This is a genomic window from Paenibacillus sp. FSL H7-0716 (genome assembly GCF_038002705.1).
GTDB lineage: Bacteria > Bacillota > Bacilli > Paenibacillales > Paenibacillaceae > Paenibacillus_AQ > Paenibacillus_AQ odorifer.
Window position 1 is genome coordinate 115,343 of record NZ_JBBODA010000005.1, and the last position, 57,671, is coordinate 173,013.

A 57,671-nucleotide genomic window follows, 5' to 3' on the forward strand; every position below is an offset into this window, starting at 1 on the left:
ACCAGTTCCTCATTCGCACCTTTGCTCTTAACCGTGGTTCTAAATGAACTAACTCCTTATCCTCACCTTTAATTAGTTGCGGTGCTACAACTCTGAATGCCTGTTTATGAATTGGTGAAGCGCCGAGTTCAATAATCCCAGCTGGACGTAGTTTTCTGGATGTACTGGATGGAACAGCAGCCAGCCAACCAAATTCTTGTTTGCGATATTCGGTTATGAAAACATCAGCATAGGTCCAATTGATGGCCTTTTGCCATGCGTGAGAACGGCGGCCAGTCTCATATACGCTATTTTTACGTTTACCCACTAGCCTTCCTTACCGCGAGTTTCGATCTGCTCAAACAATGCCTCTCCAGCACCTTTAACGTGAGGCGCTACTCCAAAGCTATCAGACGGTAGAGTTAACCCCGCCAGTATCTCCTTATGGCTCATCAGGGGCAATCCATGCAGATCCTGATCTTTGTACATTAAGATATCAAAGATGGCGTAATACGCTGGGAGTGTCCCAGTGAGTTGAGTTATTTTATCAGCTCGTCTCGCTTGAAAACGACTCATAACAGATTCGAAATCTGATACTCCGGTTGTAGGATCAACACAAGCTACTTCACCGTCTAAAACAACATCGTCCGCAAATGGGAGATGTAATTAGTTTCCGGACTCTTGAGAATAAATAAGACGATGCCCATCTATCTTTGGTTCATATATGTAATCGCTGTGACTGAATGGTCCGGTAGCAGTTTGTAATAACATAAGTGTAGGTGTTATAAACGTACAAAACCTCCTCCATCCAATTATAGCTCTTGGCTACTAAGGATAGAGGAGGTAAGAGTTGGGAGGCTATTTTATTAGCTGTTAGGCAAATAGTTTGGGTTACTTAATATTTGATCCACAATATAAAGAAGGTCATCGTCATTGACGTACTCATCACCAGCTTGCTGAGCATTGTATTTTACCGGGTCAACATCCGCCGCCAAATACTTGAAATATCTGGCGTCAATCGCTAGATCAACCAAGGTGAATTCTCCTGATTTGTTGACATCTGTTGCTTCAATTATGATGCTGTCCTCTAAACAGTTTTCTTTCTCAAGATCATATTCCTGCTCCGTATCAGCAATCCTAGCTTTTGTGGAATCGACTACTGCTGTTCCTATGGCTTTCGCCTTGAACTTCAACTTCAGAATAACTGTGTCTTTATTAATCCCGTAGTCTTCACCTTTGCTGGCTACGATAAAGCGTAGAGTACCGTTTAAGTCGGTTGGTGTGTTGTATACTTTATAGCCAGCAACCTCTTCAAATCCAAGATACTGTAGGTGTTGATTGTCATACTTTATTTCAAAGTCTTCGGCATAAATATCTTTTACATTTTTAAGTGTAATTCCTGCTGTGAACTCTTGACCTACTCCTACCTTTTCTTTTTCGATCGTCACATCAAGTGTAGGATTCAGGACAGGTGTTGGTGTCTTTTTTACAAAAACTTTTAAATCATATAAAAAGCCTGGGCTTCCTTCTGTACCAGTTCGTGCAAGAGTTATTTTTTTAACTCCTTTTAAGTTTAAAGTTGTGTAACCTCCACTTCCTCCAGCGACAGTAGTATTACTCATTCCATTGTCATAATTGAAAATTATTGCAACACCTGCCCCATAAATTCCACCTACTGAGTAAGATGAATAACCCGAAATATCGATAGGATTCTCAAAGGAAATAGTATAATGATTGTACATTTGGGTGCCTGTGGTATTATTATTGTCGGTAAAACTAAGATTTTCAATAGTGCTATTTGCAATTACAAATGGTTTTCCTGATAGATAATCGTATACGTCCTCCGGCACACTTTCTGCATGAATCTTACTTATAGGCAAAAGTAAAGTTAATAGAAACGTAAGAAAGAAAAGTTTTTTCATTATACACCCCTTGGATAATTTTTATCGACAGGAAAATATCTTTAGTTCTTAATTTCCTGTAGATTTTATTAGTTCAATATATGTTGGAACTGCGACGAATCAAATGTTTCGGATTCCATAAATCAAATGAGCATTTTATGTACTAAGTTTATAAAACAATACTTCTCCTTTCTTCTTAGATGAGAACCCAATAACAATACAAGCTCGATAAGATTATTACAATAAATGGGTTTCGTTCAAACATTTTTTTGTATATATGGTATAAATATATTAAATTCACCATTTATACATAATCATTCCAATTGCGAAAAAGCTCGTGTTTGTTAAGCAATAGTTTGTTCGGTATGATGCGTACATACTTTATGATAGTTTCACGCTTTGTTATAAGGCAGAAATTCATTTGGAGTAATACTTCCAAAGAAGAGTTAAAGACAATTCTTTAGAGGATTAATATCTACTTGGATTAACCTTGCAGGCGTAGCTGAGCAGTCGAGATAGTGTCTATAGGTTGTTCTGATATATGGGAAGCGAATATTGGTACTGCCAGTAACATACTTAAATTTTGTGAAAATAAAAAAATCCACGTCAACCTGAAGTGATTGGCGGGGATTTTTTCTATTTATTCGCTTGTAATATACTCACTAACTTCAAAGGTAAGTATCTTATCGAATACAACATAGTCTTTACGTTTGCTGAACGGACCTTTATTGTTTGAATGCTTATCAATAGCATATGATCCTGCACCTCTGCCTGCATCGCGAGCATCGTACCAGTTCAAATATGCATTCACTTCAGCAATCGGCAGGTCATATTCTTTTTCTGTTCCATTCACCAGTGTAATAGTAAGAATCGCTCGATCGCCTGTTGGTTGTTCTGGAGTTGCTGAAGGTTTTGGCGTCACTGTTGGTGTTGGTGTAACAGTTGGGCTAGGGGTACTTGTAGGTACTGGAGTAGCCGTTGGTGTTGCTGTAGGTGTTGGAGTAGCGGTTGGTTCAACTGTTGCAGTTGGTTGCGGCGTTGACGTAACTTCTGATGAAAACAGATCAAATTCTTTAACATACTTGTTATTACCATCATATGAAACCATCATAATATATTCAACATCTGTAATTGGTTTAGGCGTTTTAATTTTGCTACCTTGTAACATTAAACCTCGGCTAACAGAAATGCCATCATCAAAAAAGACCCAAGTATTGGACCCGAATTTTTTGTACTGTAGAACAACATACAGATCGCCATAAAAACTGTAACTATCGATCGTTGTCGGAGTATCAAATTTATAATATACACGACGATCAGGTGTGCTACTATGTCCTACTTGTGCCACGGTGCTTAGGTCGCCGTCTGTGGCTTCTGTAACTTTAACGGTTCCCATCGAACCGAGGGAACCATAAGTTAACGGCTTACCGTTAAGTAATCCACCTTCTTCGGCTGAAACTCCAGTAATCGGTATAATAGTGAAGATAAGCAAAAACATCAAAATAATTTTAATCTTTTTCATACAAAGCTCTCCCTTATAAATTATGTATTTTTTCCAATATCTTATGAAGTTTACCCATAATAAAGGATTATGTCTAAACATTAATACCTATATATGTAATAAAATGATTCGGATTCACAGATTTATTTACTTTAAATTCCAGATAATGAATGTGTTATGTCTTGATTATAGAACATTAGTTTGGTTACACAAACGTTCTTATTTTTTGGGGGCTATCAACGTGCATATGCGGATTGGTAAACCGTTGAAATTGTTTACTAAGATAAAGTTGGCAAAATTACTCAGCGCAAAATTGAAGTTAAAGGTATAAAGGACGGAAAGATTCGTGCAACATGCTTAAATACAGGAGCACCAAGATTGTTTCTAATGGTAAATATATTAGCTTGGCAGCCAAGTGATAAAGGAGCAATTGCATGAAGCCATTAACGGATAAAGAGAAAGAAATGCTCAGATCATTAATTAAGATGATCAAAATAATTCACTATCAACCAACTACGTGAACTTGCTAGGGAGGTAGGGTTGTCATCTACAGTGGTAATACATGCGCACATGGAGCGCTTGAAGAGTAAGGGGTAAATACAGAGAGGTAACATGCCACGAGCATTGAGAGTTATTAAGGGAGTCGACGAAGACAATGAAATCACAACAGCGTAAGAAACTTGAAGGTAATGGTCTTTGGGAGGGAAGTCGGATGTTAATGCCTGAACATAAAAATAGGATTCTGGACGATCCGCTAAATGAAGGGTGCGATCAAAGCCTTATTTAGATTCCCAAGAATTAGCTGAAATCTCACAGGTATTAGCTCAATCTTTAGAGGATTGTAGTCTCATCACAATTACATTGTTTGGGGAATATGAGGACAGATCCATCCATGGGATAATCATGAGAGTAGATCAGCACCTTAGACAGATTAAGTTTCGTTATGGCGAGGATTGGGATTGGATTAAAATAGAGGACATTATTGGAGCAAGTTCGTAATAAAACTTTGATGTACCGTTTATATGAAGATGTAAGGAGTTTGTGAGATGAGTGATGGTAAGAATTTAGTTACTATTAATATAGATAAATCGGAGAATCTGCCGAGAAAAAATAGAGAAATTACTTGATGAAATAGATAATGAGTACGTATTTTGGGATACAACAGAGCTTGAAAAACGAACTTTTATGAGTTGGAATTCAATTCAAGATACATTTTTCTTTGATGATAGATTTCCAAAATATAAAATCGGTGGGAAATGGTATGATCCGGTTAAAGAGACAAGTGCTTTTTTTGGAAAAGTGGCTAAGTGAACAAAAGCAAATAATTGTTGATTGGGAGAAGTTTGAAGAAGAGGTGCGATGAAACATATGAATAAGCACCATCAGTTAATGGTGGGGCTTATATGCTGGTCATTGGTGATAATTCTGGTTGCTAAAATGTTAAGAGTGCAGCTTTCATTTTTTCTCTTCAACTAATAGATTTACCATAATACTGACTGTACACTTTTTGAAGTTGGCTTCTCCAGATAACATTTATTAAAGTAACTGAGAGGGCTGCCTGAGTTGTGAAAAAGATAGCCCATTTTTTTATGAGAAGAAAAATTTCGTCCTCAATCCGTCCCCAAGAGCAAGATTCACAAATTTATAGAGCGGCATCGATGATCGAAAAAAAGAAAAAGCCTTATATAATAAGGCTTTTTCAGTATAGGACGGATGGGGTTCGAACCCATGACCCCTACCCTGTCAAGATAGTGCTCTCCCGCTGAGCTACCGTCCTGCGACGAAATTTATAATACCATATGAGAGAGTAGGATGGCAATTCTTTTTTATAATCTATATAGATGTAGAGTTGTATTTAAGCTTAATTTTTTCCGATTTAGTATTTAATAGCTAGAAAGGGGATGACCCTTCATCCCCCTGCACCGAGTCAGATAAAAAACGGGAGTAGAAATAGACTGCTTATTCCGAAAAAAGGGATACGGCGTGGATAGAAGCGGCGTCTTGGGTAAAAGCCGGGCTGGAACCCGAATTGTCTATAGTTCGACTGCTCAGCAGGCATTCCATTCATACGATCGACCATTTCGTTGCTGGGAACCGCAAGGGTGATATAGTTCTGGTCCACGTGAGCGATGAAGCCGTCAAAGGATTGACCATCAGTCGTTACTATACCTACATATTTATTCATGCAATTCCAAGCGACCTGTTGATGAAAATTTGTATTTGATTCCATGGATATCCTCCTCGAATGTTTCAATCCTGATAACAGTCTATGGTCCTTAGCCTACAACGTTCACGGCGTTTGCCTATATGTAGGAAGGTTAATTTTCAGGGATAATCACTGAGGAGGATCTGTCCTTTAATCAATACATATACTTGTGCTGTACTATCTAATCAGTAGTATTCTTGGAGTTATTGGAATGACCTTCAATGGAGTAGATTACTTCTTTTTTGCCAGTAAGCGGGGAGTCATTTATAAAATATAATTTGTCACCGCTGCGCTTTACGAATTTCAAAGTATCTCCTTTAAAAGGAACATCGTTATTTTCCGCGTATTCCTGATCCTTTGCTGTAAGCAACTCCTTGTACAAAAGGGTCTGCTCGCCTGTTTGGCGGTCGATTAAGGTAAGCAATCCATTCTGATTTCCACGAAGCAGTATGATTTCTTTATCAATGCCTTCTACATAGTAAGCATCTTCCTCGCCACCCAGGTTTACAAGATCAAGAGTATCTATTACATTGCCCGTGCCGTCTTGGATAAAACGTAAGGTATTATCATCATGTAAGATGAGGTTGCCATCATAAGGTTTGAAATCCGCATCTCCTCTGAACTGGTAAGCGAATGTGGCCTTGCGTAGTAACGCACCATTTTTGAATATGAGTGTGATTTCGCGTGTATTAATATGAGGCTCTCCATAGGAATCAATAATCTCAATGACTAGCAGACCCCCCGCCGTTTTCTCGATCTTCATTCCTGCCCAGTCAAAGTTTGTTTGGAGTGAAGTGAGTTTTATCACCGTATCCTTGCCTTGTGAGACATATAAATCACCACTAGCTTTGACCAGCGTATAGGTACGCCCTCCAAAGGATTCTGTGAAAACATTGTAGGTCTTCAGATCATCTGCTAAAAGTGTGTTCGTTGTGGAGTCCAGACGGAGATGGCTGCCTTCGAAAGCCTTAACGATAAAACGGGCCGGCACATATATCCTATCTTCTTTGGATTTAAAAGGTATTCCTCCTAGATCTACCGCTTTCCCGTCAAGCACGCCAGTTTGACTCCCGATTCGAACAGCAAAACTTTTAGTCCAGCCTTTGAACAGAGCACGTTTGCCGGATTTATCCCATTCCATTTTTAAGCCAGCTTGCTCAGCGATCCCCCGAACATCTACGTAGATTACCCCATTTTTGAGCAGCGCAGGTCCGCCTATGTATCCACCAGGAATGCCAAATTGGTAGTATACTTGCGAAGGATTAGCAGAGGAAGCTTGGGCGAGCACAGAGGACTCCGATACAGTTAATGAAGAGCTTGCTGACATGGTGGCAGGGAGTAAAAGTGTTGAGAGCATTAAGACGGATAACCAAGCTTTGGAGTGAAAAGAGAGCATATGAACCAATCCTTTCTTTATTTGGCAGTAAAATTTATCCAAGATAGTTGGTTTGACGCTGAAACGTTTCTAAAAGTTGCGTCGTATACTTTCCGAAGGGCTCACTGTAGAAATATCCTTAATGCTTCTATGATAAGATAGATGGAACTGTACAGTAGTTTCTTAAAATTGAAAGATAAAGGAGCTTATGATCTTGCCGCAAATGCAAAATGAGCAGAAAAAGAATACTTCTACTCCGCTGAAATGGTTGGGGGGCGGAGCCGCCATGCTCCTGTTAAAAGGAAAGGCGATTTTGTCTCTGCTGAAAATAGGTAAAATTGCCGGGCCGTTAATTTCCATGATGGTTTCGATAGGGGCATATGCTTTGATTTATCCGTGGGGGTTTGCTATAGGTATCGTCCTGCTTTTGCTTGTTCATGAATTGGGCCATGTTATAGCCGCTAAGCGGATCGGGTTACCCGTCAGCGCTCCGTTATTTATTCCTTTTTTAGGCGCCTTAATTACTATGAAAAAACATCCGCTGGATGCGAAGACAGAAGCGTATGTTGCTTTTGGCGGACCGATTCTGGGTACTATTGGGGCTACTGCTGTGTTTGGAGCGGCATATTATATGGATAGTCCGCTTCTTTATTCCCTGGCTTATATAGGCTTATTGCTTAATTTGATTAACCTGCTGCCCATCCATCCGCTAGACGGCGGACGTATTGCTACCGCAGTTACGCGCTGGCTGTGGCTTGTGGGTCTGGTGGGTGGCTTAGCTATAATCGTTTACTTGCGTTCGATTTTGTTTTTTATCATCTGGGCAATGTTTGCTTACGATCTGTATAATAAATATGTGAAAAGACGTAACAACAACCGGCCGCAGTCTGTGACTAAGGGATTCTTAATTCCCGTGGAGCCCTTGCGAGAGGCGGGTTACATGATTCCAGGAGCTGAGCATCGCCGGGATTTACCTTTTACTACCTACAGTGATCTAGAGAGACAGCAGTATGTTGTGGTGAGATGGGATCAGCTGAATTATTATGGCAAAGCTACACTGCCACAGCAATGTATTATTGAAAAGGTAAGAATTTCGCAGCTGGAGCAAGTAACGTTAGAGAATGGTCTTCATTTAAAAATGCAATGTGACATAAGCTGTACCGTGCACGATAATGATAAGTATTACGATGTGCCAGCCAGAACACGCTGGAAATATGGAACAGCTTATTTTGTTTTAGCAGGCTTTTTGGTTGGGATGATGTATTTAGTCCATTTGGTTGGAAACGTCAATCTCTAAGAGGGCAACTGGAATGAATAGCTCCTATTGTTTATAAAGCTCCTGAATCGTCAAAGCTGTAGTGAGTATAACTGCAGCTGCGATGAAAGGAGCTTTTTTATGTCTAAAATTGTGAAATGGGAAGTCGGCGTTTGCCTAGTGTTACTACTGGGTGTAGTGGGGTGTTCTACGGCGAAACCCGCAAAAGTTATCGAGATCAATGAGATGACCAATCTGGATGGCAAATCTAAAAGTCAGTATCCTCCGTTGTCACCTGTGATGCAAGACGTATATAACCGTTCAATCCCTGAAGAAGTATATTCTGTGGATTAGTCTACTGAGAGGTTACGGATTCCATGTGTAGGCTTTTCTTTCTTGTCATTATTTTATATAATAGACAACTATCGTTGGCTACATAGAGAGAGGAGTTTGCAACTAACATGGCGGCAGAAATCTTACGGGTAACTACAGAGGAACAGCTTCAGATGGGGCTGGATATCCGCACTAAAGTATTTGTTGAGGAACAAAAGGTACCGGCCGAGGAAGAAATTGATGAATACGATGCCATCAGTCCGAATGCGCACCATATTCTGATTATAGATGAAGGGATACCTGTAGCAACAGGTAGATTGATCTATTACAAAGCAGGTACGGCTAAAATGCAGCGCATCGCCGTATTGAAAGACTATCGGGTCAAAGGATACGGACGTGTCTTGTTGCTGGCGATGGAAGAGCTTGCTCGGGAGCTTGGACTGGAAGCTTCGATTCTAGATGCTCAGTGTCAGGCAGAGAATTTCTATAAAAAGCTTGGCTATGAAGTTATTTCTACAGAGCCATTTTATGATGCAGGTATATTACATGTACGGATGCAAAAAATGCTTTAAGATGGTGCACATAATTATTGGATTCTTTACGCAAGCTAGGATGTGCCGAATGATGGCAAATCCAAGTGCAAGGGGCGAGCTAAAGTGCCAAATAACGAACGTGAATCTTTCGTAGCTGTTCAAAAAAATGGAGATGGCGATTTAACAAGCTTCCAGACCTCTACAGGACGTGTGCTGGCGTATGACCAAGCCCTACAAGAAGTACAGGCCGGAAATATTGCCGGAGTGAACGCTTTTAAAGGTAAGGATGGAGAAACTTATATTCGCGGAGATGCGGATGGAGATCCAACTAACAATCTGGATAATTTGCCGACATTTTCATAGTTCAACACGAAAAGCCGTACATACGTCAACAGACGTTTATGTACGGCTTTTTTATATGCAAAGATCAGAGTTTATAGTTCACATGCTGCTCTAAAAATTCCATCTCTCCTGTAAGTCCGACGAAATCTGGTTGTTCATCGCTATAATGCATGAGCTTGATCCGCTCACGAACATCTTTAGGCAGAGACATCAGCTCTTCCAGTGTGGTGTGAACAACGCCTGTTCCACCTAGTTGGCAGTCATGCAGGATGATCCGGATCCCGCGCTCCCGCACAAGGCTAATCAGTAGATCCGGCTGAAAGGTCATGTCCGCACTATAAAAAATCTCGTTATTTATTAGAAGGGAATAACTGTTTTTGCCGGGAATATGCGGTGTTTGTATGATCTCTAATGAAAGAGTAGGAGAGAGCTTGTAGGTATTTCCAGGCTGCATGGGCTTAACATCGAAGATATCAGATAAGGAAGATACAGCATCTTCTTGGTATAAACCTCCCTTTAACGTATTGTTCCACAAGGGCTCTATAAGTGTCTCCGGAAGAAGTAAGATCATTTTTTTACCGTGCACATGCTTTAAGGTTAGCGCAAGCTCTTCCAGCCCTCCAACATGATCCGCATGAATATGTGTAATGAGCGTTGCATTTACGTCACTGAAGGATTTTTCAAGTCTATGCATGGCAAGCGGGGCTGTTATCCCGCAATCAATCAGCAGGGTGTAATTTTCATCTAGCAGCAAGCCATTGTTGTTAAAATATTTTTTCGCAAAAGCATTGCCTGTTCCTAGCATTTGTAGGCTTAGACTCATAAGAAAGAACCCTCCTGAAATCGGTTATAGCTAATGTTTCTACTTCGAATAAGACCATAATATCATTTTTCGCAAGATCAATGAAATATTTACCTGAAATCAGCGCAACTTGCTGAAACAAAGTAAGTATATATTAACAGCATGAATTATCTGGAGGGTCTCAAATGAATAGATGGAAAAAAATCACTTTGTGCGTGTTTGCTTTTTCCTTAATGGGTGGCTCATTATTATTCGCCGATTCCGTTAATCAGAAAATTAGAGTATGGAGCAACGGAAAAGAAATTGTAGACGGCGGTTATCTAATTGATGGAAAAACGTACATTCCTGCTAGAGAAACAGGCGGGGTTGTTACTTGGGACGGTTCTGGGAAAGTTACGATCCTTAAACCTAATGTCCATATTGTACTTTTTAAAGGGGATACGGTTTTTGGCAATGTCAACGTAGGCAAGCTGAAAATTAAGATATTAACTCAGGTAGATAGTCTGACCGAAGAGATTTCAGCTGTGAAAGTGGCCATGACAGATCCGTCTGGAAACGTTAAGGATATTCAGTCACAGGTGCTTGAAGGCTCGCAGAAGGATAATTTCTGGTTTCCAACCTCGGAGTTTACTTATGATTTTAAAGAAGCGGGCAAATATCGGGTAGGCTTCTATATTAAGCCCTCCAAAAATGCCGATTACGTACTTGTGTCGGAGAAGGTAATAACAGCGTTAAATTAGGTGTTCTAAATTGACCTGAACTAATCTAACGTGGTACGATACCAGATGTAGGATAATACAATTCAAAGTGAGGTATTACAATGAGCGATCACAAACATGAGCATGGTGAAGCATGCGGTTGCGGGCATGATCACGACCATGAGCACGAGGAGTTTGTGCTGACCTTGACGAACGAGCAGGGCGAAGATGTGGAAATGGTGCTTGTAGAAACGTTCGACATAGGCGAGAAATTATATGCTCTGTTGTTAGAGCGCGAGAATCCAGAAGCAGACGGCATTATTCTGCGTATGGAAGAAGAAGACGAAGAAATGGTATTGTATAATATCGAAGATGAAGAAGAATGGAAAGCTGTTGAAGAAGCTTACAACAATCTGCTTGCTCAGCAAGAATAGATTCTAGCGACTAAACTTAAGCTGTTCTATGTGAATGGGACAGTTGATGCTTATATACAGAAACCCGATACTTATTATGGTATCGGGTTTTTGTATAAATGATTTAAGTTTTTAAGGAAAAAGATAGATCTTAGGATATAGGATCGGCTTCAACAATCACCTTAACATTAGTGATGCTGCGGTCTTCAGGACCTTTAACCGGCAGGCCGATTTCGACGTGGTCGATAATGTAGTCGATATTATCCTGAGTAATGACTTCGCCAGGGAGGAGAATCGGTATCCCTGGTGGATATACATAGATAAACTCTGCAATGATGTACCCGGCAGATTCGCGGAACGGAACTAACTGAGTGTCAGCATAAAAAGCATCTCTTGGAATCAAAGCAAGCTGCGGGATTTCTGGAACCTGAACCTTCAGTTCATAGATTTCACCCTTGCTATAATGGATAGCGGACAACACCCGCAAAGCAGCTAATAATTTATCTACTGATTCTTGAGTATCACCTGGGGTAATAAGGCAAAGAATATTATACATGTCACTCAGTTCAACTTCGATGTTGTATTTCTCACGCAGCCAGTTTTCGGTTTCGTAACCAGTGATCCCTAAATGGCGAACGTGAATGTTAAGTTTGGTTGGATCTAGATCGAAAGTTGCTTCTGTTCCAAGGATTTCTTTACCAAAGCTGTACAAGCCTTCGATAGTGTTAATGGTCTCACGTGCGTAGTTGGATAATTGGATGGTTCTTTCCGCCATTTCATGTCCGTTCAGCGCGAGATTGCGTCTAGATGTATCGAGAGACGCTAATAAAATATATGAGGTTGATGTTGTAGTCAGCATGCTCATAATGGTCTGCACCCGTTGTGGGTTAATCAGCCCAGTCTTCGCATTTAGATTCAGTACCGAGCTTTGCGTCATGGAACCACCAAGCTTATGCACACTAGTGGCAGCTATGTCCGCACCGGCCTGCATGGCCGATACCGGCAGATCCTCATGAAAATGAATCAGTACTCCATGTGCCTCGTCCACCAGAACGGGTACCCCGTAACGGTGAGCCAGGTCGACAATCGAACGCAGGTCGGCACATACGCCGAAGTACGTTGGATTGATTACTAGAACTCCTTTAGCGTCTGGATGACGCTTTAACGCTCGTTCCAGCGCACTGGTGGTTATGCCGTGATCTATCCCGAGATTCTCATCCTGTACAGGCGAGACGAACACAGGCTTGGCTCCGGAGAAGATAATGGCCGACATTACGGATTTATGAATGTTACGCGGCACAATTATTTTTTCACCCGGTGAGCAGACAGAGAGGATCATCGTCATGATGGCATTGCTCGTGCCCTGTACGCTAAAATACGTATAGTCGGCGCCGAAAGCCTTCGCAGCCAGCTTTTGAGCCTCCTGGATTACGCCAGTTGGCTGATGTAGATCATCAAGCGGTGCGATGTTGATTAGATCTATGGATAGAGCGTTATCGCCGATAAACTCACGGAATTCGGCATCGGTTCCTAGCCCCTTCTTATGCCCGGGAATATGAAATTGAACTGGATTGCCGGCGGCATGCTTTTTTAGAGCTGTGAAGAGGGGAGTACGGTGTTGATTCATTTAATGCTGTCACAACCTTTCGCGAATAGTTAATTTTTAAGGCAAGCATCAGTATAACAAAACAATCTTCAGAATACTAGGATTTGGATGTGATAGAATGTCCACGAAAGCTGAACAACGGATGAATATTAGTTTAGCATCACCATTTATTGTGGAGATGTGGGTAATTATTTTTTTAGTTGAATTTGTTAAAGGTTCGCTGCTTGTCGCCTTATTGCCAGTGTATATGGAGAATATACTGGGGCTGTCGGTGACAGTAGTGGGATTCGCTTTTGCCCTACAGTATTTGGGGGACAATGTCTTCCGCAGCCCTTCAGGCTGGGTTATGGAGCGCATAGGGTTCCGCTGGACGATGACAGGTGCATTGTTGCTGATTCTAGTAGCCATTGGTTTGATAATCTATGCCAAAACGGCCGTTGCGTTATCCATCGCCTGTCTCATTCTTGGGATCGGAACATCTCCGCTTTGGCCATGTGTGATGACCGGGATTACCGAGCTGGCCGGATCAACCAAAAGCGGCAGCAGTGGTGCGGCCATGGGCGCTGTTGAGATGGCTTCTCTCGCAGGAACAGGAATCGGTCCAATTGTTGTGAATTTTTTAATGGATCAGGGTGGACAAAGCTATCACGTAGCTTTTCTAGTCTTGTTAGGTTGTGCTGCCGCTGTAGTTGTAGTAGCCCTTTTCTTACCTAAACGAATCTCTTCTAGCGGGTCTCATGCTGTCGTGAGGGACATGCATGGACTTGGCGGAGCAATGGAGCGAAAAAAGCTTAGTCCGTTAGAAAGTATAAAAAGAACGCTGCATCAGGTGAGAACTACCCTGAAAGTCAGCAGATGGCTGTACCCGGCGTTGTTCCTACAGGCCTTCGCCATTGGCTTGATGACACCTGTAGTTACCTTGTTTGCACGTACAGAGCTGCATGTTAGTCCCAATCAATTCAGTTTGCTCCTCATTGCAGGGGGAGGGATTACAGTTCTTGCACTTATTCCCGCAGGTAAGCTGGTGGACCGTATAGGGACAACGGTGTTTCTGAATATAGGTTTTTTGTTAGCTGCCTTTTCGCTGGCCTTTTTCTCTCAGGTTCGCTGGCTGCCACTTGCCTTTATCGCGGTGGCATTGGTCGGTATAAGCTACGCGCTTATCCTCCCGGCATGGAATGCCTTTCTGGCTAAGCAAGTTCCTAAGGGGGAACGAGGGACGGTCTGGGGGCTGTTCCTGACACTTCAAGGCTCAGGAATGGTAGCGGGGCCAGTATTGTCAGGAAGATTGTGGGATCATGTAGGACATGGTGTCCCATTCCTGGCAAGTGCCATTGTAATGCTGCTGCTCTTCGGGTTGCATCTGCTTATCGTGCATAGAACGAAACAGAAATTTAAGACTAGCTGAGGAAAATAAAAAGCCGCTGATGACCGGAGAATGATCCGGTATATCAACGGCTTTTTTAGAAAATTAGAAGGACATACGATATAACGGAATTAAGTTTCGAAGGTCTTCTGTATGACACAGTGCAGCTGAAGGACTAGAGTGTCTATGCTCCAAAAGGGCTAAAAGGCATTAAAATTCTCGATCAGCGTTTGGAGAAAGGCTGTTGCGGGTAAAAATAGTCAATAAACCAAGTTACCGCTACATAAACTGAAGTATAAAATAAGATTAAGACGAACGCAAAAAGGAAGTTAACTCAAGAAGAGGTCCGGCAGCCATGATTACTCTGGAATTGAACTAATGAAGGTTGGCTTTACAGATGTGAAGCTGTTAGGGGGGAGTGCCGTGAACAAAAACGACGAGGTGGAATATTGTAACCTGGAACTGCGGTTCGACAGACAGCATATCCAGGACCTGATCAAGGATTTGATTCAAGAAGGTTATTCCCTATATTGGAGCGAGAATGAACAGGTCTTTGTGATTTCGGTCCGTACGGGTCGTAAGTTAGTGAAATTGCGGTTTCAAAGGATTAAAGACGGCTATAAGCTTGTGGGCGATTATATGATCCGTGATGCTCGCTTGTCAGAGTGGATGGAGAAATTAATTGGGGATATGCGCGGGCATGCTATCGTTAAACGTTTCCGGGATCGGCAGATTATTATAGAAAATATTTTGTTTGGCGAAGTGATTCGCCTAGTTGAAATTTCTGGTTATCAGCAGCGCGTGTTATATCAGAAGGGACCTATGCTCACAGATGAGGAGCTGACAAGACTCTTTTATTCTATTGAAGGGGAAGAACGGGTTCGCCAGCGGAGAATTGAAGTGGATGAACAGTTGGATCGGTTAAATGATGCACTAAAAGCTGGAGATACGGTTCGTGCGGACAAATGTCGAGCTGAGCTTGCCTTTTTGACCAAGGAATTGTTTATGTTAGAATGGTAAGCAAGTGCCGCAAATGTTCTTTCAAGGCACCCCGTTCATCGGGGTGTCTTATATTTGTATTGGAACTTGCAGACAGGGGTTCACTTCTGACGTTAAAAACGTTAAAATAGTCATTGTGATCATTTCTTAGACTGAATTTGTCAATGAAATTGATCTCTATTCGCAGGGCAGGCTTTGCTGTCTCTGATAAAGGGTGGTATTCTTATACTGCGAGAAATGGATTTCACAAAAATATAGGGTGCAAAGGGTGGAGGACCAGATGGCAAAACAACAAATCGGCGTTATTGGCTTGGCGGTAATGGGCAAGAATTTGGCTCTAAATATCGAAAGCAAAGGTTTTTCCGTATCCGTATTCAACCGCTCCCCGGAGAAGACACATGATCTTCTTGCTGAAGCGGAAGGTAAAAACCTCGTAGGCACATTTTCCGTTGAGGAATTTGTAGCCTCGCTGGAAACACCGCGCAAAATTCTGATCATGGTTCAAGCTGGTAAAGCTACTGATGCTACCATCGAGCAACTGCTGCCGCATCTTGATCAAGGCGACATCATTATCGACGGAGGGAATGCTTACTTCCCTGATACAGTTCGTCGTAGTAAAGAGCTGGAAGAAAAAGGTTTCCGCTTTATCGGTACTGGAGTTTCCGGTGGTGAAGAAGGTGCTCTTAAAGGTCCTTCGATTATGCCAGGTGGTCAAGAAAGTGCGTATAAACTTGTAGAGCCTATCCTAACGGCAATCTCAGCCAAAGTGGACGGAGAGCCTTGCTGTACATATATCGGACCTGACGGTGCAGGACACTATGTTAAAATGGTGCACAACGGTATCGAATATGGTGATATGCAATTGATCTGTGAAGCTTATCAGTTGTTGAAAGATGTTCTAGGTCTGGATGCAAAAGAACTTCACAATATTTTCAAAGAATGGAACAGCGGCGAGCTCGACAGCTACCTGATCGAGATCACTACTGATATCTTTGCTCAATATGACGAAGAAACCGGCAAACCTATGGTTGACGTTATTCTTGATTCCGCTGGCCAAAAAGGTACTGGTAAATGGACAAGCCAAAGCTCACTAGATCTTGGTGTACCTCTGTCCATGATTACCGAATCCGTATTCTCCCGCTTCCTGTCTGCTATGAAGGATGAGCGCGTAGAAGCAAGCAAAGTGCTTAACGGACCAGAAGCAACAACATTTGAAGGCGACAAAGCCGAATTCATCGAGAACGTGCGTAAAGCATTGTTCGCGAGCAAAATCGTATCCTACGCGCAAGGTTTCGCTCAACTTCGCGTAGCTTCCGACGAATATGGTTGGGATCTGAAATATGGCGAGCTGGCTAAAATCTGGCGCGGCGGCTGCATTATCCGTTCCCGTTTCCTACAAAACATCACAGATGCGTATGAGAACAATGCAGAGCTTAAGAATCTGCTTCTTGATCCTTTCTTCAAGAATGTTATGGACAATTACCAATCCGCATGGCGTAAAGTCATTGCTTCTGCGGTAACTTTGGGTGTTCCAGTCCCTGGATTCTCCAGCGCATTGGCTTACTATGACAGCTACCGTACAGAACGTTTGCCTGCTAACTTGCTTCAGGCTCAACGTGATTACTTTGGCGCTCACACCTTCAAACGTGTGGACAAAGAAGGCGTCTTCCACCACAACTGGATGGCAGCAGAATAATCTAATTGACTGAATGACAAGCGGCCCGGACGGCTTCACCAGAAATGGGGAGCCTTTCGGGTCTTTTTTTACTGGAAGAAGCGGATTGTCTAATGTTTTGCCCCTGTGTTATGATATGACAAATATCGCGGTTGGAGGATAGTCATGGCTGGGGATACTGAAGAACTAAAAACGATGAGTCAGGAAGATAAGAACAAAAACATTATTTTAGTAGGGATGATGGCAACTGGTAAGTCAACCGTTGGTGCTATTTTGGCCGAGGAGCTGGGCTATGAGCTGGTTGATTTGGATCATGTCATTATTGAGACTGAAGGCAGAAGCATTGCAGAAATCTTCGCAGAAGATGGCGAGGAGTACTTTAGAAGCATAGAAACTGCGGTTCTAAAGCAAATGCTAGAGTCTGAGAATAAATTAATATCCACTGGTGGAGGCGCGGTATTGGCGCCGGGGAATACAGCCTTAATGCTGAGTAAAGGGCATGTGGTTGCGCTAACGGCAACTGAGGAAGAGATTATTGCACGTGTTAGCGGGGATGAGAATCGTCCGCTGCTCGCCGGCAATGCAGAAGAACGGGTCAGACGAATCATGGAAGATCGCCAGGATGCCTACCTATTCGCGCATTACACGGTCGATACAACGGGACTGACTGCGGCAGAAGTGTCGCATCATATTTTAATGCATTACCGCGGTTGAGCTTTTAAGAGAGTGTCTCATTCCATTCAATCATACCGCCGCTAAGGTTCGCAGCGTTATAACCAAATTGCTGTAGATATTCGCAGACACGTTGGCTGCGGGCACCAGAGCGGCAAATGAAGATCACTTTGGCGTCGCTTGGAATATCCTCTGTACGGTGCGGAATTTCTCCCATAGGGATATGTTGTGCACCGGGAATCATCCCAAAGGCCACCTCTTCGTCTTCGCGAACATCGATGAGTACAAGGTCTTCACCTGTCTCTATACACTGCCGTAATTCTTGCGGTGTGATTTGTGGAACATTATGCATGGGTTTGACCTCTTTTCATCAGAAGAATGGTTTAATGATAACACAAGAACAGAATATCCTGTCAAACGAGCATTACATACCAACTACATCTACTAAGGAGAGTTTATATTATGGACGTTATTGTTAGGCCAACGCCATCTCTGCAAGGAGAATTTGGAGCCCTCTCTTCCAAAAACTATACGACACGTTATCTGCTGGTTGCGGCATTATCTGAAGGAGTAAGTACGATTTATCATCCTGCACATAGTGAGGATAGCGACGCGATCCGCCGCTGCATAGCAGATTTGGGTGCTGTGCTTACAGAAGATGAGGAAAAGATTGTGATTCAAGGCTTCGGACGTCACCCAAAAGACGTTAAAGAACTTAATGTAGGAAATGCCGGAGCGGTGCTGCGTTTTCTTATGGCTGTGGCCGCGTTAAGTCCTGAGGTTACTTTTGTAAATACGTATCCAGACTCATTGGGCAAACGTCCGCATGACGACTTGATTGTGTCGTTGGAACAGCTAGGTGTTCAGGTGGAGCATAATGAAGGGAAACTGCCGATCACGATCCGTGGGGGTAAACCGGTTGGAGGCAGAATTACTGTCTCTGGTGCAGTAAGCTCCCAGTTCTTAAGTGCTCTACTGTTTCTGACACCATTGCTTGAAGAAGATAGTGAAATTATTGTCCTCGATGATTTGAAATCGAAGGTTGTCGTGGGCCAGACCTTGGAAGTGTTGGAGCAGGCAGGTATTGTGGTGCACGCTGCGGATGATTACATGTCCTTTAAAGTTCCGGGTCGTCAAGCTTATGCAGCTAAATCATATACTGTTCAAGGTGACTATCCAGGCTCTGCGGCAATCCTTGCGGCGGCTGCCGTTACAAAGTCGGATGTGAAAATTCACCGTCTTGCAGAACAAAGTAAACAAGGTGAAAGAGCCATTGTTGATGTGCTGCGGATGATGGAAGTTCCTCTTACACATGAAGAGGGTACAGTACATGTCCAAGGGAACGGTATCCTAAAAGCTGTTGAATTCGATGGAGATGCTGCAACCGATGCGGTACTGGCCATGGTGGCCGCTGCAGTATTTGCAGAAGGTACCTCTCGATTCTACAATGTTGAGAATTTGCGCTATAAGGAATGTGATCGTATTACCGATTACTTGGCAGAGTTAACCCGTGCCGGAGCCAAGGTAGAAGAACGCCGCGATGAGATTATTGTTCACGGCATGCCCGAAGGTGTCGAAGGCGGAGTCACCATTAATGCACATTATGATCACCGCGTAATTATGGCACTATCCGTAGTCGGCTTGCGTGCACGTCAACCTCTTTTGATTAAGGATGCACATCATGTGGCAAAATCTTATCCGCAATATTTTGATCACTTGCGTGCGCTTGGTGCGAATGTGGAGTGGGTACAATAGGATTAAGGGAGCTAGCGTATCTAGCTTCAGTTAAACAAGGATCATTAAGTGTAACTATGGAAAGGGGCACTACTTATGAGCTTTGAGAATCCAAGTCGGGAGCAGATCGGAGATATTCTTGCTTCCGCAGGTAACATTGCTGTTGTCGGCTTATCAGACAAAACAGATCGTACCTCTTATATGGTCGCGGGCGCCATGCAAAGCCGGGGATATCGGATCATTCCCGTTAACCCAACGGTGGATGGTGAGATCCTGGGAGAAAAGTGTTATCACACTTTAGCAGAAATTCCGGAGCCAGTGGACATCGTCAATGTATTCCGTCGAAGCGAACACTGCGCAAAGGTCGCGCAGGAGGCAGCTGACATTGGCGCACGTGTGCTGTGGCTCCAGCAGGGTATAGTTAGCGCGGAAGCCGCTGAAATCGCCGCTGAGCACGGTATGATCGCCATTATGGACCGCTGCATCAAGGTCGAAGAAGCGATCACCATGCATGGGCGTAGCCGGCAGTAGGTTCGGTTATATAACTGTTAAACTGAACACCGAATTAAGTGTGTGGTGATTTACAGTTATCGTTGACCAACGGACGTAACAAAGAACGGACGAAGAAAGAACTAGCTGGTGAAGAAAGAACTAGCTGGCGAAGAACGGACTAGCTGATGAAGAACGGACTAGCTGGCGAAGAATGAGCAAACTGGCGAGAACGAACTAACTGATGAAGAACGAACTAGCTGGTGAAGAACAAACTAGCTGGCGAAGAACGGACTAACTGGTGAAGAACGAACTAACTGGTGAAGAACGAACTAACTGGCGAAGAATGAACTAGCTGGCGAAGAATGAGCAAACTGGCGAGAACGAGCAAAAGTGGAATAAACTAACTAGGTTTAAATTACTTAGATGATGAAGTTTAGCCAAAATAAGTGGTATTGTGTAACGCATGGTGCGATTTCTAATGCAAATCGCCTGTTGAGCTAGTTATAATGAGATTAGACGAAGAACGTCCTTTAACCGCTTTTTGCGGTGAAGGACGTTTTTTTATTTTGTAGGGAGGCTATAGGTAATGGAGTTTGAAGAAGCACATGGTTTGTTCATGGACCAGCATATGAAATCAAGAACAGGTGAAAGAAGAGGGAGGTTGGTTAGAGGACATAATTTTGCGGAGAAGCTGTTTTTGCAGAATGTATGGTGGCCTATGTTTGAGTCCCTAGACGATTTGCATCCAGAATACGAAGTATATGACTGGAATCGCAAATCACAATTTTTGGACTTTGCTTATCTTCCACAGACGGGCAGCAGCTTTGGGATCGAGTGTGATGGATATCAAAGCCATGTGAAAGATATGGACCGCGAGAAATTCAACTATTCAGTAAATCGGGACACTTTTTTGACTGGGATGGGCTGGAGAATGATTCATTTTTCTTTTGATGATATCCAGCAACGTCCCGAGGTCTGCCGGATGCTGTTACAACTGGTGCTGGCGCCTTACTTGGCGCGTAAATCTGCTAGCGTAGCTATTTTATCTGAGGAGAAAGAGGTTCTGCGTTTCGCTTGGCGTCTCGGTAAACCGGTTCGTCCAAAGGATGTGGCCACGAATTTCTGCATTAATTTCCGTACGGCGCGTCGATTGCTGCAATCATTAAGTGAGAAGGGGTTGCTGAAGCCGGTTAATCAGGGAGAAAGAATTCGGTATTATGAGGTGAAGGCTCTCAGACCAGATCAAATGTGGTAAGAGGATCTTTAGAGGCTGCGCAAGGGAATAATTGCACTTTATACAACTAAAACGCTAAAATAGCCATCTAAATGCGAAATAGTTGCACTTTGTACACTTAAAACGCATTAAAGATTAGATTAGGTGGAAAATCATTAAAAATAGTTGTATGAAGTGCAGTTAAAAAGGTGCTCAGAGTTACGTCGATAGGAATAGTTGCACAAAGTACACTTAAACTCAGGTGGAATTTCTAACTGTGAGTTTAGGGTGTTAGAGCTAGTTAGTGGGGGAGAAAAGTTCGATGTTATGAAGCGGATGCTATGAGATCAGATCAGTTCAGACCAAACCAGACCAGACCAGACCAAATCCAATCAAATCCAATCAAATCAATTCAGGTATGCGAGGGACATCTATACGGTAGCTGCGCAAGGGAATAATTGCACTTTATACAGCTAAATCGCTGAAATAACCATCTAAATGCGAAATAGTTGCACTTTGTACACTTAAAACGCATCAGAGATTAGCTGAAGTGAAAAATCACTAAAAATAGTTGTATGAAGTGCAGTTAAAAAGGTGCTCAGAGTAACGCCGATATAAATAGTTGCACAAAGTACACTTAAACTCGATTCTGACTCTGTAGTATCGATAGCCTCACTTAAAAACCAGCCGTTTTATGGATTCTAATGAATAAATGTTTAGTGGAATGTGAGAATATTTGTTTTAAAAATGTAACGTGAAGATCTCATGAGTTTCTTTTGACAAAAATCCCCGCAGCGCTTACCATTCAATATAGAAAGAAAGGAGAGGGTAGCCTTGAATTGGCTCGGATCATTGCAGCAATTGGGCAGAGCCATAATGCTTCCTACCATGGTACTGCCGGCGGCAGCCATTTTGCTGAGTTTGGGCAGCTTACCTTGGTCTGCATGGGGACTTTCTTCGGTGTCTGAAGTGGCTACTTACGCGGGGCAGGCAATATTTTATTATATGCCTTATTTGTTCGCTGTAGGTGTAGCATGGGGGTTATCCAATCAAGCCGGAACAGCGGGTCTTGCAGCGCTGGCTGGGATGTTCACTTACGACCGAATTGTCACCCAAATGGGAGACGGGCTTGTACAACCTGCAACACTAATCGGAATTTTGCTGGGTATCGTTGCCGGTGTCGCGCAAAACCGGTTTAAAAATATTAAGCTTCCAGAGGCGATCCAGTTTTTTGGAGGGTCGCGTTTTGTTTTGCTGTTCATGGGCTTATTTTCTGCCGGGTTCGCGTGGGTAATGTTAGGAATATCTCCGCTGCTGCAGATTGGGCTGGATAATCTTTTTCAGGGAATATTGCAGACGGGCGGGTTTGGTGTTTTTATCTATGGGGTCCTATATAGGGTTCTGACCGCTTTTGGACTACATCATATTCTTAATAATGTGTTTTGGTTTCAATTTGGGAATTTTACGACTCCTGATGGCAGTGCAGTGGTTCAGGGGGATTTGCCGCGTTTTTTTGCAGGCGATCCTACGGCGGGGATTTTTATGGCGGGGTTGTTTCCGATTATGATGTTTGCGCTGCCTGCCATTGCTTTTGCAATTATTCAGGAAGCGCGCGAGGATTTGAAGCCCAAGATTAAAAAGACTTTTGTGCGTGCGGCGTTGGTTTGTTTTCTGACCGGGGTTTCGGAGCAGATCGAATTTGCATTTTTATTTGCTTCTCCGTATTTGTTCGCGGTACATACTGTAATGTCTGGTCTCGCAATGGTACTGACCTACATGCTGGGAATCCATCACGGGTTCTCCTATTCGGCTGGAGCCATCGATTTCTTCTTGAACATGCATTTGTCACAGAGGGCTTGGCTGCTGATTCCGATTGGTATCGGCTACGGGATTGTATACTATAATTTATTCCGCTGGGCGATTCGCCGTTTTCAGATCCCGACACCGGGGCGTGAAGAAGGTTCAGAGCTTGGGGATTGGGCCGGCAATATCCCTTATCAGGCACCGCTAATCTTAGAGGCGCTAGGAGGCAAGGAAAATATTGTACAAGTGCAGTCCTGTATCACCCGTCTGCGGCTTACCGTTCATAATGACCGATATATAGATACTGGAGCGCTTAAAGGTTTGGGTTCCGCAGGGATTATCAAGCTGGGCGGCGGAAATGTCCAGGTAGTATTTGGCACGTATTCAGAACTGATCCGCGAGGAGATTAATAAGCTTATGCTTCGTGATTTACCGCAGGTACTGTTCAGTTCGCCAATGCAGGGTAGAATGATGCCCATTGAGGAAGTGCCTGATCACATTTTTGCAGCTAAGCTAGTGGGGGATGGTGTTGCATTTTTGCCGGAAAAAGGGGAACTCACTTCACCTGTATTCGGGAAAGTTATGCACGTCTATCCTACAATGCATGCCGTGGGTATTTCGACGCCGGAAGGGCTTGAAGTACTCATGCATATAGGGATCGACACTTCACAGCTCAAGGGACCCTTTGAGGCGGTTGTAAAAGAAGGCGACAGCGTGGAGCCGGGTCAATTGCTTGTTAAATTCGACCTCGCTTATTTGCGTGAACATGCGGCCTCATTGGCTACACCGATGGTGATCACGAATCCTGATCGAGTCAAATCATGGAGCTATGCTCCATTTAAAAATGTTAAAAAGGGGCAATCATCAGTAATGTCCGTAGTCTTACACGAAAGTAACGTTGGAGGGATTGAAGGATGATACAAGGCATAGGCGCAGCAGCAGGTGTAGCTATCGGGAAGGCCTTTGTCTTGCCGAACTGGGAATGGAGCTTACCGGATACACAAGTGAACCCAGTGGATCTAGCTAAGGAGTTTGAGCGTTTATACGAAGGTATCCGTACCTCTAAGGACGAGATTGAATTCATCAAAAAAGAGTTCAGAGAAGTGGTGGGTCCGGAGGAATCGAGTATTTTTGATGCTCATCTGGCGATCTTAGATGATCCTGTGTTCATGAGTGAAATCCGCGGGATCATTGAGCGCCAGTACAAGGCGGCAGAAGTAGCTGTGAAAGAAGCGATTGATCATTTTGTAGCGATGTTTGATCTGCTAGACGATGAGTACATGAAGGAGCGGGCGGTGGATATCAAGGATGTCGGAAACCGTCTTTTAAAACATCTTTTAGGCGCTCCAGAGGTTACGTTACCATCGGATACACAGCCATATATTCTTGTTGCGAAGGAGTTGTCTCCTTCCCAGCTAGCTCACTTGAATCCAACTTATGTTCTAGGTATTGTCACCATGATGGGCGGTAAAACTTCACATTCCTCCATTATGGCTCGTGCACTAGGCATTCCGCTTGTAGCAGGCTTGGAGAATAATCTGTCTAATCCTATTCAGACCGGGGACATGCTTGTGATCGACGGCGATACCGGATCTGTACAAATCCATCCAGATGAACTTACGATAAATGAATACGTAGCGATTCGGGATAAACAGCATAAAAAGAAAGAGCAGCTGGAACTGCTTGCCACTGTGGAGGCTGTCACCAAGGATGGTGTGAACCTGCGACTTGCCGGCAATATCAGTTCAGTTAAAGAACTCAACATAGCACTTAAGTATGGAGCTGAAGGTGTAGGCTTGTTCCGTACGGAGTTTCTTTATATGGACCGCAGATCTTTTCCAACTGAGGATGAACAATTTGAAGTGTATAAACAGGTTGTCGAGAAGGTGGGCAATAACACTGTAGTGATTCGTACGCTGGATATTGGCGGGGACAAGCAGTTGGATTATATCCAGCTGCCGGAAGAACAGAATCCTTTCCTTGGTTATCGGGCGATTCGCATCAGCTTGGACCGATTAGATATGTTCAAAACCCAGCTAAGTGCCATTTTGCGGGCAAGTGCATACGGGAATGTAAAGTTAATGTTTCCAATGATTTCTTCCGTAGAGGAAGTGCAGGCGGCAAAAGTTGTTTTAGAAGAAGTGAAAGCTGAGCTGGAGCAACGAGATATACCGTTTAACCGGAATCTTCCTGTGGGTATTATGATTGAAGTTCCGGCGGCGGTTATGATTGCTGATTTACTGGCTGAGGAAGTTGACTTTTTCAGTATTGGCACTAATGATTTGGTTCAATATGTGTTAGCGGTAGACCGTATGAATGAACAAATTGCTCATATGTATCATCCGTACCATCCAGCGGTTCTGCGAATGATCCGTATGACGGTAGAAGCGGCACGTAATGCCAAGATTGATATCAGTGTATGTGGTGAAATGGCGGCGGATGAGCGTTCTTTGCCTCTTTGGCTGGAGCTTGGAATTAGAGAGCTCAGCATGTCGCCGCAGGCGCTGCTGAAGGTTAAACACCGCACACTGAACACTCTGGCCAAGGATGCCAAAAGAATCGCCAAAGCGTGTTTCCATCATCGTACAAGCTCAGAGACGGAAGAAATGTTAACTGCGTTTGCACAAAAAAGTGGTCTTACACTTGGATCAAGCGGGGAACTACAGGAGAAAGCCTCATCCTAAAGTTACTGTAACTTTTATTCAATTCATATCAAGGGTTCGGCATTCTTGCCGAGCCTTTTTCTATATTTCTGCCATACTTATAAAAAAACAAAACCGTTTGCCCTGCGGTGCAGTCAATACATAGAGAGAGTTACACAGAACTGATTTAGGAATAAAGGCAAGGGGGGAGGCAGGCCGATAATGGATCACATTATTAATGACGAAATGGAAATGGCCGCTACGGATGAAGAGCTGTTTTATGAGCAAGTGGCTGGACAGAAAAGAAAACTTTATAGCATTGCCTACAGCTATTTGCGAAATGAAGCGGATTCGCTGGAGGTTTTGCAGGAGGCAACCTGCCGCGCATGGATTAAACGAAAAAGCTTAAAAGACGCAGAGCGATTCGCTCCTTGGTTAACACGTATTTTGATTAATTGCTGTAATGATGAGCTGAAGCGCCGAAAGAGGAATACAGTCCCAGAAGCTGCTCGAAGTGATGAGGGGATCATGGAGATGAAAAGTGACCGCAGACTGGACATGGAACAAGCGCTGGATGGAGTGAAACCCAAATATCGCCAAGTGCTGGTGCTCAAATATTACAAGGATATGACCCTTGCTGAGATTGCAGAGGTGCTGGATAAACCAGAGGGTACAGTGAAGACATGGCTGAATAAAGGATTAAAACAACTGCGTGACAAAATGAAGCGGAAGGGGGAGCTGTTTTATGGCTGAATCTGAAGAAAAACTGCTTAAGGATTATTTTCAGAAAATCGATGCGGAGGCAGAAGAAATTCTGGATGTAAAACTGGACACCGCGATCCGCAAGGGGATGCAGCAAGGGAACCGTACACGTTTGTCTTTTAGAAAAAGGTACGCTGTTGTTGTATTGGTGGTCTTGACATTCGCCTTACTTATAATTGTGCCTTGGGCAAATCAGATGATAAATCCCGTACGTGCGCAATTACCTCCAAAAAGCTGGGGTCAGCTTGAAGTGTTTAGACCCGTTATTACTAATAATCTGACGATTAAATCAGCACTTGATGCGGGGATGATGAAGCAGGTAAATATCTCTTCTCCTGAGGTGGACGGGATAACATGGACTGTTAATGGAATCCTTGCAGACCGAAGAGGCATTGCTGTGCTATATACAATCCAGAACAATACGGATCAGAAGATGCGGCTTTTTGGCTTGTCTTTGAAAAAGACACCAGAGGATAAATACCACCTTAGTGGATACAGCGGGTTTAGCACTTCTAATGCACAAGAGGTTGGGTTCCCTGGGACGACTCGTATGTATGAGCAAATCGTCTGGGATAAATATCAGGATGAGATACCAGAAGAGTTGAATATCACATTATCGCTTTTTCCAGATGCTCTTGGTCAAGTTTTTAATAACAAGGATATAAAAGAAATGGATGTCAAAATTCCACTGGAAGCTGATAACAATTATTTTCAAGGAGAGCTCGTTGATCTGAAGGATAGTCTGTCTATCGGCGGACAGAAAATTATAATGGACCAGGTTTATATTGGACCTACGGGTATTTATATGCGGGAAACCTTTGGCAGAGAGAATACAATGAGGATTTTTAGTTTGCTTTCACCTAAGCTTGTCCTCGGAAAAGGGGATCATCAAGAGGAACTAATGTGGGCAAGTGGTTCGAATATTTACCACAATGACAATATGAGACCTGATGATCCAGTCAAACTTGAAGTTGAGGGAATCTCTGCTCTAGATCAATCGGAGGTCGAACTTGTGATTAATACGGAAACACAACAGATTTTAAAGGCACCGGATAACTATCTCACGATTTCTAAACGGACCGCGGACGAGGAGAAGGGGATTATAGTATTGGATTTAATGATTCCTAAAAAAGTTGAGGAGTTGCATGAAGCAACTGGTTTTGGGATAGACGATAATTTTGTGGATAGCGCTGGAAGCGGACATTGGCTTGTCCATGATTCTGAGGGTTATTCTAGATATAGAGAATACCGTGAGGACGCTAAGGGAACTACAATAACTTATTTTCTTAACGTAGGCAAAGAAAAGCTGCCTCAACCTTTGACTTTTAGGTTTACAAATTATCCCAATATGATCATGGAGGCGGATTCTGTGCGGATCAGATAACCATCTGGATTTTAAAGCCTCAAATCAAAAGCCCTGTTCCTCAAATTGTGAGAAACAGGGCTTGTTTGATTTTAAACTAAATTCCTACTGTTTATTCCCCAGCGAGTGCATCGCAAAAGGCTTTACCGTATGGCGGAAGATCTGGCGGGCGGCGAGCGGAAATGATATGTCCATCCGTAACTACAGCCTCATCCTTCCAGATGGCTCCGGCATTCTCCATGTCATCACGGATGCCTAGCGTAGAGGTGACGGTTACACCTTCCAGAATTTTAGCAGAAATTAATACCCAGCCTGCATGGCAGATCTGCCCAATCGGTTTTTTCGCTGCATTAAAATCCTGTACGAGCTTTAGAACGGCACTGTATCTACGGATTTTATCAGGAGCCCAGCCGCCTGGAACCAAAATCCCATCATAATCTGCGGCATTAAGCTCGTCCCAGGAGTAATCTGCTTTAGCAGGTACGCCATATTTACCGATGTATGTCTTATCTTTTTCCAGACCTGCCAAGTGAACCTCGGCACCTTCTTCTCTCACCCGATACACGGGATACCAGAGCTCCAAATCTTCAAATTCATCGTCTACGAGTGCTATGACCTTTTTACCGGCTAGTCTCATTTAGTTAAGCTCCTTTCTATTCCCATGATTCTTTCATTATTCTATCAAATTTAAAATATGAAGTCATCTTTAGGGATGTAAAATATAGACAAATTGCCAATTTAATCATTATATGCAATAAAGGAGGGTTTTAATCGAGTGGAGTCGAATATAGAAGTTGAAAAGTCAAACTTTGTACTTTATTAATTTTGTGCAAGAGGTGTAGAAGATGTATAAAGATAATTTGATGGAGAAGTTGTGCAGTTGTGGTGGCCTCATGAACTTACATATGCATTCTTTGATTTTTAATACGAAGATGAAGATTACGCATGTTCCTGTCTATACCTGCCCAGAATGCGCTAGTTATGAACCTTTGCAGTTTATTAAAGCAGATCTAGGCAAAGTAGTAAAAGAACTCAGTGGAGATGATCCGGGAAAAGATTTTTTGTTTACGGAGAGAAATGAATTGGCCAGTGTATTAAAAGAATCCTTGTCAGAAACTATAATAGGGGGAATATCAGAACTAGAGACGATAATCCGAGAGAGGATTCAGAGCCGGGTCGATATGCTTCTCGATATTTATCGTTTAGCTGAGAAGCTGTCAGACCAGCATTGGATGGAAGAAACTAGTCGAAGATTGTCTCAATTAACCTTCCAAATGACTGAAAATGAAGATTATAAAAAAATTGTGTGAAAATAATGAAAATTTTTCACGGAATGTTGGATTTTTCACTCACTTTTTGTTACGATAGATAGAAGTTACATTATTGATGCTCTTGGACAGGTTAACCAGCACTGGTCACAATTTTAATCCAGGGTGACGTTTTCAGCCTTGAAAGAAATTTTGAAAGGAAAATGAAGCGTTATCATTGCACAAATGTACAAAGTGTCGTATCATATTTTTAATTAGTCGAACGATAAAATTTATCGCAATGGAGAGAGTAATTTGACGGTAACCATTTACGATGTAGCTCGAGAAGCAGGCGTATCTATGGCTACGGTATCACGGGTTGTGAATAATAACCCTAACGTGAAACCGCAGACCCGGAAGAAAGTTTTTGAAGCGATTGAACGTTTGGGATATCGTCCCAATGCCGTGGCAAGAGGTCTTGCCAGTAAGAAAACGACAACCGTTGGGGTTGTCATCCCTGATATTTCAAACTCGATTTTTGCAGAAATTGCACGCGGGATTGAAGATATCGCGAACATGTATCATTACAATATCATATTGTGTAACGCGGATAAGCGTAAAGAGAAAGAAATTCGTGTCATTAATACCCTTTTGGAGAAACAGGTCGATGGTCTGCTCTTCATGGGGGGTACAGTAACTGACGAACATATTCAAGCTTTCCAGACTTCTGCAGTTCCGATTGTTCTATGTGCTACACGGGATGAGAAGGGAACTTATCCTTCCGTTGACATCGATCATGAAACCGCTGCTTTTGATGCTGTGAACACATTGATTCGTCACGGTCATCGTGAGATTGCTATGATCAGTGGCACACTGCAGGATCCTGCAAATGGATATGCACGTTTCCATGGTTACAAGAAAGCACTGGAACAGGCAGGAATCGAGTACCAAGAGGATTTGGTACGCATCGGTAACTACCGCTATGAATCTGGTGTAGAAGCAATGAAGTATTTCCTTGGACTCAAGAAGAAACCAACCGCTATTTTTGCGGCAACGGATGAAATGGCTATTGGCGCCATTCACAGTATTCAAGATGAAGGTCTGAAGGTACCGGATGATTTCTCCATTATTAGTGTGGATAACATTCGTATGGCTTCGATGGTTCGTCCTTTGCTGACAACTGTAGCTCAGCCTATGTACGATTTAGGCGCGGTTGCGATGAGACTTTTGACCAAGCTTATGAAGAAAGAAACCGTTGAGAATCCGCGGGTTATCCTGCCTCATGAAACGATTCTCCGCTTGTCGGTTAATCATCTGAATAAGTAATTTAAGAACTGAACAGTTATTCCGTAAAAAGCTCCTTATGGAGCTTTTTATGTTTTTATTTGCTAAATAAATCATCAAGGGAGGTATTTACTGTGAGTGAAATCATCGGATTAATCGGAGCGATGGATGAAGAAATCAAGCTGCTTCTAGAGGGTATGGAGGACAAGCGGACAAAAGTTAAAGCAGGAATACAATATTACATAGGAAACATATTAGGCAAATCCGTAGTGCTCTGTAAATCTGGCGTAGGTAAAGTAAATGCAGCAGTTACGACTCAGATTCTAATTGATAATTTTGGCGTATCCCGTGTGCTGTTTACGGGGGTTGCTGGAGCAGTACATCCCGAATTGAATATTGGAGATATTGTTATATCATCTACATGTGTACAACATGACATCGATGCTACGAGGCTTGGGTTCGCAAAAGGCGAAATTCCTTATCAGGAGACTTCCGTCTTCCAGGCAGACCCTGCGCTAGTACAGCTTGCTGAGAAGGCATGCAATGAGCTAGGTCAAAAGTACTTGATTGGCAAGGTGTTATCTGGTGATCAATTCATTTCTAGTGCGGAGATTGTAGCTGAATTAAGAGAGCAAATGGATGGAGCTTGTGTGGAAATGGAAGGGGCGGCGGTTGCCCAAGTTTGTCATATGAACGCCACGCCCTTTGTCATCATTCGCTCCATGTCAGATAAGTCTGATGGATCAGCTGAGGTGAATTTCAGGGAATTTACAGTACAATCTTCACAACGCTCGCATTCCATATTAGAATTTATGCTGCAGCATATTTAATGCTCAATACATGAAGCGTTGTCTAAAACGTACTCTGTCAAAGGTCTCCTGGGAGGACATGGGCACCTCTTGTCCAATACGAACCATTAGGCAGTTAGCGGGATGTGAACAAATTTCTGGATCATCCGTAGCATACCAAACCATATTAACCGTCTTCATCAGCCGTTCCATCATTTGGCGATAGGCCCATACGTCCAGCCCACTGCCTTTTAAATCCCAGTGCCAGTAATACTCTGTTGTAAAAACAATACAATTCTCCAATTGCTCCCGCTCAAAAGCAGTAGAAATCAGCAGCCGGCCTAGTCCGGCCCCTCTATAATCATTACTCACCTCTATCGCTCCAAGCTCAATAAGATCCTCCATCCCACCCTGTGACCATAACTCCATTTCATCTGGATAATGGAAGGTCACATAGCCTACTATAACGTCATTCTCTACTGCGGTAATTATACGGCCTTCTGGCAAGCTGGCGATCTCTACGAGCGCCTCTTGCTGCTCTAATGGCCTGCGGAAAGCATCTAGGTCTTGATGCATATGCAGGGCTTCAAGGTCCTCGGGAGATCGGGGTCCGCTCACAGTTATCGTTCTACCCATATAGGAGAGAGTATGGGAAATAGGGATTTTGCGATGCTCCATGACAGTGCTCCTTTCAGATCAAAAAAATGGTATGTAAACGCTTGCTATGGTATACTGATTCAGACATAAAAAATTCACATTCATTGCATTGACATCATTATTTAAAACATGAGTCTTACCCTTAAAGCTTAAATCAAACGAGTGAGGGAGGCAAGAGTGATGGGTCAAGTCCATAGCGAAATTTTGCCGGGTCGTGTGCAGAGCTCCAATATGTCTGATTATGCGGAGGCAGTAGCCAATTTTGAGTGGGAGGATGTTGAACGTAATTTCTCATGGTATGAAACCGGCAAGGTTAATATGGCTTATGAAGCCGTTGATCGCCATGTTGATGAAGGGCGGGGAGCGGCAACGGCCCTACTCTACAGTGACACTGTACGGGAAGAATCCTATACATTTGCCGATCTGCAGGAGCGGTCGAACCGGTTCGGAAATGTATTGCGTAAATATGGCATCGGTAAAGGAGATAGGGTATTTATTTTTATGCCTCGCCAACCGGAACTGTATTTCAGTCTGCTAGGTATTCTCAAAATCGGAGCCATAGCAGGACCCTTATTCGAAGCCTTTATGGAAACAGCAGTTAAAGATCGTTTGGAGGATAGTGGGGCTGTTGCGCTGGTAACTACGCCAGAATTGCTGCATCGGGTCAAGCGAGAAGAGCTTCCTGAGCTGCGTCATATTTTTCTAGTAGGTGGAGCAACTGATATTGAGCAAGGAAACTTAGGGTTCGCAGAAGAGATGGCTAACGTTTCTGCTGATCTTAATTTAGAATGGCTTGATTTGGACGATGGCCTTATTATGCACTATACATCTGGTTCTACAGGCAAGCCCAAGGGCGTTTATCACGTGCATAGAGCAATGATTCAACATTATTATACAGGTAGAGTAGTGCTAGATCTACGTCAAGACGATATATACTGGTGTACGGCAGATCCTGGCTGGGTGACCGGAACTTCATATGGGATATTTGCCCCTTGGTTAAATGGGGTGACCAATGTAGTCAGAGGCGGCCGCTTTAGTCCTCAGGATTGGTATAAGACAATCGAACGGAATAAGGTATCTGTTTGGTACAGCGCACCTACAGCTTTTCGTATGTTGATGGGTGCAGGGGAGCACTCTTTACAGGGGATTGATTTAAGCAGTTTGCGCCATGTTCTATCGGTTGGTGAACCGTTAAATCCGGAAGTGGTGCGGTGGGGAGATAAATTTTACAATCAGCGTATTCATGATACTTGGTGGATGACTGAAACAGGGGCACAATTGATTTGTAATTATCCGTCAATGGATATCAAACCAGGCTCGATGGGGCGTCCGTTACCGGGGATTGAAGCAGCGATTCTGGATGATCGTGGAAATGTTCTCCCGCCTTTTTCTATGGGGAATCTTGCGATAAAAACTCCGTGGCCATCCATGATGAAAACGATCTGGAACAATCAGACAAAGTATGAGGAATATTTCCGGATTCCTGGCTGGTACATTTCTGGCGACTCAGCTTATATGGATGACGAAGGATACTTCTGGTTTCAGGGACGAATTGATGATGTTATCAACTCTTCTGGTGAGCGTATTGGTCCATTTGAAGTGGAGAGCAAATTAGTGGAGCATCCGGCAGTGGCAGAAGCGGGTGTAATCGGCAAACCGGATCTTGTGCGGGGGGAGATTATTAAGGCTTTTATTTCGCTTAGAGAAGGTTATACTCCAACTGCTGCCTTGAAAGAGGAGATCGCCGCTTTTGTCAAAGCGGGTCTGTCTGCACATGCTGCCCCGCGGGAAATCGAGTTTAAGGATAAACTTCCGAAGACACGATCAGGTAAAATCATGCGGCGTGTACTGAAGGCATGGGAGCTGCATCTACCGACAGGAGATCTATCCACGATTGAGGATTAGAATGAATTGTGAAAAAACACCGTTCCCGGATGAATTCATGGGAACGGTGTTTTGCTGTGTGAAATTATTTAATGAACTTCGGGTTAACGTGTCCCTGTATTATTACCTGCTGTGGGATTATTACTGCCTCCAGTACTGTTACCTCCGCCGGCTGGTGTTTCCGTCGGTAGTAGCGGGAGAATGTTACCTGGATCCTCAATAATGTCTCCTGGTGTCGTCTCAGGCTCTGTAGGCGGCTCTGTACCAGGTTGTTGATCAGGTGTAGGAGTTGCTTCTGGTGTTGGGGTAATCCCTCCAGCAACGCTGCCAGAAGCCGTCTCATTACCTGCCACGTCTACGGCGGTTACATAGAAGGTAGCATTAGCACTTGCAGGTGTACCCGGCGTAAATACCTTGTTCTCATCTGCCATGAGTATAGATTGCTTCTGGAAAGAACCTCCGTTTAATGAACGATATAAGCGGTATCCCACAACATCTGCCGAGCTGCTAGCGGAGAAGCTGATGACCGCTTTACCAGTGCTATAAGAGACGTTAACATTTCCAGGAGCAGCAGGGGAAGCCCCATCGTCCACACGTGGATCAACTTCTGTTGGGAAATCCGTCTTGGCATCGGCTGGCATATAATACTCCAGTGATTTATGATCCTTCATCTTAGGGAAGGCAGCCAGGAGTTCTTTGACTAGTTCCTGTATCGGCTTCTCACGTTTAACGACGATTTTTTCCTTTAGGAACTCCTCTGGAGTACCTTCCAATGGGATATAATTGACGCCTTTGTAAGTAATATACTTGGCTTTGGAAATCCCGTCGTCGCTCTCTTTTGGCACATATTTTGTATTAAATATATCCGTTGTGAATTTATCAGTCAGGGATGTTGGCAGTTTGCCGCTATATGCGGAAACTGTCTTTTTGATAATTCCCTCAGGTTGTGCAAATTTGTCTGTGACGAATAGTTCCGGCTGCTTATCAATGACAGCATTCAACACTTTTGCCCATAATGTTTGGGCTTGACGTTTTTGTGTGTCTCCCGTAAGGGTGTTGATTTGCTCTTTGTAGCCGACCCACATTCCAAGTGTGACATCAGGAGTATAGCCCATAAACCATACGTCTCCATAATTCTGGGTAGATCCAGTTTTACCGACAATCGGAATTTCTTTTGAGTGTTTGTATTCTCTTTTTACTGTGCTGGCTGTACCCTCTGTAATTACAGTTCGCAGCATATCTGTCATTAGGTAAGCTGTTTGCTTAGAGAATACTTGCTCTGGATTAACCTTGTGCTGATAGATAATTTTGCCCTCTGAATTGACGATTTTCTCAATCATGTAGGCATCATTAAAGGCCCCTTGGTTACCGATAGCGGAATAAGCATTGGTTAACTCTTCTACGGATACACCGTATTTGAGACCGCCTATAACCCCAGTCTGCGCGCTGTAATCATCATCTGTGAGGGTGGTGATCCCCAGCTTTTTAGTAAAGGCCCAAGATTTCTCTATTCCGACCTTTTCATTAAACAGCTTAAGCGCAGGCAAGTTGAGCGATTTGTTAAGTGCGTAACGGGCAGTGACCAGACCTTGATAGCGATTATTAGCATTCTTAGGAATGTGGAATCCTTTTCCGCCGTCCTTTAGAATAATTGGCGCGTCATCCACAATCCCGGCAGGCTGAATCAGCCCTGCATCTAAGGCTGGTAAATAAGCTGAAATTGGCTTCATAGTCGATCCGGGCTGACGGATCATTTGGGTAGCATAATTCATCTGCTCAATATTGAAGTCGCGACCCTCAATCATGCCGAGAATGGCTCCGCTTTTGTTATCGATTAACATGCCAGCCGTCTGTTCCATGCCTTTGGTTTTGCTGTCTTTAGTAAAATTATTGCTGTCTTCTGAGACACTATGCATTGCATTGTAAACTTTTTTATCAATGGTTGTGTAGACTCGATAACCGCCGGTCATGAGCTGCTGTCTTGCTTCCTCAAGTAACACGGCATTGTCAGTAGTGCTATTGGCATCCGTTGTGCCATTTTTCTCTTCATTCAATGATAGAAGGATCTCGGATGCTTTACGCTCAGTCTCCATCATCAGGTATGGATAGGTAGCATAGGCTTTTTTGGTGTGCGGCGCCAGAGAACTCTTGATATCAAATTGAAGGGCTTCATCATATTGAGAGGTAGTGATCTTATTCTCCTCAAGCATACGACGAAGTACAAGATGTTGACGGTCCATAGCTCTGTTGAAAGCTTTTTCGTTGAATTCACCTATGCCATTAAATGCAGAATAAGTGGAAGGGAGCTGCGGAAGACCAGCCAAATACGCTGCTTGAGCGACATTTAATTTGTCCAGATCGTCTAGACCGAATATCCCCTTGGCTGCTGCTTTAATTCCGAATACATTGTAGCCATTCGAACCGTTGCCGAAAGGAACCTTATTCAGATAAGCCGTTAATATTTCTTGCTTGGTCAAGAAGCGTTCCAATCTAAGAGAAAGTAGAATTTCTTTTACTTTGCGATCTTCTGTCCGATCCAGATTCAGGAATACACGTCTTGCGAGCTGCTGGGTGAGTGTACTGCCTCCGGTCTGAACGGATTCATTGAGAAGCTTTTGTTTGACGGCACGCAAGGTGCCTTTGAAATCCACGCCATTATGCTCATTAAAATTATTGTCCTCTATAGCGAGAACTGCATCGATAATAAGCTGGGGGATATCGTTGAATTCAATGAGCCTTCGGTCTTCTTCTGTCCGAAGCTGGCCGATCGGTGCGCCGTCTCGGAAATAAGCGAATCCGGTGATCGCATTTTGACTGACCTGCTGCTGAATCATTTCTTCGGAGCGAACAGGTTCATCCTTCACAATGGAAGCGACATAGCCTGCTACAGCACCACCGGCAAATAGAACGCCTATTATTCCAAGAATAAACATCCACTTAACTACAGAACCGAACCTGCTTAGGGCGGATCTGCGGGGTGAAGGCTTCTTAGCGTTTTTTTTCTTGTTCTCTTGAGCCATCGACGATAATTCCTCCTTTTAACGGAATTATTATAGCATAAATTGGCGTTTTTGAATGCGCTTCTACCTGATTCTCATGGTCTTAAGATTCGACTTTTGTGCAAAAATTATAAATAAAGTAATTTAGGGGATGATTTGCGGAAGCGAAACCTTTTACCAACGGCATGGAATTTAGGATATTGACATAACAAAAAGCCCCCGGATTAATCCGGAGGCTTCGGTCATACCCGCTAAAAGCGAGATATTAACGGTTGTAGAACTCGACGATTTGTTTCTCATCGATATCCTGGGAAAGCTCGGAACGTTCTGGCAAACGAATATATTTACCTTCGAAAGATCCTTCAGCATATTCCAGGTAAGCTGGAAGGTGGTTACGGTTAGCAAGAGCTTCTTTAATGGAAGCCATGCCTTGGCTCTTCTCACGAAGACCGATAACGTCGCCCAAGCTTACACGGTAAGAAGCGATGTCGACTTTTTTGCCGTTTACAGTTACGTGTCCGTGGGATACCAACTGACGTGCTCCAGCACGGGAGTTAGCAAATCCAAGACGGTAAACTAGGTTGTCCAAGCGGCTTTCAAGCAAGAACATGAAGTTTTCGCCCGCAAGACCTGGAAGTTTTTGTGCTTTAGCGAAGAGAGTACGGAATTGTTTCTCTCCCAAGCCGTACATGTGACGCAGTTTTTGTTTTTCCAAAAGCTGCATTCCGTAGTTACTTACTTTTCTGCGTTGGTTAGCGCCGTGTTGTCCTGGTGGGAAAGGGCGTTTCAGGTCTTTGCCTGTACCGCTAAGGGAAATGCCCAGACGGCGGCTGAGTTTGAATTTAGGTCCGGTGTAACGTGCCATGTTATAGTAGACTCCTTTATATTTGAAATTTCAGGTTAGGGCTCTATTTGCGCCGCATTTCGTATCCGTGATTAGCATTATTGGCTTCCACACTACCAGGGAAGTTCAGCCGCTGCCCTGGCAGTAACGAAATGCGTGAGGGTGACACAACGTTACGCCCAAGTAAGACTTGTTACAGTCTTGTTCAACAATAAATATTATATGAAAGTAGTATATAAAGTCAAGCGCATATTAAAAGAGTTTTTGTCATTCTTTGTCGTTAGTTCTTTGGTCCTAAAAAAAATCCCGGAAATAAGGAAAATATAATGCAATACACAAAGAAAGGGAGTAAAATATAGTTAATTAGATGTTAATTGGGAAGGTTTTTTTTCTTAATTGAGAAGCAAAGGGGATCTTCGTTATGTCAGAACAGAAAGCATACGCTTCTCAAGACAGTCGTATGCTGATACAGGACAAATTGCACGCTAGTAGAGATTCCGAAGATCCCACCGCCTGGCTTAGGGAAACGGAAATAGTGTCCCATGACTTCCCATATTTGGCCAATCTGATTGCAGACAGCTTCGAGGAATGGATCAATGGGCTAAAGGCTCTACCATTTGCTAAATCATGGGATTGGTGTGTGCTGAATTTTGAAGGCAGATATTTTGCTAATATTGCCGATCAGCAAGAACGATGGAGGCACCAATGGGAGCAAGCGGCTGCAGCTAGTTTACTCTCTAGCGCAACCTCATCTGTTCAACTTACGGTGCAGGGTCAGGATATGAGCTTTTTTACTATACCGCTCATCACACGCGTTGACAAAGAAATTTTTGCCTTCCTGGGATGCGCTATGCCGACACAACAATATTTAATGGGTGGACGAGATACTGCTGAGGCTATATCTTTGCAGTTCCGGACCATTTTCTATCATAAGTTTGAACATATTTTTGTAACTGATCTTGCGAGTGTTCATCTACATGCTGAACGTGAGAGTAATCGCCGCTCCTTGTTATTTCAGATCGTTCAGCGGATGCATGACAATATTGATGTGAACGCCGTGCTTACGGAGGTTATTGATAGCATCTCTGCAATGTACCCTGGTGCCAGGCTTGAGCTGTTTATGTCGCAAGATCACCGCAGCACTCATCCGCAGGTCAAACCTTTACCGTTTCAGATGTCCAGTGATGATGTCTGCGCTAGAGCATTCAAAGACGGCCGTGTTGCTTTGAACACCAATACTGAAGATCAACACATTGTAGAAATTGGTCTTCCGCTAGGCGGGAAGCAAGGGGTTTATGGCGTATTCCACATGGTGATGGATAACTCGATCTTTATGGATGTAGATTTACGGTTTCTCTCGATGGTGGCGGATACCGCAGGTACTGCTTTTGAGAATGCCAAGCTGTATGAACGCTCCAATCAGCTCATTCGTGAGCTGCGTATGAGTAACGAACTTACACAACGGCTGAATCAAAGCTTGCGCTTAGGAGATATTTTTCAATTTGCGTTTGAAGAGCTGTTGGAGATGTTTGGCGCAGACTACTGCTGTATTTTACATATGAACGAAGAAAAGGGCGGGCTAGAGGTTATTGCTTGCAATCATTCCTCCTTGCAAAATGAAATTTTAGAAGTAGGACAAGGTTTAGGCGGGAAGGTCTATACTACTGGGGAATCATTAATCATGTCTAACTACATAGATAATCCTAATACTACTTCTCGTTTAATGAATGCTACCGGGTCGCAGTCGCTGATTGCCACACCTTTAAGTGTAGGTGGTGAAGTGCGTGGTGCCATCATGTTGGCGCATCGTGATGCCCATTATTTCTCTTATGACAATTACAGATTGCTTCAAGCGATGGCGGGACATATTGGACTAGCTGTGGGGAACGCAAGGCTGCATGCCGAAGTTAGACGTTTAGCGAACAGAGATAGCCTAACTGGACTTTATGCTCGTCATTATCTGGACGAAGAAATAAAGGAACGGCAGTCTACAGATTTTTGCGGTTGCTTAATTGTTGTGGATATCGATCAGTTCAAGATGGTGAATGATACCTATGGTCATCAAAAGGGTGACAAGATCTTAAAAGAGGTCAGTGAAATTGTGAAGTCCTCCATCCGTCAAGGGGATATTGCTGCGAGGTGGGGTGGAGAAGAGCTGTCGGTTTATTTACCTTTAATGGGAGTAGAGCAGGCAGTAAATGTAGCTGAGCGTATTCGCAAGCGGGTGATGAACGAGACCGAACCGAATGTAACAGTGTCCTGCGGTATAGCAGAATGGAGCTGGATGGACGAACGTGTAAGCGTCGAATCCCTGTTCTATCGAGCAGATATGGCACTGTATAAAGCTAAGAACAATGGACGTAACCAAGTGATCGTTGACACTAAAGAGAATGGCAGCGGTGTGAAGGGATTGCCTCATAAGTAAAAAAGATAGCAGAGCAGCGGTTCTCCCGTTATTGGAGAGTCGCTGCTTTTTGTTTTGGCAGATGGGCTGGCTGCTTCGATTGTGTATCAAACATGCCGCTGCGATGCATTCGGACCCAGATGACGCTATTGGCATGATTTTAGCTTTTTCAGCAAGGTTTCGGACTCCGGAGACGCTATTGCTTAGTAAGAGGGGCATATCGGAGGCTTTTCGGTCCAATAGCTGCGCTGGAGTCCGTTGGTATGGGAAATATCGGGAATTGCTGCGTTAAGGGTCAGTTGTGTCCGAAAGCTTCAACGGCGCGGTAACTGGCAGCGGTAACTTCGTGAGTCTGAAGGTGATAATGTACTGACATTCGAAAGCAAGCGACGAACGCGCATAAGCTAGAGCCTAGAGCAATGTATGGAAACCGATAGCAGCAACGTATTTGCATCTGTATAAGGCGCGCAGGAAGGGAGAACCCTATAGTGGGCTGTAAAGTAAAATACTCCAAGAAAGGCCTGATGACCGTGAGAAAGTCATTATTACTGAAGGGGTTAGTTCTTATGATCTTCACCTTGTCCTGCGTGTTCAACAGCGGTTGCAGCGTTATTAGAGACAAACCAGCCAAGGAAGATCTAAGTTTGGTGTTAGCGGGTATAACGGGCAGCGACGGGGTTACTTTTAAAGGGTCAACCATGCTTACAAAAGGTGGAAAGACCGTTCCGGAATCCATGATATTTTACGAAGGCACAGTACAGGACCATAAGAAGGTCAATCTGTATACACTGCTTCCTGATAAATCCTCATCCACTAAAAAAGCAGCAAATAGCGCTAAAGATTTAAAAAGCAGCATTACTTCTATGAAAGCTTTTCATAGTCAGCTAGAGAAAAAAGAGGGGGAATGGGTAGCGTTGACCACTGAAGGTTCCTCTGAGGACGGAAATCCGCTTGCTTTGCTTAATCCGTTGAAACAGCTGGAGGAGCTGCAATCTATGGAGGCTAATGTGACTGAAGATGCGGGTGCAGGCAGAGGGACAAATGTGCTGCGGATCGAGCTGACGCCTGCTGAGGCCAGAAAGCAGCTGACTGCTGAATTGGAAAAAGAGATGCTAGACCTTCGACCTGAAACACCAGATTCTGCTGGAAAAATAACAAAGAGCGATCAGGCGGTTACACAAGCTTTGGTGGAGCTATGGGAGAAGAAAAATAATGAATTACAGCAAAAGCTGAAACAAGCTAATGTTGAGACTGTCTACCATTTAACCGTTGATACAAAACATAATCTGCCTAGAAAGCTCACCTTAAATCGTAAGGTTACCTACTCGGAAGCAGGGAATAAATCTGATAATGAAACTTATGTATCGCAGGTGAATTTTTCAGGCTTTCGTTGATTTTCACATTATCCTACAGGTCTTGCGCTCCATACAGGGCGTGCTACAATAGAAAAGCTTGCTTATTTTTTAGACAGAGGAAGGAAGAATACACAATGAAAGATCCCAGAATTCAAAAGCTGGCAGCTAACCTAGTCGGTTATTCCGTAAATGTCCAGCCAGGCGAGAACGTGCTCGTCGAAATGATTGGCAATGAAAGAGATTTAATCAAAGCTGTTGTAGAGGAAATCGGTAAGGCCGGCGGTCATGCTTTTGTACAATTAACAGATCGTACAGTCCTGCGCAGCATGCTTAAATACGCAACTCGTGAGAGTCTTCAGACATGGGCTGAAATTGACTTGAACCGGATGAAGCAAATGGATTGTTATATCGGGATTCGTGCAGGTGAGAATGTGAACGATCTGTCCGATGTTCCTGAAGAAAATATGAAATTGTATAACTCGTTGTACTCTCATCCAGTGCATAGCGAACAACGTGTGAAGCATACGAAGTGGGTAGTACTGCGTTATCCGAATGCGAGCATGGCTCAGCTTGCGAATATTAGCACTGAAGCGTTTGAGGACTTTTATTTCGAAGTGTGCAATTTGGATTACGCCAAGATGGACAAGGCTCAGGATGCTTTAGCTGATCTCATGCGCAGAACGGATAAGGTACATATTTTGAGTGCTGGAACAGATCTTAAGTTCTCGATTAAAGGAATCGGTGCAGAGAAATGCTCCGGGCAAAAAAATATTCCGGATGGCGAGGTTTACAGCGCCCCGGTTCGCGATTCTGTAAATGGAACGATCAGCTATAATGCACCGTCAGTATATAATGGAGTGACCTTTGAAAATATCAAATTTACATTCGAGAACGGAAAAATTGTTGAAGCCACCAGCAATGACTCCGCCCGTTTGAACGAAATTTTGAATTCAGATGACGGCGCACGTCATATTGGCGAATTCGCTATTGGTTTTAACCCTTACATTCTTCACCCGATGAATGATATTCTTTTTGACGAAAAAATCGCAGGCAGCCTGCACTTTACGCCAGGACAAGCATATGATGTTACAGATAACGGTAACCGCTCCTCCATTCACTGGGATCTTGTGTTGATCCAACGTCCAGATTATGGCGGCGGAGAAATTTATTTTGATGATGTATTGATCCGTAAGGATGGAATTTTTGTGTTGCCGGAACTCGAAGGTCTGAATCCTGAAAACTTGAAATAAAATGTAATAACAAGAAAACTCCTTGCACAAGTAAGCGGATTCAATGTATCATAAGAAATGATAACAAAAGACTAAAGTTTTATAATCAAGTTGCGGAGGGATTTCTATGTCCAGTAACAATGCGGCAATTGTCGATATTGCCCAAACGGCAGGCCAGTTCAACTCTTCAATCGTTCTTCAAGCGGACAACAAGTACATTGATGTTAAAAGTATCCTTGGTTTGTTCACTACTTTGGTATCCAGCCAAAGCTATGAGCTTCATGTTCATGGGGCAGATGCTGAAGAAGCTAAGAAGGCAATGACTGAAGTGTTTGCAAAACACGGTTTGAAATTCACAGTTGTTGCTGAGTAATAGTCGTGCTAAAAACGTCCTACCGGTTTTCGGTGGGGCGTTTTTTCTAGAAGTAGATATGAAACTTGATAGGATAACGCAGCAGGTTCTTTTAAATATATGGTTAGTATAAACTGAATTGTTGTATTGATACCGGATTTCGTCTAATATTAAGTAAAATAGTAAAAGCAGCTTAACTTTTGGACATGGGGGGGATAGAGGCATGACTTCATCGGAATTACAGGAACAGTATAATCTTAAAGCAATCAATCTTCTACAAGAAGATGCCGATAAAATTCAGCAACTTATAGAAGTGCAGATGGAGAATCTGGCAACACGCTACTGCCCTCTCTATGAGGAAGTGCTGGATACCCAGATGTACGGTTTCTCCAGAGAAGTGGATTTTGCGGTTAGAGCAGGTTTGGTCCCAGAAATTACTGGTAAAATGGTACTAAGTAAGCTGGAGCGTAACTTAGCAGTACTCTACGAGGCTTTGAACAACAAAGCGAAGGAAGAATAAATATCAGTTTCTTAAGTATTTATAGAAGCGCACATGAGGACGAATCGCTCATGTGCGCTTTTTGTTGTGTACTATGGTTAATAATGATTATACGAGGTAGAAGGAGACTCCTAAAATCAGGTAGACCGTTAATAACAAGAGGCCCTCATACCAGTTAGTCGAGCCGTCCTGGGTAATTGATTTGGCAATAAAGACAGCTACACCGATGGCGACAATTTCGATGGTCGTAAAAACAATGTCCATTGTATCACCCATGAAATAACTGGCGAAGATTAGGACAGGTGCTACGAACAGGGCGATTTGCAGACTGCTTCCAACCGCAATTTCTACTGCCGCACCGATTTTGTTCTTCATGGCCAGCATAATGGCTGCACTATGCTCTGCGGCATTACCGATGATGGCTACGAGGAACGCACCTACAAACAGCTCGCTGAATCCGAAACGTTCTGTTAAAGTCTCTAACGTTCCTACCAGCCACTCACTCACGAAGGCTACCATTACAGTGGCAAGCACGAGATAAAGGATGGATTTGTTTCTGGACCAAGCAGGGGCATGTTCATGAGCTAATTCTTCTTTACCCTCTTCTGTAACGTCCTCTAGATGTTTCTTATGTGTGATCATGGAAAAGATTAGCCAAGCTATGTACGAAGCGATGAGCAGCCCGGCAACGATTAAACTGAGCACATCCGTATCCTTCTCCGTAATAGAGTGGGTGGTAAAGAACATAGCGGGAACAAATAAGGCAATGACGGCAACGATCATCAGGGAGCCATTCATTCCGGCAAGGGTTACGTTGAAGTTCTGAACTTTGAACTTCATCCCGCCGGCGAAAATACTCAATCCTAGAACAAGCAACAGGTTGCCGATAATAGAACCGGTAAGACTGGCTTTGACCATGTCGAACAATCCTTCCTTGACCAGGAAGAAGGCAATGATTAGCTCAGCAGCATTGCCGAAGGTGGCGTTAAGGAAACCGCCCAGTCGCTGCCCCGCGTAATGAGCTACACTTTCAGTGGCCCGGCCGAGAAATCCAGCCACAAACACCACAGCGATTGCTGAGAGTATGAACTGCAGGGTATGATCCCAATCGGCATAATGGCCGATTGCACTAAGGATAAAGGTGATACCCATCAGTGATGGTGAAATCCATTTTTTCAATGTAAAGGACACTCCTATCTATGTATTTAGATTGAATTCATAATCAATATACCCAAATTGTTCCTAGGTGTAAACGAGAAAGCGATAAAGTGATTTGCTTTTTAGCCTGTTTTGGAATTACAATAATTGATAATGAGTGTAGGGGGGATATGGCATGGCAGAACAACTTCAACTGGAAATGGGAAATATACGAATTTCAAATGACGTCGTCTCAAAAATTGCCGGTTTGGCTGCCTTGGAGACTCCGGGAATTGCAGCCATGTCTGGTGGCCTGTCAGAAGGCTGGGCGAAACGTCTAAGCGGTAAGAACGTTCAGAAGGGCGTTACCGTTGAAGTAGGACAGCTGGAAGCAGCAGTAGATCTACGTATTATCGTTCTCTATGAAACACCGATCCACGAAGTGTGCCGGATGCTTCAGCAGAACGTACGTGAAGCTGTGGAGAGCATGACTGGACTTCATATTGTTGAGGTAAATGTCAAAGTTGAAGGCGTAGCTTTCAAGAATGATGAAATCTCTTAAAAAACTTGTACACAAAAAAGCAGTCCAAGGTTAATTCCCTGGGCTGCTTTTTTATGTGTATATTCCCTAACCTCCGGCTCTATAAAGCTTACCGGGAACGAACCTGTCTAACCGTTGTTACAGATTTCGTTACTTCCTCTTTGGCAGGCAGGTTGGTTTCTCTTGAGATGCTTAGCATAATTCCCATGCACAGCATGCTGACAAGGAGTGAAGAGCCCCCGTAGCTGATAAACGGCAAGGTAACGCCGGTAAGAGGGATTGTATTGGTTACACCGCCGATATTGACAAAGGCCTGAATGGCTATGAGGCCCATAATCCCAATTCCGACGAGCGTACCAAAGGGATCCTTACACCTTAAAGCGATTAGAATACCTCGCCAGATAAAATACAGATATAACATCAAAAATATGGAGGTCCCCAGAAAGCCGAACTCTTCACCAATTACGGGGAAGATAAAGTCCGTATAAGGGTATTTTAGATAGTCCAGCTTTTGAATGCTTTTGCCGAAGCCGGAACCACTTACTCCACCTTGGCCAAGAGCGGTTAAGGATTGAATAATGTTATAACCATCACCCTCAGCAACCTGATAAGGATCTAAAAAGGCAACGATACGACCTTTTCTATAATCCTGAGTGTCAGTAGCTTTATCGGATGGAGATAAGGAATCAATCGCTGCTTTGGCGCCTATAACTAGTCCTACACCCAGCACTAGCAGTGCTATAGAGCCCAGAATATGCTTCATGCTGGCACCACCGGCATAAATAACAAGTCCGCTGGTAGCTACGAGAATGAGGCAAGAACCTAAATCCGGCTGCATCATTATAAGTCCGGCAACAATACCCACGATGACCATTACAGGGATATATCCTGTACGGAAATCTCTAAACCGTTCACCTTTTTTGGTGATGAGTGCTGAGATATACAGGATAATCGATATTTTGGCTAATTCGGTGGGCTGAATTCCAAGTTTCCCGATACTAAGCCAGCTCTTGGCACCATTAATTTTTTCAGAGAAGGCTACCACGAGCAGAAGTATAACGGTGATGATAAAAATAGGTACATACCACTTCTTAAACTTACTGTAGTGAATGTTCATAGCTATAAACATAACAACGGTTCCGAGTACGATCCATATCACTTGGCGTTTAATGAAATATAGAGGGTCATTACCGAACTTCGGGCTTGCTAAGGTTAAGCTTGAGCTAGCACTGAAGACCATGACTAGACCGAAACCCACAAGTAGTAGTGTTAAGATAAGTAGTTGGAAATCGGGTGTTCCTCTTTTGGGCAGGCTGACATTTTGTTTCGTCGTTCCCTTTCTGTTACTCAAGCCTCTAACAGCTGCTTTAATTCAAGAATCCGCTTAGCAGCAGTGTCCAATACTGGTTTTGGCACCGGAGATTCATATTCCAGGCCATGAGGGAAGGTTGCTTTTCCTAAGTATACGGCTTCAATTGCAAGTACGGCATCAGACTTCTCTAGCTTTCCCTCGACAGCGCGAGTGTTAATGCGTAGGAAGTATTCGCCACCATCCTGTGGGTCTTCAATTTTGCAGTCGTAAGTGGCACGATAGTATTCCCATTGCCAGCGGATGAAGCCAGCTTTTGTGGCACTCTCGTCCAGATAGAGAAGATCACTCTTCAATCCTACGAGGCCCGTGTTCTCAAAAATCATAGCACGCATATCCCCCTTATGAAGTATAATGATGAATTTCTGATCCGATTGCTGATGTTCTACCTCATGATAGTATGTTTCTAAAGGTTGTGCAAGAGTAGGCAGTGCCTAACAATACCCAGTTTTTTGCGTTTCTGCTACAATAAAAGAATTATAGTCGTTCGCGGCTGAAACAAAGTGAACAGGACTGCTATCGCTTGCTATGGATGCGGGTTTATCGAGAAGGGGATGGAGAACTTGAAGAGCTTAGCGGTTGATTCGCTCATGCCGGAGATCGTGGAATGGAGACGCCATTTGCATCGTCATCCGGAGTTGTCTTTTCATGAAAAGGAAACGTCAGCATTTATAGCAGATAAGTTAGCCGAATTCGGAATTGAAGTCAGAAGAAGCGAGACAGGGTATGGTGTGCTTGGCACACTACGGGGAAAGCGGCCGGGGAAAACCGTTGTTCTTCGTGCGGACATGGATGCCCTACCTATTAAAGAGGAGAACAAGAAGGATTACGTTTCGCAAAATGAAGGGGTAATGCATGCCTGTGGACATGATGGTCACACTTCCATACTGCTCGGTGTAGCCTCTTACTACAGCAGCCGGCTTGAGGAGCTGGAAGGGGAGCTGCGTTTTCTTTTTCAGCCCGCAGAGGAAGTATGCCCAGGAGGGGCGCAGGGAATGATTGCCGAAGGCATGTTAGAAGGAGCGGATGCGGTGTATGGTCTGCATCTGTGGACTCCATTGCCTATGGGAACTGTAGGGAGTGCTCCGGGACCGTTGATGGCGTCTGCGGACGAGTTTTTTATAGATATCATTGGCAAAGGCGGACACGGCGGCATGCCGAACCGTACCATTGATAGCATCGTGGCGGGAGCTGCGCTGGTGACCCAGCTTCAGAGCATTGTAAGCCGCTCTGTGAACCCGCTGGAGCCTGCTGTACTCAGTGTAGGAACCATTCAAGGGGGATTCGCCCAGAATGTCATTGCCGAGCAATGCCGGATCACAGGGACAGTGCGGGCATTCGACGAGGAGACACGGCATTTGATACGTCAGCGAATCGAAGAAATGACCGTTTCTATTGCCAGCGCTTACGGGGCAGAAGCTAAGATAGATTACGTTATGGGATATCCTCCCCTCGTAAATCACGATGGTGAAGTGCAGCGGTTTTTCGAGGTGGCCCCAGCGGCTTTAGGAGAATCTGTTGAAGTGATTCGGATGGAAAAGCTGATGCCAGCTGAGGATTTTGCCTATTATGTTAAGGAGATTCCAGGCTGCTTTATGTTTGTGGGTGCCGGAAATCCGGATAAAGAGGCTGACTATCCACATCATCACAGCAAATTTGATTTTGACGAAGATGCCATGCTGCACGGAATGAAGCTGCTCATTGCTATGGCGAATTCCTGTATGCGTGAGAACACAATCGTATAATTTCGTTTCATAGAGGAGAACCTATTCCCATAACATGGAGACCATGATTAGGAGGGTTCATTCTTGAAGACAGTGAAAGAGGTTATGACGAAGGAGCCTGCAACGGTTACGCTGCAAGATAATGTGTATGAAGTTGCCGTGAAAATGCGAGATTATGACACTGGATTTATACCTGTTGTTGATAATGAAGAACATAAGACACTGCTCGGTGTAATTACTGACCGCGATCTCGTGATTAGAGGTTATGCGGCTAAACATCCTGGTTCAACCTCAGTGGAAACTGTAATGAGCAAAGAGATTCAGACCGTCTCGGAGAATACTTCAGTAGATGAGGCTGCAGAGTTAATGGCTGGCTGGCAAATTCGCAGGCTGGCGGTGACACGTGACCAGAAGCTGGTGGGCGTAGTGTCGATTGGAGATCTGGCTGTGCGCGATATTTTTGCGGATGAAGCTGGTGAAGCCCTCCATGATATTTCGCAGCAGCATTTACATTAAATAGTCAGATAGGGAAGCTCATGACCGTTATGCGGGGATGGGCTTTTTCCTGTTATATGAAAATAAACAAAATTACATAGCGCAAGCTTAAATTACTTGAACACTAGGGAGGAAAAGCTATGAATGGATCAGGAGCGTGCATCGTACGCAGGGACCGGTCAATTTTACTGGAATGTGCTCATCCGGATTTTGAGGTGGCAAGGAAAAAGCTAGGGACCTTCGCGGAGCTGATAAAAAGTCCTCCTGCTTACCATACCTACCGAATTACCCCTTTATCTCTTTGGAATGCAGCTGCGCTTAATTATACTGCTGAGGAGATTATCACTAGCCTGCATCACCTTGCACGCTGGGGTGTTCCCACAGGACTGGAGGAGGAAATCGAAACTCTTTTGTCCAGATATGGAAAGCTGACTCTTCATGGCCAAGAGACTCAGAATGAGGTCGTTATGTTAAGAGCGGATGCTCCTGAGCTTTTGGATGAATTGAGTGATGAACAAGGTCTAAAAGCGTTGGGTCTACTGAGAATAAATCCTCTGGAATGCTCGTGCCCTGCGGAGAACAGAGGACTTTTAAAACAAGAGCTGATGAAATTGGGTTATCCAGTTCTCGACTACGCCGGATATCATGAAGGGCAAGCGCTTAGCTTGACCTGGAAGGAGAATCACGATACCTGCAAGGCTGATTCGGCAAACGATTCATTTGGCTTACGTGAATATCAGCAGGAGGCCGTTCAGCTGTTTCAAGGGACAGAAGGACAAGGGGGAAGCGGTGTGGTGGTGCTGCCTTGTGGCGCAGGGAAGACAATTGTAGGAGTAGCAGTACTTGAAAGTCTCCAATGTGAAACTCTGATTTTAACTTCAAATACAACGTCCGTAAGGCAATGGATGGATGAATTGCTGGAGCGAACAGATTTGGCTGGGGAGGCAGTGGGTGAATATTCCGGTGAAAAAAGAGAAGTGCGGCCAGTTACCATTGCCACCTATCAAATATTAACCCATCGTTCGTCCAAAGACGGTCCGTTTCTCCATATGAAGCTGTTTAACGAACGCAATTGGGGCTTGATTATATATGATGAGGTTCACCTGCTTCCAGCGCCTGTATTTCGGGCTACAGCAGACATTCAGGCTACACGTCGGCTGGGGCTTACAGCCACTTTGGTTAGAGAAGACGGGAAAGAAGGGGATGTGTTTTCTTTAATTGGACCGAAACGCTACGATTTGCCTTGGAAGGAGCTGGAGCAGCAGGGCTGGATCGCTGAAGTGGAATGTGTAGAGATCATTGTGCCCATGAATCCGGAGCTTAAACAAGAATATATGTACGCGGCGGCAAAAGAAAAATTTCGTATGGCTTCATGCAATCCTGCCAAAGCTGAGATTGTGGCCAAGCTTCTAAAGGTCCATGCAGGTTCTTCGGTACTGGTTATTGGACAATATCTCGACCAGTTAAGTGAACTGGCTGACAGGATCGGGGCACCTTTAATTACCGGCAAAACGAAGCAGCGTGAAAGAGACGAGCTATATGCGGCTTTTAACGAGGGAGATATACAGGTACTGGTGGTGTCGAAAGTAGCGAATTTCGCGGTGAATTTACCTGACGCGTCAATTGCTATTGAAGTCTCGGGAGCTTATGGATCACGGCAGGAGGAAGCCCAGCGACTAGGTCGAATCCTCCGTCCCAAAGCGGGGGAGAATAAAGCTTATTTTTATACACTGGTATCTGAAGATAGCCGGGAACAGGATTTCGCTTTGCGACGCCGGATGTTTTTGACTGAGCAGGGCTATGAATATGTCGTTAAAAAGATGCCGAGTGGAGAGGAGCGAACCATCCATTGAACCAGCTGTCAACAGAAGCATTAGAGGTCTTAAAGCGATTATGTGCAGCTTATGCTGCCCAGCCGTTTGAGGAAGGGAAGGAAGAACGATTGCGCCCTGTGGCGCTTTGCCGTGCTGAGCAAAAGCTTGCAATGAACGAATTGCGCCGCGAGGGGCTGTTAACTGCAAGGCATAAAATATTAGGCGAAAAGCTGTACCAGATTCCTGTTGATCAGCTGCCGGCAATTGAACAAGAATTTTTCCCGTATCAGCCGCAATTCATTGCCGGGCATTTAGTGAGTCTTACCATGGAAGCAGGAGCCGGACTGGCGATAGATTTGTTTCGGGCTTTGCTGTTCACCGCTTCGGAAGGGTTGCCGCTGACAGCCAAGGGGATTATTCATAAAAAGCATCTTAACCGCTTAGCGGCGCAGCTTTCTTTTGGGGAGGAGTATTTGCAAGGGCTCTCCGTAGGTTCTCAATTAGAGGAACAGAAAACTCTTTCTGTCATTGTGACGGTAGACCTCCTGCTGTGTCTTGGACTTATCCACAGGCAGAACGACGGATACACGCTTGATCTGGAGCTGTTGGATCGTTGGCTGCAGCTTCCTGAAGCGACGATGAGTGACATTCTTTATGGGATTGTAATTAATCGCTCTGGAAGTGTGGGGCCAGCCGATCAACATTTTCGTTATATAATTTCTAATGCAGATTTTATCCCCGGGAAATGGATAATGCTGCCCGCACTATTAGACTGGATGATGGCTTCTAATCTCACAGGTAACGTTGCCCGTAATGAGCTTGAACAATCAAGCTTGAACTGGTTACGTTGTTTAACAGGCTTTGGCTGGTGTGAACTGGGAGAAACCGCTGAGGGTATGTTGTGTTTTCGCTGGACCGCTGCTAAGCCAATGCTATCTGCTGAGAGGGGATCATTCGCTGCTGTTGGGTCTGGAGATTCACAGGAACAGTTTATTGTGCAGCCGGATTTCGAGGTGCTGGTTCCACCGGAGGTCCCCTATTCTGTACGATGGACACTGGCTGGCTGCGCTGAGCTCCAGCAAAGTGATACGATATGGAGCTTCCGGCTGACGAAAGAGAGGTTGGAACTTGCAGCTGAGCGTGGAATGCTACCCAATGACATCATCTCCTGGATAAGCGAGCATGCTCTGGGCGGGCTTCCTTCGGTGGTTCAAATGTCCCTTGAGCAATGGGCAAAAAGTATTGGCCGTACCTCATTATCGCAAGTAATTCTCTTGACCTGTCAGACGGAAGCAGATGGAGCTGCTATCGCAGCTCACCCGCGTTTACAGGAGAATCTTGAACGTATCGGTCCTTTACATTTCATAGTGGACCCGGAATATATGGAACAGATACGAAAAGAACTGTACTCCGCGGGGCTAGCGCCTTCCAGAATCATTGGAGGGCAAGGGGAGGATACAAACGAAGGGTGGTGTTGGTTTCCTGATGAAACAGGAAACACCGAAGCAACGTATGTTCTTCCAGAGCTGAATGTAGAACTAGGATTGCTGTCCAAAGGGAATCCTTTTCTTAACCTGCCGGTTATTGCTCCTGAACAAGAGGAGGAGATTCTCTTCGGTGGAGAAAATGTACCGCAGATCTGGAGCAAAGAATGGCGGCATTATCATAGCTCGACTGCACAAAAGGTGATGGAGCAAGGGTTGAGATGGGGAGTCAAGGTGCGTTTTACACTAAAAGATCAGATGTTAGATTTTATCCCTTCCCGCATAAGCGGAAATCCATGGAGAGTTTCCGGACAGCTGCTCTATCACGATGGTGAAACGGTTGAAGATATAGAGCTGACTCCGGAGGACTGGAAGGAAATGAAGTTAGTTATTCCCAAAGGACGAAGAAATTCCTCTTCTGCTCAAGCGAGTGATTATGGTATGATAGAAAAGTCTACTGAATCGGTAGATCATTAACGAAGAAAAGAGCTGAGTTCATGAGCGTAGCTGAAATAAATACGGTCGATATGGCTGAAGTGCTGACATACGCCTATGAATTAGGCGATATGATTAATCAATCCGCCGAGGTGTCGGATTACTTATACTGGAAAGGACGGGTTGATACGAACCCCGAAATTCAGGCCATGGTCAAACGACTTCAGACTAAGAAGGAGTTGTTTGAAGAAACACAGCGATTCGGACATTTCCACCCGAATTATCATTCAGCAAAGGATGAGGTTTCGGCAGTAGAAGCGGAACTGGAGCGGTTCGAAGAAGTTGTTCGTTTCAAGCTGGCAGAGAAGACCCTTGACGACATTCTGCATTCCATGTCGGAAGCGATTGCTTTTTCAGTATCAGATAGCATTAAAGTACCAAGTAATGATCCTTCCCCTAAAGGTGGATGCGGCAGCGGGGGAAAATGCTCCTGCGGATAAGCTTCCCTTAGGATTTAGAGAGAGAAAGGCGGTTTAGCTTATGTTTGCGGAACGGACAGGATACATCATTTGGGTAAGTGACGTTAAAGCGGCACGTAACCTTGAGAAATACGGAACATTACATTATGTTTCTCGGAAAATGCATTATGCAGTTATGTATGTAAATGCAGAACGGGCCGAGGAAGTTATGAAGAATGTCCGCAGACTCTCCTATGTGCGAAAGATTGAAAGATCTTATCGTAACGAAATTAAGACAGAGTATACTAGTAATGGACCGGACAAGTCCCGTAATTACAGTATGTGATTCCAGGAGATAAACAGGCGCTTAAACAGCGCCTGTTTTTTTTATGCTTATTTACAAAAAAACACCATTACTCTCGACGGTAGAAACTTGTACAACTTTCGGCAATGAGGTAAGATGACAACATTAAGTGCATACTAAGACCCTTATGGTGGAGTGTGATGATGATGCGCAACAAGGGGACGGATTGGCCCAGCACTTATGAGCCCTTCCACATCATGCTGAACGATTACAGGGTCGCCGATATCGTTATAACAAATCATGCGAAGAGCCGTTATATGGACCGCATCAGCAATGGTGCAAGCAATGCCGAAGAGGTTGCTGCATGGATGTGGCAGTGCCTAATGCAGAATCGGATCAAGCCCTTTTCAAGCAGTGATTATAACGCATATTTAATTGACGATGACTCTGTAGTAATCGCTGAGTTTACGGAATTGACAGGTGAGAGAGATCTCTCAGGCCAGCCATTATATTCTATGATCATCGTTTCGTTTCTAGGGAGAATCTCGGAGATGCCACAGTTGAGAGATTTAAAGACCTATTTTTCACTGCTGCGTAATTCTCACCGCACAAAGTTGTCGAAGAAGAAACGAAGACGCAAATAGTCTATAAAGAAACGGGCAAGAGGCATGCGGCGAGTCTGCATGTCCTTTTTAAAAATATAAGAATTTATATACTGCACGAATATTATATTCTTAAGCTTTTACGAGAAACAATTGTTGTCTTTAAAGGACGTTCTTTTTGTAATATAAGGAGTTGCGAAGCATGAACTTTCATCAGCTGCATATTTTTTATACGGTCTCCGAGCGGGGAAGCTTCTCGGCGGCGGCGCAGACTTTACATATGACTCAACCAGCTGTGACCATGCAGGTACAGGCACTGGAGGATTATTTTGGCACCAAATTGTTTAACCGTTCCACCAAAAAAATCGTACTCTCCGAAGCAGGGCACACCCTGATGCCATACGCGCTGCGCAGTATTCAGCTGATGCGTGAGACGGATCAAGCGATGTCAGCATTCACACATATGCTGGAGGGGCGGCTGCAGCTTGGGGCGAGTCTTACGATAGGAGAATACGTGCTGCCACGGCTGTTAGGCCCTTTCGGAAAGCAATATCCTAACATTTCAATTATGATGAAAGTGATGAACACCTCGCAAATTATGGAGGAAATCCTCAAGCATCAACTGAATTTTGGTTTAATTGAAGCCCCGGTCACACATCCAGACATGGAGATCGAGCCCGTGATGGGGGATGAGCTGAAGTTGATCGTGCCACATGATCATCCACTTGCGGAGCAGCAAGAGGTTACCTTGGAGCAAGTGCTTCAGCATCCTTTTGTATTGCGTGAGCAGGGCTCAGGAACGCGGCGTGTGATGGAAGAGCAGTTGTTCTCCAAGGGACTTGATCCGGGAACAATGAAGATCGTGATGGAGCTTGGAAGTACGGGAGCTGTAAAATCTGCGGTGGAAGCAGGTCTTGGCATAACGATCATATCGACCTCTTCGGTTAAGCATGAAGTTGCGCTGGGACTGTTGAAAATTGTGAATATCTCCGATGCCTCTTTTAAAAGACAATTCTACGCCATTCATCTAAAATCAACACTGCTGCCAATTTCTGCAGTAACCTTCCTGACTTATTTGCGTGAGCATTCGAATCAAATCTGATAGTTAAAGCGGGGGATATTACAATGTCAATTGTTCTACGTGGAGAAAAGCTAGTATTGCGCGATATTACAGAGGCTGATTTTCAGAAGCTTTATTATCACTATCATGAAGCTGAAGACCGTGAACACTTGAAATGGGATGGTCCCTATAAATCCTTGGCACATCAAAGATTCGAAAAGTTTACCGAGGACTACATAGGTCATTTGGCGTTAGTTGAGACGGAAACCCCGCGTAACCTGTTGATCATAGAAATAGACGGCAAGGTAAAGGGCAAAGTAGGGCGCTACTGGATATCGCAAGAAACCAACTGGATGGAGATCGGTATAGTAATCTTTGATTCTAGTTATTGGTCAGGTGGTTACGGTACGGAAGCGTTTAAGATGTGGATAGATTATTTATTTAATTCTCTTGATACAGTCCGTCTTGGAATAGGCACCTGGTCAGGGAATAAAAGAATGATCGGATTGGCAGCGAAATGTGGCATGGTGGAGGAAGCTCGCGTCCGTAAAGCACGAATCGTGCGAGGAGAATACTATGATGCCATAAAAATGGGGATTCTGCGGGAAGAGTGGGAGAATGCAGGTAACCTATCTGCTAAGGATGTATGCGATCTCCATACCCATACTCAAGCCTCTGACGGCATGCAGCCGCCAGCGGAGAATGTACGGCTTGCTAAGGAGAAGGGGCTAAGCGCTGTTGCCATTACGGATCATGATACAGTAGCTGGCGTGAAGGAAGCCTGTGAAGCAGGAGAGAAGTACGGAATAACCGTTGTGCCTGGTGTAGAGATCAGTACGCGTGCTGGTGGCAAAGACATTCATGTGCTGGGCTATTATGTTGATCCTGAGAATGAACCATTTCTCTCACGTTTGGAAGGGCTAAGAGATACCCGGGCACTTAGGAATGAAGCGATAATTACCAAGCTGCAAGACCTTGGGATTGCGATTACCTTGGAACAGGTTATAGCGGGGATCGGGCGGGAATTGAAGCCTGATGAAAGCATCGGCCGGCCACATATTGCCGACGAACTGGTTCGGCTTGGGGCAGCTACCGATATGAGAGATGCCTTCAACAAGTATTTGGCCGAGGGTGCAGCGGCTTATGTATCACCTCCTAGAATCACACCGGAGGAAGCTTGCGAGTGGATCATTGAGGCAGGAGGGTCTCCAGTATTAGCCCACCCGGGCTTGTACGGGGATGACCTTCTGGTGCGAGATATTCTGGAGCAAGGCGCTTTTAAAGGGATTGAGGTCTATCACTCTGATCATGGACCTGCGGAAGAAGAACGTTACCAAGTTATGGCTGAGGATTATAATCTGTTAATAACCGGAGGTTCTGACTTTCATGGTGCCCGTCAAGGCGTGATTTTTCACGGGGATATCGGCAGTGTTACGGTTTCTACAGAAGTACTGAAGTTTTTAAACAAAAAGGCATGAAATTAGTCGATTTGCGGAGCAAATTATAAAAACCTCCAGCCTTAGATGTTCAACATCTGCAGCTGGAGGTTTCTTTATATCTAGTATTTAGCTTCTCAAAGTATTTGGAAGACTCTTAATTCTTTCCTCATTAGGTGTGACGAACAGTGTCTTTTGATGATCATAGATTACAAATCCCGGTTTGGAGCCGCTTGGCTTACGTACATAGCGGATCAATGTACAGTCCACAGGCACACTGCTGGACTGTTTGGCTTGGCTGAAATAAGCGGCAAGCTGAGCGGCTTCTTCTAGCGTTGCATCTCCAAATTGCTCACTTCGGATGACCACGTGTGATCCGGGGATGTCCTTGGTATGCAGCCAAGTATCATTCGGAGAAGCCAGCCGATTGGTGACGTATTCGTTCTGCAAATTGTTTTTGCCGACATAAATATCGATTCCTTCTGAAGAGGTGAAGACCTGTAATGTGGGTCGGGTGGCCTTTTTCTTCTTTTTACCCTTTTTGCTCCGGTCACGCAGATAACCTTGGCTTACAAGCTCATCGCGGATTTCCTCAATGTCGTTGAGGGAAGCGTGGGCAAGTTGCTGCAGCAAACTCTCCATATACAAAATTTCCTCATGCGTCTTCAAAAGCTGTTCATTAATGACAAGCAGACTATTTTTATATTTGTTGTATTTTTTGAAATAACGTTGTGCATTGTCCGAAGGATTTAATAACGGATCGAGCGGAACCACCATTTCCGCCTGATTTTCATCATAATAATTGACCAAGGACGCTTCTTTATCCCCTTTGGATACCGTGTGTAATGAAGCGAAAAGCAACTCACCCCAAATGCGGTAACGATCAGCATCCTGAGCCTCGTCGAGATCCTTCTGCAAATTCGCGAGTTTCTTAACGTTTTTGCTCCGTTCATTGCTGAGGAAACGGATCAAATCACTCACCCGTTGCTTTACAGTATCGCGCTCGGCTTTATCCCCGTAATAATCCTCCATACATTCACTTATGGAATTGTAATGTTTCGCACTCTCACCCAGAAGTGTTAAGGGGATCGCAGAAAAAATCATCTTACCTTTTGCGTTTGCACCTGCAACAGGAAAAAATTCGTTATCACGTACGGGGCCCATTACGGAATGGAAGGCAACCCATAACTGTTTCGGAAACGCTGCTTCGGATTCTGTAACTTCGCCTTTATCCAAGGTGTTTCTCAGACGAAGAGCAATTTCACCAGCAATCAGCGGGCTCATTCCGCTGAAAGCATGTACCATCCAGCCCACCGGGTCAGCTGAGGGAGAAGGACCGCCAGAGCCGTCAGGTTTTTGCTCTACTGCTTCTTTTGTGATCAGATTAGCAAGCTCTCCCTCAATGATTTCTTCTGGCTCAGCTTCCTCCTCAACATCCTCTATCAGTGCAGCTTCTTCAGCAGCCGAGATTAAATTGAGAAATTGCTCCTGGCCAATCTCCAAAGGGTTCAGCTTATGCTGCTGTGGCGGCTCTGTGTACGCGATGCCGGGCATCACAATCCGATAGCTGCTAATCGATGGAGTTACATGATGAATGCCGTCTAT

56 protein-coding genes, 1 tRNA gene and 2 pseudogenes (2 of these 59 running past the window's edge) are annotated in these 57,671 nt (G+C 44.2%); 42 read left to right on the forward strand and 17 right to left on the reverse strand.

The features are described 5' to 3' along the window. The 3 genes and pseudogenes from MHH60_RS33240 to MHH60_RS08785 all read right to left on the reverse strand — a co-directional run. Positions 1 to 750, reverse strand: a pseudogene (locus MHH60_RS33240) (ATP-dependent DNA ligase) (it extends 50 nt beyond the left edge of the window). A gap of 95 nt (positions 751 to 845) precedes the next feature. Beyond that, complete coding sequence (locus MHH60_RS08780) at positions 846 to 1,901, reverse strand: cohesin domain-containing protein (protein WP_076136087.1); 1,056 nt, start codon at positions 1,899 to 1,901, stop codon at positions 846 to 848. Between the two features lie 619 nt (positions 1,902 to 2,520). Then, the gene (locus tag MHH60_RS08785) at positions 2,521 to 3,402 is read right to left on the reverse strand and encodes a hypothetical protein (protein ID WP_076136088.1); all 882 of its coding nucleotides are present in this window, start codon (positions 3,400 to 3,402) and stop codon (positions 2,521 to 2,523) included. Positions 3,403 to 3,885: 483 nt separating this feature from the next. Between MHH60_RS08785 and MHH60_RS33245 the strand changes: the two genes are divergently transcribed. The 4 genes from MHH60_RS33245 to MHH60_RS08795 all read left to right on the forward strand — a co-directional run bounded on the left by MHH60_RS33245 (position 3,886) and on the right by MHH60_RS08795 (position 4,692). Further along, positions 3,886 to 3,978 (forward strand): LexA family protein, encoded by a 93-nt coding sequence (locus tag MHH60_RS33245; protein WP_143766729.1) that lies wholly within the window; start codon positions 3,886 to 3,888, stop codon positions 3,976 to 3,978. Between the two features lie 58 nt (positions 3,979 to 4,036). Then, positions 4,037 to 4,168, forward strand: coding sequence for a hypothetical protein (locus MHH60_RS08790; protein ID WP_256715148.1), 132 nt, complete (start codon positions 4,037 to 4,039; stop codon positions 4,166 to 4,168). After that, positions 4,147 to 4,380 carry a YolD-like family protein gene (locus tag MHH60_RS33250; protein WP_081389033.1) on the forward strand — a complete coding sequence of 78 codons (234 nt, stop codon included), beginning with the start codon at positions 4,147 to 4,149 and terminating at the stop codon, positions 4,378 to 4,380. The genes MHH60_RS08790 and MHH60_RS33250 overlap by 22 nt, the downstream gene beginning before the upstream one ends. A gap of 186 nt (positions 4,381 to 4,566) precedes the next feature. Continuing rightward, positions 4,567 to 4,692, forward strand: coding sequence for a hypothetical protein (locus MHH60_RS08795; protein ID WP_256715149.1), 126 nt, complete (start codon positions 4,567 to 4,569; stop codon positions 4,690 to 4,692). Positions 4,693 to 5,086: 394 nt separating this feature from the next. Here the strand turns inward: MHH60_RS08795 and MHH60_RS08800 are convergent. The 3 genes from MHH60_RS08800 to MHH60_RS08810 form a co-directional block, all read right to left on the reverse strand. Then, positions 5,087 to 5,158, reverse strand: a tRNA-Val gene (locus MHH60_RS08800). A 150-nt stretch (positions 5,159 to 5,308) separates the two neighbouring features. Then, on the reverse strand, positions 5,309 to 5,611 hold the full coding sequence (locus MHH60_RS08805; RefSeq protein ID WP_036686108.1) for a hypothetical protein: 303 nt from the start codon (positions 5,609 to 5,611) through the stop codon (positions 5,309 to 5,311). Positions 5,612 to 5,768: 157 nt separating this feature from the next. Then, the gene (locus MHH60_RS08810; RefSeq protein WP_081389034.1) at positions 5,769 to 6,983 is read right to left on the reverse strand and encodes a copper amine oxidase N-terminal domain-containing protein; all 1,215 of its coding nucleotides are present in this window, start codon (positions 6,981 to 6,983) and stop codon (positions 5,769 to 5,771) included. Between the two features lie 202 nt (positions 6,984 to 7,185). On the opposite strand from MHH60_RS08810, the gene MHH60_RS08815 reads away from it, so the two are divergent. The 4 genes from MHH60_RS08815 to MHH60_RS08830 all read left to right on the forward strand — a co-directional run bounded on the left by MHH60_RS08815 (position 7,186) and on the right by MHH60_RS08830 (position 9,446). Continuing rightward, positions 7,186 to 8,259 (forward strand): site-2 protease family protein, encoded by a 1,074-nt coding sequence (locus MHH60_RS08815; RefSeq protein ID WP_076136179.1) that lies wholly within the window; start codon positions 7,186 to 7,188, stop codon positions 8,257 to 8,259. A 99-nt stretch (positions 8,260 to 8,358) separates the two neighbouring features. After that, complete coding sequence (locus tag MHH60_RS08820) at positions 8,359 to 8,571, forward strand: hypothetical protein (protein WP_076136092.1); 213 nt, start codon at positions 8,359 to 8,361, stop codon at positions 8,569 to 8,571. Positions 8,572 to 8,678: 107 nt separating this feature from the next. Then, positions 8,679 to 9,122: a GNAT family N-acetyltransferase gene (locus tag MHH60_RS08825; RefSeq protein ID WP_076136093.1), complete on the forward strand. Its 444-nt coding sequence runs from the start codon at positions 8,679 to 8,681 to the stop codon at positions 9,120 to 9,122. Between the two features lie 84 nt (positions 9,123 to 9,206). Continuing rightward, positions 9,207 to 9,446, forward strand: a complete 240-nt coding sequence (locus MHH60_RS08830) for a DUF3892 domain-containing protein (RefSeq protein WP_036686113.1) — start codon at positions 9,207 to 9,209, stop codon at positions 9,444 to 9,446. Positions 9,447 to 9,510: 64 nt separating this feature from the next. On the opposite strand, the gene MHH60_RS08835 is transcribed toward MHH60_RS08830, so the two are convergent. After that, positions 9,511 to 10,248 carry an MBL fold metallo-hydrolase gene (locus MHH60_RS08835; protein WP_076136095.1) on the reverse strand — a complete coding sequence of 246 codons (738 nt, stop codon included), beginning with the start codon at positions 10,246 to 10,248 and terminating at the stop codon, positions 9,511 to 9,513. Positions 10,249 to 10,412: 164 nt separating this feature from the next. On the opposite strand from MHH60_RS08835, the gene MHH60_RS08840 reads away from it, so the two are divergent. Further along, positions 10,413 to 10,967: a copper amine oxidase gene (locus tag MHH60_RS08840; RefSeq protein ID WP_036686116.1), complete on the forward strand. Its 555-nt coding sequence runs from the start codon at positions 10,413 to 10,415 to the stop codon at positions 10,965 to 10,967. Between the two features lie 80 nt (positions 10,968 to 11,047). Then, the gene (locus tag MHH60_RS08845; protein WP_036686118.1) at positions 11,048 to 11,359 is read left to right on the forward strand and encodes a DUF1292 domain-containing protein; all 312 of its coding nucleotides are present in this window, start codon (positions 11,048 to 11,050) and stop codon (positions 11,357 to 11,359) included. Between the two features lie 130 nt (positions 11,360 to 11,489). Here the strand turns inward: MHH60_RS08845 and MHH60_RS08850 are convergent, their stop codons facing one another. Further along, positions 11,490 to 12,965, reverse strand: coding sequence for an aminotransferase class I/II-fold pyridoxal phosphate-dependent enzyme (locus tag MHH60_RS08850; protein ID WP_036686120.1), 1,476 nt, complete (start codon positions 12,963 to 12,965; stop codon positions 11,490 to 11,492). 97 nt (positions 12,966 to 13,062) lie between these two features. Between MHH60_RS08850 and MHH60_RS08855 the strand changes: the two genes are divergently transcribed. The 4 genes from MHH60_RS08855 (at position 13,063) to MHH60_RS08870 (ending at position 17,698) form a co-directional block, all read left to right on the forward strand. After that, positions 13,063 to 14,352, forward strand: coding sequence for an MFS transporter (locus MHH60_RS08855; protein ID WP_076136097.1), 1,290 nt, complete (start codon positions 13,063 to 13,065; stop codon positions 14,350 to 14,352). A gap of 381 nt (positions 14,353 to 14,733) precedes the next feature. Beyond that, positions 14,734 to 15,330: a hypothetical protein gene (locus tag MHH60_RS08860; RefSeq protein ID WP_036686566.1), complete on the forward strand. Its 597-nt coding sequence runs from the start codon at positions 14,734 to 14,736 to the stop codon at positions 15,328 to 15,330. Between the two features lie 259 nt (positions 15,331 to 15,589). Then, positions 15,590 to 17,005 carry an NADP-dependent phosphogluconate dehydrogenase gene (gndA, locus tag MHH60_RS08865; protein ID WP_038570246.1) on the forward strand — a complete coding sequence of 472 codons (1,416 nt, stop codon included), beginning with the start codon at positions 15,590 to 15,592 and terminating at the stop codon, positions 17,003 to 17,005. 144 nt (positions 17,006 to 17,149) lie between these two features. Then, positions 17,150 to 17,698: a shikimate kinase gene (locus tag MHH60_RS08870; protein ID WP_256715150.1), complete on the forward strand. Its 549-nt coding sequence runs from the start codon at positions 17,150 to 17,152 to the stop codon at positions 17,696 to 17,698. A 4-nt stretch (positions 17,699 to 17,702) separates the two neighbouring features. Here MHH60_RS08870 and MHH60_RS08875 read toward each other — a convergent pair whose 3' ends face one another. Next, positions 17,703 to 18,008 carry a rhodanese-like domain-containing protein gene (locus tag MHH60_RS08875; RefSeq protein ID WP_036686126.1) on the reverse strand — a complete coding sequence of 102 codons (306 nt, stop codon included), beginning with the start codon at positions 18,006 to 18,008 and terminating at the stop codon, positions 17,703 to 17,705. Between the two features lie 110 nt (positions 18,009 to 18,118). Between MHH60_RS08875 and aroA the strand changes: the two genes are divergently transcribed. The 7 genes from aroA to MHH60_RS08910 all read left to right on the forward strand — a co-directional run bounded on the left by aroA (position 18,119) and on the right by MHH60_RS08910 (position 27,686). After that, positions 18,119 to 19,411: a 3-phosphoshikimate 1-carboxyvinyltransferase gene (aroA, locus tag MHH60_RS08880; protein WP_076129118.1), complete on the forward strand. Its 1,293-nt coding sequence runs from the start codon at positions 18,119 to 18,121 to the stop codon at positions 19,409 to 19,411. Positions 19,412 to 19,486: 75 nt separating this feature from the next. Further along, positions 19,487 to 19,921: a CoA-binding protein gene (locus tag MHH60_RS08885; RefSeq protein WP_076104783.1), complete on the forward strand. Its 435-nt coding sequence runs from the start codon at positions 19,487 to 19,489 to the stop codon at positions 19,919 to 19,921. A gap of 547 nt (positions 19,922 to 20,468) precedes the next feature. Then, entirely contained in the window at positions 20,469 to 21,137 is a 669-nt protein-coding gene (locus MHH60_RS08890) for a hypothetical protein (protein WP_076136098.1), read from the forward strand. Positions 21,138 to 21,929: 792 nt separating this feature from the next. Next, entirely contained in the window at positions 21,930 to 23,816 is a 1,887-nt protein-coding gene (locus MHH60_RS08895; protein WP_036686132.1) for a glucose PTS transporter subunit IIA, read from the forward strand. Then, entirely contained in the window at positions 23,813 to 25,582 is a 1,770-nt protein-coding gene (gene ptsP, locus MHH60_RS08900) for a phosphoenolpyruvate--protein phosphotransferase (protein WP_076136100.1), read from the forward strand. The genes MHH60_RS08895 and ptsP overlap by 4 nt, the downstream gene beginning before the upstream one ends. A 180-nt stretch (positions 25,583 to 25,762) precedes the next feature. Beyond that, entirely contained in the window at positions 25,763 to 26,293 is a 531-nt protein-coding gene (locus MHH60_RS08905; protein WP_111503630.1) for a sigma-70 family RNA polymerase sigma factor, read from the forward strand. Next, positions 26,286 to 27,686 (forward strand): DUF4179 domain-containing protein, encoded by a 1,401-nt coding sequence (locus tag MHH60_RS08910; RefSeq protein ID WP_076136102.1) that lies wholly within the window; start codon positions 26,286 to 26,288, stop codon positions 27,684 to 27,686. The genes MHH60_RS08905 and MHH60_RS08910 overlap by 8 nt, the downstream gene beginning before the upstream one ends. A gap of 91 nt (positions 27,687 to 27,777) precedes the next feature. Here the strand turns inward: MHH60_RS08910 and MHH60_RS08915 are convergent, their stop codons facing one another. Then, positions 27,778 to 28,302, reverse strand: coding sequence for a type 1 glutamine amidotransferase domain-containing protein (locus MHH60_RS08915; protein ID WP_076136104.1), 525 nt, complete (start codon positions 28,300 to 28,302; stop codon positions 27,778 to 27,780). Positions 28,303 to 28,510: 208 nt separating this feature from the next. Between MHH60_RS08915 and MHH60_RS08920 the strand changes: the two genes are divergently transcribed. From MHH60_RS08920 to MHH60_RS08930, 3 genes are all read left to right on the forward strand, one after another. Continuing rightward, complete coding sequence (locus MHH60_RS08920) at positions 28,511 to 28,975, forward strand: hypothetical protein (RefSeq protein WP_076136106.1); 465 nt, start codon at positions 28,511 to 28,513, stop codon at positions 28,973 to 28,975. A 252-nt stretch (positions 28,976 to 29,227) separates the two neighbouring features. Continuing rightward, positions 29,228 to 30,238, forward strand: coding sequence for a catabolite control protein A (gene ccpA / locus MHH60_RS08925; RefSeq protein WP_036686140.1), 1,011 nt, complete (start codon positions 29,228 to 29,230; stop codon positions 30,236 to 30,238). Between the two features lie 92 nt (positions 30,239 to 30,330). Next, positions 30,331 to 31,026: a 5'-methylthioadenosine/adenosylhomocysteine nucleosidase gene (locus tag MHH60_RS08930; protein ID WP_076136108.1), complete on the forward strand. Its 696-nt coding sequence runs from the start codon at positions 30,331 to 30,333 to the stop codon at positions 31,024 to 31,026. 3 nt (positions 31,027 to 31,029) lie between these two features. Here MHH60_RS08930 and MHH60_RS08935 read toward each other — a convergent pair whose 3' ends face one another. Beyond that, the gene (locus MHH60_RS08935) at positions 31,030 to 31,662 is read right to left on the reverse strand and encodes a GNAT family N-acetyltransferase (RefSeq protein WP_076136110.1); all 633 of its coding nucleotides are present in this window, start codon (positions 31,660 to 31,662) and stop codon (positions 31,030 to 31,032) included. A 159-nt stretch (positions 31,663 to 31,821) separates the two neighbouring features. Between MHH60_RS08935 and acsA the strand changes: the two genes are divergently transcribed. Continuing rightward, positions 31,822 to 33,546 (forward strand): acetate--CoA ligase, encoded by a 1,725-nt coding sequence (gene acsA, locus MHH60_RS08940; RefSeq protein WP_076129125.1) that lies wholly within the window; start codon positions 31,822 to 31,824, stop codon positions 33,544 to 33,546. 83 nt (positions 33,547 to 33,629) lie between these two features. Here acsA and MHH60_RS08945 read toward each other — a convergent pair whose 3' ends face one another. Next, positions 33,630 to 36,545: a transglycosylase domain-containing protein gene (locus MHH60_RS08945; protein ID WP_076136111.1), complete on the reverse strand. Its 2,916-nt coding sequence runs from the start codon at positions 36,543 to 36,545 to the stop codon at positions 33,630 to 33,632. A 244-nt stretch (positions 36,546 to 36,789) separates the two neighbouring features. After that, positions 36,790 to 37,389 carry a 30S ribosomal protein S4 gene (rpsD, locus tag MHH60_RS08950; RefSeq protein ID WP_036686147.1) on the reverse strand — a complete coding sequence of 200 codons (600 nt, stop codon included), beginning with the start codon at positions 37,387 to 37,389 and terminating at the stop codon, positions 36,790 to 36,792. Between the two features lie 400 nt (positions 37,390 to 37,789). Between rpsD and MHH60_RS08955 the strand changes: the two genes are divergently transcribed. The 6 genes from MHH60_RS08955 to MHH60_RS08980 all read left to right on the forward strand — a co-directional run bounded on the left by MHH60_RS08955 (position 37,790) and on the right by MHH60_RS08980 (position 43,228). Beyond that, on the forward strand, positions 37,790 to 39,793 hold the full coding sequence (locus MHH60_RS08955; protein ID WP_076136113.1) for a sensor domain-containing diguanylate cyclase: 2,004 nt from the start codon (positions 37,790 to 37,792) through the stop codon (positions 39,791 to 39,793). Positions 39,794 to 39,842: 49 nt separating this feature from the next. Beyond that, complete coding sequence (locus MHH60_RS08960) at positions 39,843 to 40,064, forward strand: hypothetical protein (protein ID WP_076136115.1); 222 nt, start codon at positions 39,843 to 39,845, stop codon at positions 40,062 to 40,064. A gap of 196 nt (positions 40,065 to 40,260) precedes the next feature. Continuing rightward, positions 40,261 to 41,166 carry a hypothetical protein gene (locus MHH60_RS08965; RefSeq protein WP_076136117.1) on the forward strand — a complete coding sequence of 302 codons (906 nt, stop codon included), beginning with the start codon at positions 40,261 to 40,263 and terminating at the stop codon, positions 41,164 to 41,166. 95 nt (positions 41,167 to 41,261) lie between these two features. Further along, positions 41,262 to 42,377: an aminopeptidase gene (locus MHH60_RS08970; RefSeq protein ID WP_076136119.1), complete on the forward strand. Its 1,116-nt coding sequence runs from the start codon at positions 41,262 to 41,264 to the stop codon at positions 42,375 to 42,377. 106 nt (positions 42,378 to 42,483) lie between these two features. After that, positions 42,484 to 42,729 (forward strand): HPr family phosphocarrier protein, encoded by a 246-nt coding sequence (locus tag MHH60_RS08975; RefSeq protein WP_036686154.1) that lies wholly within the window; start codon positions 42,484 to 42,486, stop codon positions 42,727 to 42,729. A 202-nt stretch (positions 42,730 to 42,931) separates the two neighbouring features. Continuing rightward, positions 42,932 to 43,228 (forward strand): YlaN family protein, encoded by a 297-nt coding sequence (locus tag MHH60_RS08980; RefSeq protein ID WP_036686156.1) that lies wholly within the window; start codon positions 42,932 to 42,934, stop codon positions 43,226 to 43,228. Positions 43,229 to 43,315: 87 nt separating this feature from the next. On the opposite strand, the gene cax is transcribed toward MHH60_RS08980, so the two are convergent. Further along, complete coding sequence (cax, locus tag MHH60_RS08985; protein WP_038570286.1) at positions 43,316 to 44,386, reverse strand: calcium/proton exchanger; 1,071 nt, start codon at positions 44,384 to 44,386, stop codon at positions 43,316 to 43,318. Positions 44,387 to 44,540: 154 nt separating this feature from the next. Here cax and MHH60_RS08990 point away from each other — a divergent pair, with 154 nt between their 5' ends. Beyond that, complete coding sequence (locus tag MHH60_RS08990) at positions 44,541 to 44,906, forward strand: Asp23/Gls24 family envelope stress response protein (protein WP_019911482.1); 366 nt, start codon at positions 44,541 to 44,543, stop codon at positions 44,904 to 44,906. Positions 44,907 to 44,994: 88 nt separating this feature from the next. On the opposite strand, the gene ftsW is transcribed toward MHH60_RS08990, so the two are convergent. After that, positions 44,995 to 46,236 carry a putative lipid II flippase FtsW gene (ftsW, locus tag MHH60_RS08995; protein WP_081389035.1) on the reverse strand — a complete coding sequence of 414 codons (1,242 nt, stop codon included), beginning with the start codon at positions 46,234 to 46,236 and terminating at the stop codon, positions 44,995 to 44,997. Next, a complete protein-coding gene (locus tag MHH60_RS09000) occupies positions 46,233 to 46,580 on the reverse strand; it encodes a YugN family protein (RefSeq protein WP_036686159.1) in 348 nt (115 codons plus the stop codon). The genes ftsW and MHH60_RS09000 overlap by 4 nt, the downstream gene beginning before the upstream one ends. A 228-nt stretch (positions 46,581 to 46,808) precedes the next feature. Between MHH60_RS09000 and MHH60_RS09005 the strand changes: the two genes are divergently transcribed. The 10 genes and pseudogenes from MHH60_RS09005 (at position 46,809) to MHH60_RS09050 (ending at position 56,108) form a co-directional block, all read left to right on the forward strand. Then, positions 46,809 to 47,999: a M20 family metallopeptidase gene (locus tag MHH60_RS09005; RefSeq protein ID WP_076136121.1), complete on the forward strand. Its 1,191-nt coding sequence runs from the start codon at positions 46,809 to 46,811 to the stop codon at positions 47,997 to 47,999. Positions 48,000 to 48,062: 63 nt separating this feature from the next. Beyond that, complete coding sequence (locus tag MHH60_RS09010; protein WP_076136123.1) at positions 48,063 to 48,494, forward strand: CBS domain-containing protein; 432 nt, start codon at positions 48,063 to 48,065, stop codon at positions 48,492 to 48,494. A 119-nt stretch (positions 48,495 to 48,613) separates the two neighbouring features. After that, positions 48,614 to 50,326 (forward strand): DNA repair helicase XPB, encoded by a 1,713-nt coding sequence (locus MHH60_RS09015; RefSeq protein WP_076136125.1) that lies wholly within the window; start codon positions 48,614 to 48,616, stop codon positions 50,324 to 50,326. Continuing rightward, on the forward strand, positions 50,323 to 52,248 hold the full coding sequence (locus MHH60_RS09020) for a helicase-associated domain-containing protein (protein ID WP_076136127.1): 1,926 nt from the start codon (positions 50,323 to 50,325) through the stop codon (positions 52,246 to 52,248). The genes MHH60_RS09015 and MHH60_RS09020 overlap by 4 nt, the downstream gene beginning before the upstream one ends. Positions 52,249 to 52,268: 20 nt before the next feature. Further along, positions 52,269 to 52,706, forward strand: a complete 438-nt coding sequence (locus MHH60_RS09025; protein WP_076129134.1) for a YlbF family regulator — start codon at positions 52,269 to 52,271, stop codon at positions 52,704 to 52,706. Positions 52,707 to 52,746: 40 nt separating this feature from the next. Beyond that, the gene (locus MHH60_RS09030) at positions 52,747 to 53,010 is read left to right on the forward strand and encodes a YlbG family protein (RefSeq protein ID WP_036686170.1); all 264 of its coding nucleotides are present in this window, start codon (positions 52,747 to 52,749) and stop codon (positions 53,008 to 53,010) included. 164 nt (positions 53,011 to 53,174) lie between these two features. Beyond that, complete coding sequence (locus MHH60_RS09035; protein WP_076129159.1) at positions 53,175 to 53,612, forward strand: hypothetical protein; 438 nt, start codon at positions 53,175 to 53,177, stop codon at positions 53,610 to 53,612. A 160-nt stretch (positions 53,613 to 53,772) separates the two neighbouring features. After that, entirely contained in the window at positions 53,773 to 54,672 is a 900-nt protein-coding gene (locus MHH60_RS09040; RefSeq protein ID WP_076129135.1) for a selenium metabolism-associated LysR family transcriptional regulator, read from the forward strand. Between the two features lie 23 nt (positions 54,673 to 54,695). After that, positions 54,696 to 55,148: pseudogene (locus MHH60_RS09045) on the forward strand (GNAT family N-acetyltransferase); the annotation flags it as partial. A gap of 72 nt (positions 55,149 to 55,220) precedes the next feature. Next, positions 55,221 to 56,108 (forward strand): PHP domain-containing protein, encoded by an 888-nt coding sequence (locus MHH60_RS09050; RefSeq protein WP_076136187.1) that lies wholly within the window; start codon positions 55,221 to 55,223, stop codon positions 56,106 to 56,108. An 87-nt stretch (positions 56,109 to 56,195) separates the two neighbouring features. Here MHH60_RS09050 and MHH60_RS09055 read toward each other — a convergent pair whose 3' ends face one another. Further along, positions 56,196 to 57,671, reverse strand: partial view of an Rqc2 family fibronectin-binding protein gene (locus MHH60_RS09055; RefSeq protein ID WP_076136129.1) — the 3' portion only. It continues 414 nt past the right edge of the window; the window shows 1,476 of its 1,890 coding nt (coding positions 415–1,890); its start codon lies beyond the right edge, outside the window — the gene reads right to left on this strand; it ends in the stop codon at positions 56,196 to 56,198.

Coding starts and splice junctions, on each gene's coding strand:
- MHH60_RS08780 (WP_076136087.1), bottom strand. CDS start 1,901: ATGAAAAAACTTTTCTTTCTTACGTTTCTATTAACTTTACTTTTGCCT.
- MHH60_RS08785 (WP_076136088.1), bottom strand. CDS start 3,402: ATGAAAAAGATTAAAATTATTTTGATGTTTTTGCTTATCTTCACTATT.
- MHH60_RS08790 (WP_256715148.1), top strand. CDS start 4,037: ATGAAATCACAACAGCGTAAGAAACTTGAAGGTAATGGTCTTTGGGAG.
- MHH60_RS08795 (WP_256715149.1), top strand. CDS start 4,567: ATGAGTTGGAATTCAATTCAAGATACATTTTTCTTTGATGATAGATTT.
- MHH60_RS08805 (WP_036686108.1), bottom strand. CDS start 5,611: ATGGAATCAAATACAAATTTTCATCAACAGGTCGCTTGGAATTGCATG.
- MHH60_RS08810 (WP_081389034.1), bottom strand. CDS start 6,983: ATGCTCTCTTTTCACTCCAAAGCTTGGTTATCCGTCTTAATGCTCTCA.
- MHH60_RS08815 (WP_076136179.1), top strand. CDS start 7,186: ATGCAAAATGAGCAGAAAAAGAATACTTCTACTCCGCTGAAATGGTTG.
- MHH60_RS08820 (WP_076136092.1), top strand. CDS start 8,359: ATGTCTAAAATTGTGAAATGGGAAGTCGGCGTTTGCCTAGTGTTACTA.
- MHH60_RS08825 (WP_076136093.1), top strand. CDS start 8,679: ATGGCGGCAGAAATCTTACGGGTAACTACAGAGGAACAGCTTCAGATG.
- MHH60_RS08835 (WP_076136095.1), bottom strand. CDS start 10,248: ATGAGTCTAAGCCTACAAATGCTAGGAACAGGCAATGCTTTTGCGAAA.
- MHH60_RS08840 (WP_036686116.1), top strand. CDS start 10,413: ATGAATAGATGGAAAAAAATCACTTTGTGCGTGTTTGCTTTTTCCTTA.
- MHH60_RS08845 (WP_036686118.1), top strand. CDS start 11,048: ATGAGCGATCACAAACATGAGCATGGTGAAGCATGCGGTTGCGGGCAT.
- MHH60_RS08850 (WP_036686120.1), bottom strand. CDS start 12,965: ATGAATCAACACCGTACTCCCCTCTTCACAGCTCTAAAAAAGCATGCC.
- MHH60_RS08855 (WP_076136097.1), top strand. CDS start 13,063: ATGTCCACGAAAGCTGAACAACGGATGAATATTAGTTTAGCATCACCA.
- gndA (WP_038570246.1), top strand. CDS start 15,590: ATGGCAAAACAACAAATCGGCGTTATTGGCTTGGCGGTAATGGGCAAG.
- MHH60_RS08870 (WP_256715150.1), top strand. CDS start 17,150: ATGGCTGGGGATACTGAAGAACTAAAAACGATGAGTCAGGAAGATAAG.
- MHH60_RS08875 (WP_036686126.1), bottom strand. CDS start 18,008: ATGCATAATGTTCCACAAATCACACCGCAAGAATTACGGCAGTGTATA.
- aroA (WP_076129118.1), top strand. CDS start 18,119: ATGGACGTTATTGTTAGGCCAACGCCATCTCTGCAAGGAGAATTTGGA.
- MHH60_RS08885 (WP_076104783.1), top strand. CDS start 19,487: ATGAGCTTTGAGAATCCAAGTCGGGAGCAGATCGGAGATATTCTTGCT.
- MHH60_RS08890 (WP_076136098.1), top strand. CDS start 20,469: ATGGAGTTTGAAGAAGCACATGGTTTGTTCATGGACCAGCATATGAAA.
- ptsP (WP_076136100.1), top strand. CDS start 23,813: ATGATACAAGGCATAGGCGCAGCAGCAGGTGTAGCTATCGGGAAGGCC.
- MHH60_RS08905 (WP_111503630.1), top strand. CDS start 25,763: ATGGATCACATTATTAATGACGAAATGGAAATGGCCGCTACGGATGAA.
- MHH60_RS08910 (WP_076136102.1), top strand. CDS start 26,286: ATGGCTGAATCTGAAGAAAAACTGCTTAAGGATTATTTTCAGAAAATC.
- MHH60_RS08915 (WP_076136104.1), bottom strand. CDS start 28,302: ATGAGACTAGCCGGTAAAAAGGTCATAGCACTCGTAGACGATGAATTT.
- MHH60_RS08920 (WP_076136106.1), top strand. CDS start 28,511: ATGTATAAAGATAATTTGATGGAGAAGTTGTGCAGTTGTGGTGGCCTC.
- MHH60_RS08935 (WP_076136110.1), bottom strand. CDS start 31,662: ATGGAGCATCGCAAAATCCCTATTTCCCATACTCTCTCCTATATGGGT.
- acsA (WP_076129125.1), top strand. CDS start 31,822: ATGGGTCAAGTCCATAGCGAAATTTTGCCGGGTCGTGTGCAGAGCTCC.
- MHH60_RS08945 (WP_076136111.1), bottom strand. CDS start 36,545: ATGGCTCAAGAGAACAAGAAAAAAAACGCTAAGAAGCCTTCACCCCGC.
- rpsD (WP_036686147.1), bottom strand. CDS start 37,389: ATGGCACGTTACACCGGACCTAAATTCAAACTCAGCCGCCGTCTGGGC.
- MHH60_RS08955 (WP_076136113.1), top strand. CDS start 37,790: ATGTCAGAACAGAAAGCATACGCTTCTCAAGACAGTCGTATGCTGATA.
- MHH60_RS08970 (WP_076136119.1), top strand. CDS start 41,262: ATGAAAGATCCCAGAATTCAAAAGCTGGCAGCTAACCTAGTCGGTTAT.
- MHH60_RS08975 (WP_036686154.1), top strand. CDS start 42,484: ATGTCCAGTAACAATGCGGCAATTGTCGATATTGCCCAAACGGCAGGC.
- MHH60_RS08980 (WP_036686156.1), top strand. CDS start 42,932: ATGACTTCATCGGAATTACAGGAACAGTATAATCTTAAAGCAATCAAT.
- MHH60_RS08990 (WP_019911482.1), top strand. CDS start 44,541: ATGGCAGAACAACTTCAACTGGAAATGGGAAATATACGAATTTCAAAT.
- MHH60_RS09000 (WP_036686159.1), bottom strand. CDS start 46,580: ATGATTTTTGAGAACACGGGCCTCGTAGGATTGAAGAGTGATCTTCTC.
- MHH60_RS09005 (WP_076136121.1), top strand. CDS start 46,809: ATGGAGAACTTGAAGAGCTTAGCGGTTGATTCGCTCATGCCGGAGATC.
- MHH60_RS09015 (WP_076136125.1), top strand. CDS start 48,614: ATGAATGGATCAGGAGCGTGCATCGTACGCAGGGACCGGTCAATTTTA.
- MHH60_RS09025 (WP_076129134.1), top strand. CDS start 52,269: ATGAGCGTAGCTGAAATAAATACGGTCGATATGGCTGAAGTGCTGACA.
- MHH60_RS09030 (WP_036686170.1), top strand. CDS start 52,747: ATGTTTGCGGAACGGACAGGATACATCATTTGGGTAAGTGACGTTAAA.
- MHH60_RS09035 (WP_076129159.1), top strand. CDS start 53,175: ATGCGCAACAAGGGGACGGATTGGCCCAGCACTTATGAGCCCTTCCAC.
- MHH60_RS09040 (WP_076129135.1), top strand. CDS start 53,773: ATGAACTTTCATCAGCTGCATATTTTTTATACGGTCTCCGAGCGGGGA.
- MHH60_RS09050 (WP_076136187.1), top strand. CDS start 55,221: ATGGGGATTCTGCGGGAAGAGTGGGAGAATGCAGGTAACCTATCTGCT.